Annotated in this window: 53 protein-coding genes (2 of these 53 only partly in view); 10 read left to right on the top strand and 43 right to left on the bottom strand. The window is 53.3% G+C overall.

Features of this window, described 5'->3' with window-relative positions; genetic code table 11:
* The 3 genes from spoVAD to DL346_RS15640 form a co-directional block, all read right to left on the bottom strand.
* On the bottom strand, nt 1–597 hold the 5' portion of the coding sequence (gene spoVAD / locus DL346_RS15630; RefSeq protein WP_112882984.1) for a stage V sporulation protein AD. Its footprint begins 420 nt before the window's first position; 597 of the gene's 1,017 nt are visible here — the first part of the coding sequence; it begins with the start codon at nt 595–597; its stop codon lies off the left edge, out of view.
* Between the two features lies 1 nt (nt 598).
* Nucleotides 599–1,060, bottom strand: coding sequence for a stage V sporulation protein AC (spoVAC, locus tag DL346_RS15635; protein ID WP_112883161.1), 462 nt, complete (start codon nt 1,058–1,060; stop codon nt 599–601).
* Nucleotides 1,061–1,434: 374 nt separating this feature from the next.
* Nucleotides 1,435–2,520 (bottom strand): LacI family DNA-binding transcriptional regulator, encoded by a 1,086-nt coding sequence (locus DL346_RS15640; RefSeq protein ID WP_112882985.1) that lies wholly within the window; start codon nt 2,518–2,520, stop codon nt 1,435–1,437.
* 161 nt (nt 2,521–2,681) lie between these two features.
* Here DL346_RS15640 and DL346_RS15645 point away from each other — a divergent pair, with 161 nt between their 5' ends.
* Entirely contained in the window at nt 2,682–5,840 is a 3,159-nt protein-coding gene (locus tag DL346_RS15645) for an alpha-amylase family protein (protein WP_112882986.1), read from the top strand.
* A gap of 198 nt (nt 5,841–6,038) precedes the next feature.
* On the opposite strand, the gene DL346_RS15650 is transcribed toward DL346_RS15645, so the two are convergent.
* From DL346_RS15650 to DL346_RS15670, 5 genes are all read right to left on the bottom strand, one after another.
* Nucleotides 6,039–6,608, bottom strand: coding sequence for a nitroreductase family protein (locus DL346_RS15650; RefSeq protein WP_112882987.1), 570 nt, complete (start codon nt 6,606–6,608; stop codon nt 6,039–6,041).
* 201 nt (nt 6,609–6,809) lie between these two features.
* Nucleotides 6,810–9,317: a heavy metal translocating P-type ATPase gene (locus DL346_RS15655; protein WP_240633186.1), complete on the bottom strand. Its 2,508-nt coding sequence runs from the start codon at nt 9,315–9,317 to the stop codon at nt 6,810–6,812.
* 15 nt (nt 9,318–9,332) lie between these two features.
* Nucleotides 9,333–9,674 (bottom strand): ArsR/SmtB family transcription factor, encoded by a 342-nt coding sequence (locus tag DL346_RS15660; protein WP_112882988.1) that lies wholly within the window; start codon nt 9,672–9,674, stop codon nt 9,333–9,335.
* 258 nt (nt 9,675–9,932) lie between these two features.
* On the bottom strand, nt 9,933–10,772 hold the full coding sequence (locus tag DL346_RS15665) for a sugar phosphate isomerase/epimerase family protein (protein WP_112882989.1): 840 nt from the start codon (nt 10,770–10,772) through the stop codon (nt 9,933–9,935).
* A 22-nt stretch (nt 10,773–10,794) separates the two neighbouring features.
* Entirely contained in the window at nt 10,795–11,859 is a 1,065-nt protein-coding gene (locus tag DL346_RS15670) for a Gfo/Idh/MocA family protein (protein WP_112882990.1), read from the bottom strand.
* Nucleotides 11,860–11,982: 123 nt separating this feature from the next.
* Here DL346_RS15670 and DL346_RS15675 point away from each other — a divergent pair, with 123 nt between their 5' ends.
* Nucleotides 11,983–12,885 carry an AraC family transcriptional regulator gene (locus DL346_RS15675; RefSeq protein ID WP_112882991.1) on the top strand — a complete coding sequence of 301 codons (903 nt, stop codon included), beginning with the start codon at nt 11,983–11,985 and terminating at the stop codon, nt 12,883–12,885.
* A 23-nt stretch (nt 12,886–12,908) separates the two neighbouring features.
* Here DL346_RS15675 and DL346_RS15680 read toward each other — a convergent pair whose 3' ends face one another.
* From DL346_RS15680 to DL346_RS15705, 6 genes are all read right to left on the bottom strand, one after another.
* Nucleotides 12,909–13,814 carry a phytanoyl-CoA dioxygenase family protein gene (locus tag DL346_RS15680; RefSeq protein WP_206098525.1) on the bottom strand — a complete coding sequence of 302 codons (906 nt, stop codon included), beginning with the start codon at nt 13,812–13,814 and terminating at the stop codon, nt 12,909–12,911.
* 78 nt (nt 13,815–13,892) lie between these two features.
* The gene (locus tag DL346_RS15685; RefSeq protein WP_112882993.1) at nt 13,893–14,765 is read right to left on the bottom strand and encodes a helix-turn-helix transcriptional regulator; all 873 of its coding nucleotides are present in this window, start codon (nt 14,763–14,765) and stop codon (nt 13,893–13,895) included.
* A 17-nt stretch (nt 14,766–14,782) separates the two neighbouring features.
* Nucleotides 14,783–16,846 (bottom strand): molybdopterin-containing oxidoreductase family protein, encoded by a 2,064-nt coding sequence (locus DL346_RS15690; protein WP_240633188.1) that lies wholly within the window; start codon nt 16,844–16,846, stop codon nt 14,783–14,785.
* A 116-nt stretch (nt 16,847–16,962) separates the two neighbouring features.
* The gene (locus tag DL346_RS15695; protein WP_165822522.1) at nt 16,963–17,958 is read right to left on the bottom strand and encodes an aldo/keto reductase; all 996 of its coding nucleotides are present in this window, start codon (nt 17,956–17,958) and stop codon (nt 16,963–16,965) included.
* Between the two features lie 34 nt (nt 17,959–17,992).
* Nucleotides 17,993–18,766: an SDR family NAD(P)-dependent oxidoreductase gene (locus DL346_RS15700; RefSeq protein WP_112882996.1), complete on the bottom strand. Its 774-nt coding sequence runs from the start codon at nt 18,764–18,766 to the stop codon at nt 17,993–17,995.
* The gene (locus tag DL346_RS15705; protein WP_112882997.1) at nt 18,763–19,569 is read right to left on the bottom strand and encodes an SDR family NAD(P)-dependent oxidoreductase; all 807 of its coding nucleotides are present in this window, start codon (nt 19,567–19,569) and stop codon (nt 18,763–18,765) included. Before DL346_RS15705 ends, DL346_RS15700 begins: the two co-directional genes overlap by 4 nt.
* A gap of 133 nt (nt 19,570–19,702) precedes the next feature.
* On the opposite strand from DL346_RS15705, the gene DL346_RS15710 reads away from it, so the two are divergent.
* Together DL346_RS15710 and DL346_RS15715 are read left to right on the top strand one after the other, a co-directional pair.
* Nucleotides 19,703–20,602: a helix-turn-helix transcriptional regulator gene (locus tag DL346_RS15710; protein WP_165822523.1), complete on the top strand. Its 900-nt coding sequence runs from the start codon at nt 19,703–19,705 to the stop codon at nt 20,600–20,602.
* A gap of 30 nt (nt 20,603–20,632) precedes the next feature.
* A complete protein-coding gene (locus tag DL346_RS15715; protein WP_112882998.1) occupies nt 20,633–21,907 on the top strand; it encodes a serine hydrolase domain-containing protein in 1,275 nt (424 codons plus the stop codon).
* A 366-nt stretch (nt 21,908–22,273) separates the two neighbouring features.
* On the opposite strand, the gene DL346_RS15720 is transcribed toward DL346_RS15715, so the two are convergent.
* On the bottom strand, nt 22,274–23,254 hold the full coding sequence (locus DL346_RS15720; protein WP_112882999.1) for an aldo/keto reductase: 981 nt from the start codon (nt 23,252–23,254) through the stop codon (nt 22,274–22,276).
* Nucleotides 23,255–23,418: 164 nt separating this feature from the next.
* Between DL346_RS15720 and DL346_RS29760 the strand changes: the two genes are divergently transcribed.
* Together DL346_RS29760 and DL346_RS15730 are read left to right on the top strand one after the other, a co-directional pair.
* Complete coding sequence (locus DL346_RS29760; protein ID WP_121497980.1) at nt 23,419–24,474, top strand: MopE-related protein; 1,056 nt, start codon at nt 23,419–23,421, stop codon at nt 24,472–24,474.
* The gene (locus DL346_RS15730) at nt 24,475–24,594 is read left to right on the top strand and encodes a putative metal-binding motif-containing protein (protein ID WP_112883001.1); all 120 of its coding nucleotides are present in this window, start codon (nt 24,475–24,477) and stop codon (nt 24,592–24,594) included.
* A 48-nt stretch (nt 24,595–24,642) separates the two neighbouring features.
* Here DL346_RS15730 and sigK (DL346_RS15735) read toward each other — a convergent pair whose 3' ends face one another.
* From sigK (DL346_RS15735) to DL346_RS15745, 4 genes are all read right to left on the bottom strand, one after another.
* Nucleotides 24,643–25,176: an RNA polymerase sporulation sigma factor SigK gene (gene sigK, locus DL346_RS15735; RefSeq protein WP_112883002.1), complete on the bottom strand. Its 534-nt coding sequence runs from the start codon at nt 25,174–25,176 to the stop codon at nt 24,643–24,645.
* 3 nt (nt 25,177–25,179) lie between these two features.
* Nucleotides 25,180–26,775, bottom strand: a complete 1,596-nt coding sequence (locus DL346_RS15740; RefSeq protein WP_112883003.1) for a recombinase family protein — start codon at nt 26,773–26,775, stop codon at nt 25,180–25,182.
* A 60-nt stretch (nt 26,776–26,835) separates the two neighbouring features.
* Nucleotides 26,836–26,994: a hypothetical protein gene (locus tag DL346_RS29095; RefSeq protein ID WP_165822524.1), complete on the bottom strand. Its 159-nt coding sequence runs from the start codon at nt 26,992–26,994 to the stop codon at nt 26,836–26,838.
* A gap of 97 nt (nt 26,995–27,091) precedes the next feature.
* Nucleotides 27,092–27,895, bottom strand: coding sequence for a GT-D fold domain-containing protein (locus DL346_RS15745; protein ID WP_338066310.1), 804 nt, complete (start codon nt 27,893–27,895; stop codon nt 27,092–27,094).
* Between the two features lie 205 nt (nt 27,896–28,100).
* Between DL346_RS15745 and galE the strand changes: the two genes are divergently transcribed.
* The gene (galE, locus tag DL346_RS15750) at nt 28,101–29,117 is read left to right on the top strand and encodes a UDP-glucose 4-epimerase GalE (RefSeq protein WP_112883005.1); all 1,017 of its coding nucleotides are present in this window, start codon (nt 28,101–28,103) and stop codon (nt 29,115–29,117) included.
* A 60-nt stretch (nt 29,118–29,177) separates the two neighbouring features.
* Here galE and DL346_RS15755 read toward each other — a convergent pair whose 3' ends face one another.
* From DL346_RS15755 to DL346_RS15775, 5 genes are read right to left on the bottom strand one after another with little or no spacing between them, the layout of a single operon-like run.
* Complete coding sequence (locus DL346_RS15755) at nt 29,178–29,975, bottom strand: glycosyltransferase family 2 protein (RefSeq protein ID WP_112883006.1); 798 nt, start codon at nt 29,973–29,975, stop codon at nt 29,178–29,180.
* Nucleotides 29,976–29,980: 5 nt separating this feature from the next.
* Entirely contained in the window at nt 29,981–30,709 is a 729-nt protein-coding gene (locus tag DL346_RS15760) for a GT-D fold domain-containing protein (RefSeq protein WP_112883007.1), read from the bottom strand.
* Nucleotides 30,710–30,722: 13 nt separating this feature from the next.
* A complete protein-coding gene (locus DL346_RS15765; protein ID WP_165822525.1) occupies nt 30,723–31,892 on the bottom strand; it encodes a glycosyltransferase family 2 protein in 1,170 nt (389 codons plus the stop codon).
* 40 nt (nt 31,893–31,932) lie between these two features.
* On the bottom strand, nt 31,933–32,901 hold the full coding sequence (locus tag DL346_RS15770) for an NAD-dependent epimerase/dehydratase family protein (RefSeq protein ID WP_112883009.1): 969 nt from the start codon (nt 32,899–32,901) through the stop codon (nt 31,933–31,935).
* Between the two features lie 26 nt (nt 32,902–32,927).
* Nucleotides 32,928–34,205 carry a nucleotide sugar dehydrogenase gene (locus DL346_RS15775; RefSeq protein ID WP_112883010.1) on the bottom strand — a complete coding sequence of 426 codons (1,278 nt, stop codon included), beginning with the start codon at nt 34,203–34,205 and terminating at the stop codon, nt 32,928–32,930.
* A 250-nt stretch (nt 34,206–34,455) separates the two neighbouring features.
* Between DL346_RS15775 and DL346_RS15780 the strand changes: the two genes are divergently transcribed.
* Nucleotides 34,456–35,640, top strand: coding sequence for a glycosyltransferase family 4 protein (locus DL346_RS15780; RefSeq protein ID WP_165822526.1), 1,185 nt, complete (start codon nt 34,456–34,458; stop codon nt 35,638–35,640).
* A 457-nt stretch (nt 35,641–36,097) separates the two neighbouring features.
* On the opposite strand, the gene DL346_RS15790 is transcribed toward DL346_RS15780, so the two are convergent.
* From DL346_RS15790 to DL346_RS15820, 7 genes are all read right to left on the bottom strand, one after another.
* The gene (locus DL346_RS15790) at nt 36,098–37,717 is read right to left on the bottom strand and encodes a glycosyltransferase family 4 protein (protein ID WP_112883013.1); all 1,620 of its coding nucleotides are present in this window, start codon (nt 37,715–37,717) and stop codon (nt 36,098–36,100) included.
* Nucleotides 37,714–38,007 (bottom strand): hypothetical protein, encoded by a 294-nt coding sequence (locus DL346_RS15795; RefSeq protein WP_112883014.1) that lies wholly within the window; start codon nt 38,005–38,007, stop codon nt 37,714–37,716. Before DL346_RS15795 ends, DL346_RS15790 begins: the two co-directional genes overlap by 4 nt.
* The gene (locus DL346_RS15800; protein WP_112883015.1) at nt 38,004–39,251 is read right to left on the bottom strand and encodes a glycosyltransferase family 4 protein; all 1,248 of its coding nucleotides are present in this window, start codon (nt 39,249–39,251) and stop codon (nt 38,004–38,006) included. Before DL346_RS15800 ends, DL346_RS15795 begins: the two co-directional genes overlap by 4 nt.
* 35 nt (nt 39,252–39,286) lie before the next feature.
* On the bottom strand, nt 39,287–40,294 hold the full coding sequence (locus DL346_RS15805; RefSeq protein WP_112883016.1) for a glycosyltransferase family 61 protein: 1,008 nt from the start codon (nt 40,292–40,294) through the stop codon (nt 39,287–39,289).
* Entirely contained in the window at nt 40,287–41,165 is an 879-nt protein-coding gene (rfbD, locus tag DL346_RS15810; RefSeq protein WP_112883017.1) for a dTDP-4-dehydrorhamnose reductase, read from the bottom strand. Before rfbD ends, DL346_RS15805 begins: the two co-directional genes overlap by 8 nt.
* 39 nt (nt 41,166–41,204) lie before the next feature.
* The gene (locus tag DL346_RS15815) at nt 41,205–41,927 is read right to left on the bottom strand and encodes a sugar phosphate nucleotidyltransferase (RefSeq protein ID WP_112883164.1); all 723 of its coding nucleotides are present in this window, start codon (nt 41,925–41,927) and stop codon (nt 41,205–41,207) included.
* A gap of 180 nt (nt 41,928–42,107) precedes the next feature.
* Nucleotides 42,108–42,746: a hypothetical protein gene (locus tag DL346_RS15820; protein WP_112883018.1), complete on the bottom strand. Its 639-nt coding sequence runs from the start codon at nt 42,744–42,746 to the stop codon at nt 42,108–42,110.
* Nucleotides 42,747–43,026: 280 nt separating this feature from the next.
* Here DL346_RS15820 and DL346_RS15825 point away from each other — a divergent pair, with 280 nt between their 5' ends.
* Entirely contained in the window at nt 43,027–43,800 is a 774-nt protein-coding gene (locus DL346_RS15825; protein WP_112883019.1) for a glycosyltransferase family 2 protein, read from the top strand.
* A 52-nt stretch (nt 43,801–43,852) separates the two neighbouring features.
* On the opposite strand, the gene sigK (DL346_RS15830) is transcribed toward DL346_RS15825, so the two are convergent.
* The 5 genes from sigK (DL346_RS15830) to DL346_RS15850 all read right to left on the bottom strand — a co-directional run bounded on the left by sigK (DL346_RS15830) (nt 43,853) and on the right by DL346_RS15850 (nt 47,616).
* Entirely contained in the window at nt 43,853–44,554 is a 702-nt protein-coding gene (sigK, locus tag DL346_RS15830; protein WP_112883020.1) for an RNA polymerase sporulation sigma factor SigK, read from the bottom strand.
* Between the two features lie 38 nt (nt 44,555–44,592).
* Nucleotides 44,593–44,802, bottom strand: a complete 210-nt coding sequence (locus DL346_RS15835) for a hypothetical protein (RefSeq protein ID WP_420849566.1) — start codon at nt 44,800–44,802, stop codon at nt 44,593–44,595.
* Between the two features lie 196 nt (nt 44,803–44,998).
* Complete coding sequence (locus DL346_RS15840) at nt 44,999–46,105, bottom strand: Gfo/Idh/MocA family protein (protein WP_240633190.1); 1,107 nt, start codon at nt 46,103–46,105, stop codon at nt 44,999–45,001.
* Between the two features lie 24 nt (nt 46,106–46,129).
* Nucleotides 46,130–47,293, bottom strand: a complete 1,164-nt coding sequence (locus tag DL346_RS15845; RefSeq protein WP_112883021.1) for a UxaA family hydrolase — start codon at nt 47,291–47,293, stop codon at nt 46,130–46,132.
* Nucleotides 47,290–47,616, bottom strand: a complete 327-nt coding sequence (locus tag DL346_RS15850) for a UxaA family hydrolase (protein WP_112883022.1) — start codon at nt 47,614–47,616, stop codon at nt 47,290–47,292. Before DL346_RS15850 ends, DL346_RS15845 begins: the two co-directional genes overlap by 4 nt.
* A gap of 138 nt (nt 47,617–47,754) precedes the next feature.
* On the opposite strand from DL346_RS15850, the gene DL346_RS15855 reads away from it, so the two are divergent.
* Nucleotides 47,755–48,627, top strand: a complete 873-nt coding sequence (locus DL346_RS15855; RefSeq protein WP_112883023.1) for an AraC family transcriptional regulator — start codon at nt 47,755–47,757, stop codon at nt 48,625–48,627.
* A gap of 56 nt (nt 48,628–48,683) precedes the next feature.
* Here DL346_RS15855 and DL346_RS15860 read toward each other — a convergent pair whose 3' ends face one another.
* From DL346_RS15860 to DL346_RS15890, 7 genes are all read right to left on the bottom strand, one after another.
* Nucleotides 48,684–49,670: a Gfo/Idh/MocA family protein gene (locus DL346_RS15860; protein ID WP_112883024.1), complete on the bottom strand. Its 987-nt coding sequence runs from the start codon at nt 49,668–49,670 to the stop codon at nt 48,684–48,686.
* Nucleotides 49,671–49,727: 57 nt separating this feature from the next.
* On the bottom strand, nt 49,728–50,684 hold the full coding sequence (locus tag DL346_RS15865; RefSeq protein ID WP_112883025.1) for a 3'-5' exoribonuclease YhaM family protein: 957 nt from the start codon (nt 50,682–50,684) through the stop codon (nt 49,728–49,730).
* A 75-nt stretch (nt 50,685–50,759) separates the two neighbouring features.
* Entirely contained in the window at nt 50,760–52,397 is a 1,638-nt protein-coding gene (locus DL346_RS15870) for a response regulator (protein WP_112883026.1), read from the bottom strand.
* Entirely contained in the window at nt 52,390–54,129 is a 1,740-nt protein-coding gene (locus DL346_RS15875) for a histidine kinase (RefSeq protein ID WP_112883027.1), read from the bottom strand. The genes DL346_RS15870 and DL346_RS15875 overlap by 8 nt, the downstream gene beginning before the upstream one ends.
* Nucleotides 54,129–55,007, bottom strand: coding sequence for a carbohydrate ABC transporter permease (locus tag DL346_RS15880; protein WP_112883028.1), 879 nt, complete (start codon nt 55,005–55,007; stop codon nt 54,129–54,131). Before DL346_RS15880 ends, DL346_RS15875 begins: the two co-directional genes overlap by 1 nt.
* Nucleotides 55,008–55,019: 12 nt before the next feature.
* Nucleotides 55,020–55,937: an ABC transporter permease gene (locus DL346_RS15885; protein WP_112883029.1), complete on the bottom strand. Its 918-nt coding sequence runs from the start codon at nt 55,935–55,937 to the stop codon at nt 55,020–55,022.
* Between the two features lie 70 nt (nt 55,938–56,007).
* Nucleotides 56,008–57,671, bottom strand: partial view of an extracellular solute-binding protein gene (locus DL346_RS15890; protein ID WP_112883030.1) — the 3' portion only. The gene runs 127 nt beyond the window's last position; the window shows 1,664 of its 1,791 coding nt (coding positions 128–1,791); its start codon lies beyond the right edge, outside the window; the stop codon is at nt 56,008–56,010.

Consider the following 57,671-nt stretch of genomic DNA (forward strand, 5'->3'; position numbering starts at 1 on the left):
ATTGAACGGATCCGTAATGCCTAAATCCATGATTTTGCCGATCGTTGCGCATTCGACGATAGGTCCTTTGCCCGCCTTTGCGACAACGGCCGCTCCGGCACCGGTTACGGTGTACTGCGCGGTCGGCGGCTTCTGCGAGCCGTACTCGGTCGGGTAGCGGAACTGCTTCTCCGCCGTGCAGTTGTGGCTGCACGTTCCCGCCATCACGTATTCGCCGGAGCCGGAATTGACGATGAGCGACGCGATCGCAAGCGACTCCATCGAGGTGGAGCAAGCGCCGAAGACGCCAAGATAAGGCGAGCCGATCGTTCTTGCCGCAAAGCTGTTGCTGATGATTTGGTTCATCAGGTCGCCGCCGATATAAAACTGCAGCTGCTGCTTGTTCACCTTCGCATATTTGAGCGCCATTTCCGAAGCTTGCTCAAGCAGCAGCCGCTCCGCCTTCTCCCAGCTTTTCTGCTGCATGTCCAGCTCGGGATGGACAAGGTCGAAATCGGCGGCAAGCGGCCCTTCGCCTTCGTCCGGACCGACTACCGTCGCTGCGCCGATAATGACAGGACGCTTATCAAACCACCATGTTTGTTTACCGTGAAGCATGTCAGTGATGTGCCTCCAATCCGATACCGAAAATCCAGTAGACGATGCCGACAAAGAATGCGGCGACGACGCCGAACACGATAACGGAGCCGGCAAGCTTGAACATGTTCGCGCCTACGCCGAGCACGAGTCCTTCGCTGCGGTGCTCCAGCGCCGCGGAGCACATGGAGTTCGCAAACCCCGTTACCGGTACCGCCGTGCCCGCGCCGGCCCATTGCGCGATTTTATCGTACACGCCAAGGCACGTCAGAATGATGGACAGCATGATCAGTACGGCAACCGTAGGATTGCCCGCTTCCTTGCGGGTCATATGAAAGCCGTAAACGAACACTTCCGATATGGCTTGTCCGAGCACGCATATGAGGCCTCCGACGAGGAAGGCTTTAAGGCAATTCGCCCAGATGGATCTTGCGGGCTCGCGCGCCTTGGCGAAATTTTGGTATTCTTTCGGTGACATCGACATTTTCTTGTATTTGCTTTGTCCGGCTGATTTGGTAGCTATGATGGACGCCTCCTTGGCTATCTTCTTTCTTGGAGTATGCGTCATTTTGAAGTCCATTATGCCAAATCTGGGAGGCGGCGGGCATGCGCAAATAAACCTTCAGCTTGTTCGGCCAAAGGTTTAAGAGGCGTTAGGACGCCGGTCCTACAGGAGGACGGTGGCAATCAGCAAGACGACAAGCAGCACGAACAATACGAGCGCCAGCAGCATCGTGATTCTGCGGGCATGTTGCTCCATTTGCATGGGGAGTCTCCTCTCCGCCTGAAACGGCTTCTATGCCATGGTATGCGGGCTTGTGCGGATACGAGTTTGTCCCAGCTCGGGAAAATGCGGCATCAGCCCGAATTTCGCACGACCATCCGCGCGGACAGGATGATTTTCTCCGGCTGCGCCGCAGGCTGCTCGAGCTTGCGCGCAAACTGCTCGATCGCGCGGATGCCCAGCCACTCTTTCGCCAAATCGACCGTCGTCAACGGTATGCTCGCTTCCATGCCAGGCGCCGTATTATCGATGCCGACGAGCCGGATGCTCCTCTGCCAGCCTTTCTTTTCGAGCAGATGCAGAAGGAAGAGCGCAATGTCATCGTTCGCGCATACGAATCCGTCCGGCAGCTCCTCAGGACGATCGTTTGTCTGCGCCTCCAATACGCCGTCCAATCGCCGCTCAAGGGCGCTTCGCCAGGAATGGTCATGAACGCTGCCGTATGGCACCGTCCATTTCTTTAGCGTTGCGCCGGCTTGGGGCGCTTCTGCACGCTTTCGTTCTTTCTCTTCATCTAATGCAAGCCTGCAGCCCCACCAACGCTCGCGAAAGCTGACGGCGAAGCTGTCCCGGCCGACGAAGACAAGCGATTTGCAGCCTTGGGTCAGCAAATGGTGGCAGGCCATCCGTCCCGCTTCGGTATTGGCGTTCAGGACGGCGTCCGCGCCGATGAGCGGCTCCTCGTGATCGACCAGCACGATGGGCAGCCCGGAACGCTTCAGCTTAAGCAGCGGGCCGAGCGGGCTTTTTCCGGCTATGATATAGCCGCACTCATTGCCGCACGCGCCGGAGCGAGGCAGCGGAAATGGCTGATCTGCGCCCAAGCTGTCTTGGCCGAACGTAAAGAATGCCGGCCGGAAGCCATAGGTGCCGCAGCCCGCTTCCAAGCCTTCTTTAACGCGGAGCCAGAAGCTTGATTCTTTATCGTGCCGTTCATCCATGCCGATGTAGATGAGCTTGGCCGTATCTGCGGATGCGGACTCGTCCGCCGGCGATGGCGAAGCGGCGGAAACGGTATACCCGAGCGCGGCCGCCATGGCGGTCACTTGCTTGCGGGTCGCTTCGCTGATGCCCGGCTTGCCGGCCAGCGCCTGGGAAACGGTATATTTGGATACGCCGAGCCGGTCGGCGATGTGCTGCATCGTTATTTTGCGAGCCATGCTGATCGATGCCCCTTCCTGACGTTCGTTCAAGCCATGATCATGGTTGACATTTGCTGCGAATCCAACTAAAGTTGGCCCCGGATAAAATCCGGTTTACCTAACAAACCTAACAAAACTAGCTTGAGTATATCAATTCATGAGAGGCAGTGACAAGGGCAATGACCAGCATGATTCTATTCTATGACGAGAGCTTTCCGTTCTCCGGCGAACGGCCGGATGCCGGAACGCTTGCCAAGCTATCCGAAACCTTTACCGTCGTTTCCGCGGCAGAGCTTTCGGAGCGCCTTCCGGGCGCGTCCGTTTACGTGCATTTGCACGGATCTTATTTTCCAAAAGACGCTTGGAGCGCCATACTTTCGCATGTGCAAGCCGGCAAAGGCCTGCTAGCCGCCGGCGGAGCGCCATTCAAAACGCCTGTCTATCTCGATAACGGAAGCTGGGTCGCAGAGCAGGACCAGACCGCTTACCACCAGCAGCTTCATATCCACGAAGCGAATCCGGTTCAATCCGGGGGCATCGCGCGGCTGCAGCATCTTCGCGATATTCCGCTGTTCGCGGGCTATGAATCGCTGTTTACGATCGAGAACACCTTCAGTCTAGTGCTTCATGTGACCCGCGCCGACGACAAACCTGGCGAAGGCGGCTCCGCCGGCCCGATCGACGCGCATATTTATCCGCTTCTCAAAGGCATCAGCGGAGACGGGTTGTCCCGCGACCTTGCGGCGCCGGCCGTGTTGCTCGAGCATACGAAAGGCGACTTCGCAGGCGGACGTTGGCTCTTCATCAATCAGCCGCTTCGCGGCGCTTTCTGGTCCGGACGCGGCGCAGAAGCTCTGGCGGAGTGGGCGGCGTTTGCCGCGGCGGGCGTGACGGAGCTTTGGCTCAAGCCGAATTACGGCTCGTACGAGCTTGGCGAGCGGCCGGTGCTGATGCTGCAAGGCCAGCAGCTGCTGCAGACGCGCACGGAGCAGGACGGCCGGTCGGCCTGGACGTTCGGGCTGCGCATCTTGAAGGCCAATAGCAGCGAAGCGGGCGAGCCTCGTCCTTTCTTCGAATATCATGAGGCGGAATTTACGGAAGTATGGCGCAGCGAAACGACGCTTGAATTCGGCCGCGAGCTGAATGTCAGCCGCATCGTCACGCCGCTGGATGCGGAAGCCGGCTTCTATATCGTGGAATGCGAAGCCGTTTCCGCGTCGGGCGAGCGCCGCTTGCTCCGCCAAGGCTTCTGGGGCATGGATCAAGCGCTGCTTACGTCGGGCGAGATGATTACGTGCGACCGCGACTACTTCCGCAAGAACGGCCGCCCGCTGCCTATCGTCGGCATGACTTACATGACAAGCGATGTCGCGCGCAAATACCTGTTCCTGCCGAACGCTGCCGTCTGGGACCGCGATATGGCGCAAATGAAACGGGCCGGCATCAACTCTATCCGTACCGGTATCTGGACCGCTTGGCGCAATGTGATGTACGTCGACGGCCATCCGTACGAGGAAGTGCTGCGCGCGATCGACGCGTTCTTCCTGACGGCCAAGCGCTATGACTTGGAAGTGACCTTCAACTTCTTCGCATTCACGCCGGAAACGTGGGAAGGCGTTAACCCCTACTTGGATCCGCGGAGCGTCGAGGCGCAGAAGCGGTTTATCGCTTCTATCGTGAAGCGCCATGCCTCTTCCACTCATGTTCACTGGGATCTCATCAACGAGCCTTCGATGTTCGATCCTAAGCGGATTTTCGGCGGCCCGCGCTCGGCGCATGACCGCTTCGAGCGCGCGCATTACATTGCATGGCTGAAAGAGCGCCATGCGTCGATCCGCGAGCTGCAGGAGCGCTGGAACATGACGCCGGCCGAGCTGCCCGGCTTCGATGCCGTGAGCCTTCCGGAGCGTGATGACATCAGCTTCAACACAACGCCGATCTTTCTGCGGCGCGGCGGCCCATGGCTCGACTATACGCTGTTCACGATGGACATGCACAACAAGTGGGCGGCTCAGCTCGTCGAAACGATCCGTTCCATTCAGCCGAAGCAGCTGGTTACCGTCGGCCAGGATGAAGGACTTGCCGGCAAACGTCCGTCCCCGTTTTTCTATGCCGAGGCCGTGGACTATACAACCGTACATTCGTGGTGGCAGATGGACGATCTCGTCTGGGACGGCGTGTTCGCCAAAACGCCGGATAAGCCGAACCTAATTCAAGAAACAGGCATTATGTACGTGGAAACGCCGGATGGCCGGGCTAAGCGGAGCGAAGAGGAGCTGCGCAATATTCTGGAGCGCAAATACGCATATGCCTTCTCGACCGGCGGCGCAGGCGCGGTGCAGTGGATTTGGAACATCAATTTCTACATGAACAATATCAATGAATCCAATATCGGCGCGCTGCGCGCTGACGGAACGGAGAAGCCGGAAGCGTCCGTCTCTTACGATTTCGGCGCCTTCATGGAGAAATCGCGCGATTTGTTCGAGGGGCGCAAGCTGGAGGAAGTCGCTGTGATTTACCCTTATTCCAACGACTTCTCGAACCGTCCGCTAGCCTCGGAGTCGACGAGCCGCGCCATTCGCACGTTGTCCTACGCGATGAACGTCCATGCCTTCGGTCTTGGCGAATACCAGCTGGAATCGCTGTCTATATCGAAGCCGAAGCTGATCATCGTACCGAGCGCTCACAATTTCAGCGGTGCAGCGCTTGAGCGGCTGCTCGCTCACGTGCGCGCGCATGGCGGTACGCTGCTGTTCACGGGACCGCTCGGCCTTGATGAATACTGGCGTCTGAATCAGCCATTGGCGGAAGAGCTCGGATTTGGCGGCGTAAGCAATCTGCTGCGCGAAGAATTGCTGGAGCTGGACGGCCGATTGCTGCCGGTTTCCTTTGGCGGCTCGCGCATTGCCGATAGCTGCAAAGGCGTGCAGGATGCTGCGGTTCGAGGTCCTGCGAAGCTGGTCGAGGCAGCGCTTGGCGCGGGTCGTCTGCTCTGGTGCCCGCTGCCGCTTGAGCTGAACGAGCGGCTCGAGCCTCTGCAGGCCGTTTATGGCGCAGCGCTCGAGAAAGCCGGCGTTGCCGAAGAGCTCGAATGGCTGCATGGCGGCGAGCTGCCTGGCATCTACGGGCGCAAGCTGCAATTTGCCGCAGGATCGGTTTATATTTTCGTATCGGAATTCGACTGCGATTCCGCCGTGGAAGTCCGCGATCCGGTTACCGGGGCTCGCTACGCCTTCACGCTGCCGCAGGAGCGCACCGTGATGTTCGCGGCGGATGCCGATGGGAAGCTGCTTGCGGTTTACCGCCCGAATGAGGTTCAAATCGAAGCTTCGCTGTAAGTTTGGTACCGGTAGTTTTGGCGTTTGGGAGCTTATACCTGCACCGCCGCTACTCGCAAATGACGGACAAGCAAACGCAGCATCAGCCTGCCTGCCGGAAAACGCGTTGAGCAACGATCAAAAAAAGCCGAGAACTTTAGGGATACTTTGCCCCTGTTCTCGGCTTTTTTGATCGTTATAATTAATTCACGATTATTACTAGTCGATCCAAGTGGTCTTCGTTGCAGCTGCCGAACGCTTCGCCTGCGGCGGCGCCATATCCGGCACGCCGAGGTAGATGAAGCCCAGCATCTTATCCTGCGGGCGCAGGCCGAAGGCTTCGTTCATAATCGGGTGGTAGCAAGGCTCGCCGCTGCGCCATATGGCACCGAGTCCGAGGCCGTGGATCGTGAGCAGCATATTTTGAATGGCAGCGTTAACGGCTCCGTATTCTTCTAGCTCAATGATGTCATGCCGCTCTAGCGGAGATACGGCCACGGCAATAATGACCGGAGCCCGGAATGCCTTTTTGTGGGCAGATTCCGCTTTCGTGACGCTCTCCGGCGAGCTCGGGTCTGCGACTCTGTCAATTGCAATTCGAGCCAGCGCGTCCCCAAGCTTCTTGCGGCCGTCACCGCGAAGCACGAAAAACCGCCACGGCTCCGTCAAACGATGATTCGGTGCCATTACGCCGGCGTCCAATATTTGCTCGATGATCGCCTTATCGATCGGTTCCTGCGTTACTTTCCCAATGCTTCTTCTCGTTTTGATCGCTTCTAAAATATCCATGGCCCTCTCCTATCCTACTTGTGATAGATTGATTGTATCATACATTTGTCCGCGATTTGATCGACAGATGACATGGTTGGGTGCTTTCGTCGCTGCTTCTGTTAGTATAGAGAGGGAACTATTCCCTCTATTTAGTGTTGCACCAGGGACAACTCTTTCTCAGAATCCACCGATATTCACTCAATGTGTACTTGGGTGGGATTAGATTTTTACCCTTAGTAACCTCATGCTGTTCAATATTACGATCAATGCTGCTCCCGTATCACTAATTACAGCAATCCATAATGTGAGCAGCTCTGGAAAGATAAGAATCAAGGCTGCTGCCTTAATGATTAACGAAAACCATATGTTCTGTTTAATTATTCGAATGGCTCTACGGCTTAACTTTATCGTATGAGGGAGCTTTTCTAAATTATCAGCCATTAAAACAATGTCGGCAGTTTCCATGGCCGTATCCGTCCCAGCGCCCCCCATAGCCACCCCTAGATTGGCCGTTGCAAGAGCAGGCGCATCATTGATGCCATCGCCGACCATTGCTGCAAAGTGACCTTCAACTTGCAACTGCTTAATTGCAGTTGCCTTATTTTCTGGTAACAACTCGGCGAAATAACGATTAACCCCCGTTTGAGCGGCGACCTTCTTCGCTGTGCCTTCGTTATCGCCCGTAAGCATGACAACTTGACTAATCCCGACTCTCTGGAGATCGCGAACTGCCTTAACGGTTGTCTCCCGAACGCTGTCCGCAACGGCAATCACGCCCAGTATTTTTTCTTTTGTACCAATAATCACGATGGTATGACCTTCTTCTTGTAAAATACCGATTCGTGATTCGAGTTCTCCAATCGAATTGTTTAACTCCTGAAACAGCTTGTGATTCCCAGCAAAGTATTCTTGGCCACTAATTATGGCTTCTACGCCTTTACCGACAATGTTTCTAAACTTCTCGCCTTTGAGGGACTTAAACCCTTTAGCTTTCGCATAATCCACAACGGCTTTCGCTATCGGATGCGTGGAATACTCTTCTAAAGTATGCGCGATGGACAATAATTCGCCTTCAGTCGTGCCCGTAGCAATGACTTGAGAGACGCTGGGTTTACCCTCAGTTAAAGTACCTGTCTTATCGAATGCAATCGCTGTTATCCTTCCTGCAACTTCTAGGAAAGCTCCTCCTTTGATCAAAACGCCATTCCTGGCTGCATTACCGATTGCGGATACAATTGCCACTGGTGTGGAAATGACGAGTGCGCAAGGGCAGGCTACAACCAACAGTTCGAGTCCTTTATAAAACCATTCACTCCAAGTACCTGGGATAAAGAGCGGTGGGAATAACATTACAGATAGGGCAAAAATAAAAACGATTGGCGTATAGATTCTAGCAAACTTGTCTACAAAGGCTTCCGTTGGTGCCTTTTGCTCTTGAGCCTCTTCAACAAGGTGAATGATTTTGGAAATCGTCGTATCTTCGTAGAGCTTCGTTACTCTGATCTCTAGAGATCCATGCTCATTGATCGTTCCAGCATACACCGAATCTCCGAGATGCTTATCTACTGGAATGGATTCCCCCGTTATTGGAGCCTGATTCACGGTGGATTCGCCGCTGATGACTTTTCCATCAAGAGGGATTTTATCTCCCGGTTTAACGACTATAATTTCACCAACCGAAATATCTTCGACTGGCTTGCTAACGAGCTGTTGACCGTTCTTTACAAATGCTTCGGGAGGGGCCAGATCAATCAGACTTCGAATGGAGTTCCGGGTCTTTTCAATGGACCGTTCCTGAAGGACGGTACCTAATGCGAACAGCCATACCACTGTAGCACCCTCGAACCATTCTCCAATCGCGGCAGCGCCAAGAACCGCCGCCGTCATCAGTACATTCATATCCAACGAACGACTTTTCACAGCATAAAAGGCGCTTTTTGCCGGCTTAAAACCACCGAAGACAATGGCTGCTGCATAAAGGACATTAATCATGATCTCAGAGACGCCTGTATATGACCCGATAATTCCAATCAGCAATAAGACTCCCGATAGAACAACGCGATTTGTCCCGGATTTATCTTTTTTCACTTCACTAGATCGTTTTCGTGAAACGAGGGATGCTTTAAATCCTGCCTTCGATACTTCCTTAATGATATCTTCAACGGTATTGTCGTGTTCGATCGTCATTTTCCCTGAAGAAAAATTGACGCTTACATGTTTTACAGAGGGTTGTGATTTTAGATGATTTTCAATCGTTAACGCACAGGAAACGCAGTCCATGCCTTCGATGCTATAGGTACGCGAATTACCTTTTTGTATTACCTTTTCTAACGTATAGCCTAGCTTTTCAACAGTTGCCGGAAGCTTCTCGAAGACAGCCTCCTCTAGTGCTACAACCTTCATTTTACCTGTGCTGTAGTTCACTTGGACTTGGGTAATACCTTCCGTTTGTCTCACGGCTTTTTCAATCGTATTTGCGCAGGCAGAACAATCCATCCCATAAACGATAAATTCAGTTTTATGACCCACTGCATCATCAGGAATGATTTCATTGTTTTCTGAATGCCTGTCATCGGGGGAGCAGCAAGTATCCGCTGGCGATGCCGATGGAGTTACATGAACCAAGTTGAGACTTTTCTTAAATTTCATCTCTTTAGGCTTATCTGAGGGTGAGGAACGGCTTTGATCAGCACAACATAAATCGTTTTTTACATTATCTTCGCTCATAGCACGTTTCCTCCTTTAATGTTTCGGGCAGCAATCCAATTCATCGTTTCGCTCGCAGGCAGCGACCTCTTCTTCCACCTGAACAAAAACCGTCTCCATGATGTCCATTAGTTGGGCAATTTCTGCATTTCTCAAGCTGTAATAAATGTATTTTCCTTCTTGGCGGCTAACGATAATTCCACAGCCCTTTAGACAAGCTAAGTGTTGCGAAATATTGGACTGGTTACCATTAAGATCATCGACAATTTGAGATACTGTTTTTTCTTTATTTTTGATGGATTCGAGTATTTGGAGTCTTGTCTTATCACTGAAGCCGCGAATGAACTTGGCTTTTACTTCATAACTTGTTTTTACCATTTATTAGCCCTCCATCATCATATCAGCAATCACTAATACGAATTATATTAGTACTCCCTAATATGTGCGTCAATTTTAACCCCCATCAGTACTGAACTGCACCCCTTAACAAGTGACTTCAAGATCTCACTCCTTATATATTAACTTTCACTAATATATCATAGCAGGCCCGCCCCCTCCATCTCACGTACAAAAAAATCCCGCACAAACCGGCACACAGCCGATCCATGCGGGACCCTTCTACTTGATCAAACTATCTTACGCCAGACCAGCAGCTTTATAAACGCGGTCATATGCCCGCTGCGAACGCACAAGCAGTTCCTCCGGCGATTGAGCCGGCGGTTCAGCTGCCAAAATCTCCTGCGTCACCGAGCCTTTGTATCCGATACCGTTCAGCGCGCTTAGGAACCCGGCCAAGTCGATGACGCCTTCGCCCGGGTATAGACGGCCGTTGTCTCGCGCTTCTTCCACAGGTACGTCCGGCGCGTCATTGATGTGCACATGCACGATTTGTTCCGGCGACAGCGCTTCGATGTCGGCTACCGTCAGGCCGTTCGTGTACCAGTGGTACGAGTCGAACAGCAGCCCGACATTCGGCTCGCCGATCGCGGCGATCCAATCCAGCGTTTCCTCGAGCGTCCATAGAAACGGATTCGCCCAAGCGGTGCGCAGGTGGTGCGGGCCGACAAATTCTAGCCCCAAGCGAATGCCGTATGCGCCGAGAATTTGCGCGCACGTGCGCAGGCGGCGCGTCGCGATCACGGCAAAATGCGCCGCTTTGTCATTCGTCGCCGGCAGCACGTACGTGCAGCAAGCGCGGCAGCCCAGCGCCGCCGCGGCAGCCGCGTCATCCGCCAGCCGGCTCAGTCCTTCGCGGAACTTCTCCTCCGAATTCCTCCATTCGACGGACAAGCCGATCGAGCCGATCGCCACGTCATACTTCGCAAGCAGCGCCCGCGCTCCTTCCAATCCGTTACGGTCGATCAGCCCTCTGGCATCGATATCGACCGTGTGAAACCCGTATTTGCCGGCAGCCGCGATCAAATGCTCGTCGCTTCCGATCGAACCCAGCCCGGCGCGGGATAACCCTTTCAACATAGGAACAGTCCTCCTATACTTATTATAGATTCCAGTCGAGCTTCACTTCATGACCGGTACGGGACGACTCGTAGATCGCGTCAAGTACCAGATTGTTCGTAAACCCGGACAGAGCTGACGTAATCGGCTGCTTGCCTTCCTTAATGCAAGCCAAGAAATGACGGCTCAGCCGCAGCCGCTCGCTCTCGTCGTTCTCCGGTTTGGACAGCGCAATCTCCATCGGCTTGTTGAACTTCTCGGTCAGCAGCTTGCCGTTTGCTCCCCGGTAGCTTGCTCCGCCTTCCGTCCCCATGAGATGCACGAAAGGCGTATTGTCCGTGTCCATATGGACGGCCCAGCTTACTTCCAAGGACAGCGTGCTGCCGTTATCCATTTTGATCAATGCCGTAGCCAGATCCTCGACGTCATAGATGCCGTCCCAATTCGGCTTGCCCCATGTGCCGATGCCCTTGCGCTTCGGCCCGAATTCGGCGTAGGTCGCGCCATAGACGGATACCGGCTTCGGATTGCCCATCAAGTATAAAGCCAAGTCCAGCATATGTACGCCGATATCGATGAGCGGACCGCCGCCGGACTGATCCGAACGAGTGAACCAAGTGCCCCAGCCCGGGATGCCTTTGCGGCGGAACCAGCCGGTTTTGGCCGTATAAATATGGCCAAGCTCGCCGCGGTCGATCTGCTCTTTGATTTGCATCGGAACGGATTCCCAGCGCATCTGGTGCGCGATCATGACGACGCGGTCGGATGCTTGGCTTGCTTTCAGAATTTGTCTGGCCGCCGTGGCGTTAATGCCCATCGGCTTCTCCAGCAGCACGTGCTTGCCTGCTTCGATCGCCTGAATCGCCAGCTCCGCATGATACTGATTCGGAACGCCGATAATGACGGCATCCACGTTATCGCTGTGAATAAGCGCTTCAGGCGACGCCATCACCTCAGCAATGCCGTACTCCCGCGCCCGCTGCTCTGCCAGAGGCAGAAACGCGTCTGTAATTGCGGTTAGTTGGCAGAGCTCGCCAAGCTGAGAAAACTGCGAGGCGTGAACGCTGCCGATATTTCCTGCGCCAATGATGCCAATACGAATAGCCATGTTAATCCATCTGCCTCCCCGGATTCTCACATCTCCTGCCCTATCTATGATAAAGTAGGAGATAGAAAAAAGCTTGACTCATATTTCGAAAAACGTCCCATTTCTTCGGAGGCCGCCATCGCCATGACCTTTTTTCCGGACTATTTGAAAAACTATCCGAACATGGATACCGCCTTCCCGCTGCATATAAGCTTGAACTCCCTTAAGCAGGGGTTTCGGGCGCATCGCCATGATTTTCTCGAATTTTCGTACGTCGTCGACGGCCGCGGCTGGGAAAGCATCAATGACGTCAAGCATGAGATGCTGCCGGGCACCTTCACGTTCGTGCAGCCGTATCAGGTCCATGAAATCTTCACCGAACCGGGCAGCACGCTCGTCCTCTATAATTGCAACTTCAGCATGGACCTTCTCATGGGGGCCGGCCATGGCGACGGCTTAGCCGACTTGATCGAACCGAGTTCGCTCGAGCCGTACACGACGTTCACGGGGCCAACGCAGGAACGGATTCGTTTTCTCGCTGCCGATATGTTGAAGGAATACGCAGGCGACGAACCGTGGCGGCTGACGCTGCTTCAGGCGAGATTGAAAGAGCTGCTCGTCCGCTTCGACCGGGAACGCAGAGCAAGAGCGGCGGCTGGAGCGGAAGCCGGGCTTGACAGCATGGAAGCCCCGCTCCGAGCACCTTCCTCTGCGTCCAAACCCAGCCCGTCCGTCTGGCCCATCATTCATTACATTCACCGCAACTACCGGGAAGAGCTGACGCTGTCGCAGCTGTCGGAGCGTTTCGGGATGAGCGTCTCCCGCATCAGCGAGGTTATCAAGGAGACGACCGGCCAAACGTTCGTCCATTTCGTTCATGACCTAAGGCTGCGCCATGCAAGCAGCCTGCTCGTGTCCACCGATTACAGCGTGGTCGATGTCGCGCTGGAGGTCGGGTTCGGCTCGTACAAAACGTTCGCCCGCATTTTCCGCGAACGCAAAGGCATGGTGCCGATGGCCTACCGCAAAGCAAAGCGGCCCCTGTAAGGGGCCGCTCATGAGGCAAACCGCTAGACGCGGTGCAAGCTCTTGCCTTTCTCTTCCTTCACTTCGCGCCACATTCTGCGCCACTCCGTGACATCGGTAAGCTCGCTTCCGGGATCGAGCGCGCTCCTCACCGGAAAAGACGGATGATGGGAGCGCCCGGATGGCGCGCCGGTCTTGTGGTACCGAAGATCGATCGACCAGCGGATGATATCCGACCGGTTCGAGATTCCCCGATGCGGCGTATATTTGTTCATGATCACGAGCCCGCCCTTCCGGCATTCCGCCAGCACCTGTTTCACGTTCGGCAGCAGCTCGGGAACGATCGTCGTGCCGCCCTCGGAGCGATGGTTGAGATACCCCTGTTTAAACACATAAGGCATGACCTCCATGCATCCGGTTTCCGCAGTCGCATCCACGAGCGGCAGCCAGAACGTAATGATCTCGGACGCATCCGAGTCCGGGGAGGTGACGGCGCAATCCTGGTGCCAAGGGACATTTTGAAAATAATCGTTGCCTTCTCCGGCCGACTTGGCCGGGTGCTTGGCCCGCACATGCTGGATCGGATTGCAGGTGATCTCCGTGCCGAGCAGGCATTCGACAAGATCAAGCAGCCCTTTGCCGCTCATGAAGCGAAACATCGCCTCGCCCAAGTAACCGTTAATGTCAAAGCCGCGGCCAATCTCCCGGCTCTGCTCGCAGAGCAGCGTGAAACGCTTTTCAAAAGGCTCGTGTTCGTGCAGCTCGGTAATTTTGCCTTCCGCGTATGCTTTGCGCGCTCTTGCATCGATTTCTGCCGACAGCTCGTCAATGACAGGCTGCAAATCCGCCTCGCTAAATACGTCCGGTACAATCAAATACCCTTCCGTCTGATACCGGATCACTTGCTCCATCGTCAACCGCATGCTCCGATCCCCGCCCTTTTTTGGCATTCGAATTGGTCATCCACAGTTTCTATCATATCGATAAGGCAAGTTTGCGGGAAGGTAGAAAATCACGCCGGATGCGGACTATATTATCCGATATTCGCTCGGCGCGCGCCCGTGATGTCTTCGAAACAGTCTGGCAAAATAGGAGGCGTCCTCGTAGCCTAGCATTTCCGCGATTTCGAACACGGGAAAATCGGTAAAGAGCAGCAGCTTCTCCGCCTCCGTCATCCGCAGCCGCTGCAAATATGCCATCGGCGTCATGTTGGCGTGCGCCTTGAACACGCGGCATAAGTAGTTCGGCGACCAATGCACGAGCTGAGCCAGATGCTCCAGCTTCAGCGGCTCACCGATGTGCGAGCGCATGTATTGCTGCAGGGCCGCGATTTCGTCGGCCACCGCTTCCGTGCCGTCAGCCGGCTCCGCCGCAAGCACGCCCAGCCGCCAAACGATCTCTTCGACCCGCAGCATTAAATCCACGACCATGAGCGACAAATGCTCGGCCGTCACATACCGGTTGCTCGGATCGAGCAGGCGATGGAAGCCTTCGAGCAGAAAAGGCCGCAACGCCGCCGGCACTTCGATCGGGCCTTCGCGGATGGCGGCCGGCATCGACCGTCCCCGCTTTTCCTCGATCCAATTGAACAAATTGGCGGGAACCGGCTCATTATCCTCATTGCGAAGAAGAAACGTACATTCCAGGTTATGCAGGCCGATCCGCTCATCGCCTTGAAACTGATGCCATTCGTTTGGGTTGATGACGTACAAATAGCCGGGCATTGCCCGGCTGATTCGATCGTCGACGAGAAAGACTCCTTCTCCTTCCGTCACATACATGAGATGAAAGACCGGGTGCTGATGCCGCTTCGCGATCATGCCTCTGCGGCCTTGCTGCCGGTCTGTCGTAATATGCTCCGGCTGCAAGCTGCGACCTTCCATCACCAGCCTTAAGCTCAATGCCGCCACCTCGTTAATTAGCGTTTGTCAACCTGCACCCGTCCGGAGAAGAAGGTTGCTCCCTTCCCCATATCCGCCACGCGGTCCGGGGTTAATGCGTTTACTACCGCCTTGCCGCTCTTCCCATCCGACCATAAGCCTTGGCTGACTACGACGCCCGGAAGCACGTCATCGCCGACGGCCGCCGTCAGCTCGCAGCTGCCGCGGCCGTTCCATACCCGGATCGCATCGCCGTTCCCGATGCCTCTGGCCGCCGCATCCGCACTGTTCATATATAGCTTCGGCGTGCGCTCCATGGCGACATGCTTCTCGTTATTCGAAAACGTCGAGTTCAGGAAGTTATGGTTTACCGTCGGAATGAACAGGAACGGATACGGACCGTCATCGACGAGCGGCGTATAAGTCGGCATCGGCGGATAGCCTTTGCGCTCCATCGTCGCCGAGTAAAGCTCGATCCGCCCGCTTGGCGTGCGCAATTTACCCGGGAATAGCGGCTTGACGTCCGCTTTGACCGCTCCTTCTGCCTTTAGCCTCTCTAGCGAAACCGCCGCTAGATTCGGATTGTTCGGATTGTTCAGCGCCTGCTCGATCATCGCCTCATCGGTATCTTGCAGCGCTTCGTCATCGTAACCCATGGCCGCGGCAAGCAAGCGGAATACCTCGGTATTCGATTTGCTCTCGCCGTAAGGAGCCGCTACCGGCTGCTGCAAATGAACGTAATGGTGCCAATACGAAAGGTACAAATCGGTATTTTCAAATGCCGAGGTCGCAGGCAGTACAATGTCCGCGTAAACAGCCGTTTCCGTCGGGAACAGATCATGCACGACCGTGAACAGGTCTTCTCGCGCGAGCCCTTCTCTTACCTTGCTTGCGCTTGGCGCCACAATGGCCGGATTGGAGTTATACACATAGAGCGAAGATATAGGGCGCTCCAATTCCAGCAGTGCGCTGCCGATCAAATTCATATTGATTTCGCGGGCCCATCGGTTCGTTCGCAGGTCGGGCCGCTCCAGCGCTGACCTGTTGAGCGCCAGAAAGCCGCCGTTTCCTTTGATAGCGCCGCCCCCGCGTTTCAGCCAATGTCCCGTTACAGCGGGCAGGCAGGCGATCGCGCGCGTCGTCATGCCGCCGTTGTCGTGATGCTGCGGGCCGTTGCCGATGCGGATAAACGCCGATTCGCTGCCGCCATACAGGCGGGCCAGCTTGTAGATGTCATCTACCGGCACGCCCGTGATCGCGGATACGGACTCCGGCGTATAGGTTTTTACATGCTCGCGCAGCTGTTCGCGGCCGACGGTATGCTGCGCCATGAACGCCTCATCCGTCAGCTGCTCCGCAAACAAAATATGCATCAGGCCAAGCGCCAGCGCCGCGTCCGTGCCCGGCAAGATCGGTATGAACCAATCCGCCCATTTGGCCGTCCGGTTGCGATGGACATCGATGACGACGACCGTCGCGCCGTTCTTGCGCGCCTTCTCGGCTATCGTCACTTGATGCATGTTCGTGCTGACCGCGTTGATGCCCCACATGATGATGAGCTTCGCGTGCACGGTTTCCTCCGGATCGGTTCCGATGCTGCCTCCCATCGTATAGCCATAGCCTTCCATACCCGCCGCTTGGCAGATCGATAGAGCAAGCTTGCTGGCACCCATCCGATTGAAGAACCGGCTGCCTAGCCCCTCCGTCCCGATACGGCCCATATTACCGTAGAAATAATACGGAAGAATCGCCTCAGGCCCCTCCGCCTCGATCAGACGCTTCCAGCGATCCGTGATCGTATCGATCGCTTCTTCCCAGCTGATCCGCTCAAACTGGCCGCTTCCTTTGGGACCGGTCCTCTTCAGCGGGTACCGCAGCCTCTCCTTATCGTTGATGCGTTCCGCCATATGCCGGACTTTGTTGCAGATCGCGCCTTGCGTGACGGGATGCTCCGGATCTCCCTCGATCCGGACGATCCGCCCGTTTTCTTTATGAACAAGAAGCCCGCATTGGTCCGGGCAATCCAGTGAACAAACCGATGGAAAAATGCCGTCCGATTCATTGGCCATAGTTGAAGTTAAAGATCTAGTCGATGATGCCATACTGCCAAGCACTCCTTCCCGCGCAAGCGTACGTCTATTATATCGGCTGCCCGGCATCCTGAAAAGGACCGCAAGCACAAGAAGAGCCTGCATCCGCGCAGGATGCAGGCTTTCCGTTAGACTGCGGAAACGTACGAGCCCGTTTCCAAATACAGCAGCTGCTCCGGCGTAAGAGTCAGCTCGCTTGCCGAGCAGCATTCCGGCACGTGAGCCGGCTTCGTCGTCCCGATAATCGGGTAAACCGGGAACGGCTGCGAAGTCAAATACGCCAGCGCGACAGCCGTGCCGCTCGACCCAAGCTCTTCGGCCAGCCGCTGCACGCGCTCCAGCCGATCGAAGCTTGCGTCGTTGAAATACATCCGCCGTACCGCGGAGGCGCTGCCTTCGCCGCCGGGATCCGTCCCTCTGGCATACCGGCCGCTGAAGAAACCGTTAGCCTGCGACGAATACGGGATGACCGTCATCCCGGTCTCCGCGAAGTAGCCGCGATCCGCGTCCGACATGGCGACCAAAGTCGGGTCGCCGATCGCGCCCGGCGTGATGACAGCCAAGTTCCAGAGCGGCTGGCTGGCCGCGAACGGCGTGAGACCGCGCGCGGCGGCATAGCTTTGCGCCTGCTTGATCCGCTCGACCGTCCAGTTCGAGCAACCGATGCTCCGGATTCGGCCTGCCTTCAGCTCTTCGTGCAGCGTTTCCATAATTTCATCTACCGGCACGCTCGCATCGTCGCGGTGAAGCCAATAGAGATCGATATATTCGGTCTGCAGCTGGCGAAGGCTGCGAGCGATGTCATCCTTCAAATCCTGGCGCCGGAGCCTTGGGATATGCATCGTCGCCAGCTCCGGATGGCCTCCCTTCGTCGCGAGAATAAGCTTCTCGCGGTGTCCCCGCTCCTTCAGCCATTCGCCAAGCCGGATTTCGGTCAAGCTTCGTCCCTGCCCCACCCAATCGTCATACACCAGCGCCGTATCGATAAAATTGCCGCCCTGCTCGACATAGAGATCGAGCAGCCGGTATGCCTCCTCTCGGGACATATGGCCGCCGAAGCCCGCCGTTCCCATGCAAATGACGGCCGCATTCAGCTCCGTTCCCGGTATTACGCGATATCTCACGATCTTCTTCCTCCCACTCTTCATGCTTGCCGGCTTACTGTACCCTGCCAACGGAGGCACCGCCATCGACGACCAACACTTGCCCGATAATCTGCTTGCTCATGCCGGAAGCAAGGAAAACGACCGCATCGGCAATGTCCTCGCCGGTCTGCACGCGGGCCGATAAAGCCGCAATCTGCTCCTCGTCCATCCCGTTTGCTTTCCACCTTGCGACCTCGCCCTCCGACGCAACCCACCCCGGCTGCACGCAATTGACCCTGATGTTATGCTTCGCGAGCGCCTTGGCTAAATTTTTCGTCAAGGTGACGATCCCGCCTTTGGAAACGGCATAGGCCATTGTCGCCGGCTCCCCCGCCGCCGCATGATTCGAGCCGATGTTGACGATAACGCCTCCGCCCCGTTCCATCATGGCGGGGACTACGGCTTGGCACAGCAAATAAGCCCCTTTCAGATTAATGCCGAGCACGTTGTCCCAGAATGCCTCGTCCGTCTGCAGCAGGTCCGCTCTCGGAAAAATGCCCGCATTGTTCACAAGCACGTCAACCGCGCCAAAATGTCTGGCCGTCCCATCAACGAGCGCCTCGATCTCGGACCGTTTGGAAACGTCGCAGCGGATAAAATGAACACGAGCATGGCCTTCCCGTTCCGCCAGCCGCTTCGCCGTATCGAGGCCGCCTTCATCCGAATCGGCAATCACGACCCGCGCGCCGCATTGAAGGAACCGCATGGCAATCGCCCGGCCGATGCCTTTGGCGGCGCCTGTTACGACGACCGTCCGTCCGTCAAACGCGATCAGCGGCGCCGTCATGACTGCAGCGCATCCTTCCTCGCAGCCTCGTAAGCCATGCCTGGTATTTGCGTCGCCAGCTTGCCGCCGCTTATGTCGATCATCGTGCCGGTTATGTAGCCGGCGAGATCGGAAGCGAGGAAGCAGATCAAGCTCGCGATGTCCTCTTTGCTCCCCCAACGCCGCAGCGTCAGCGTTTCGAGCAGCCGCTGCTGCCTTTCCTCGGGCTGCTTGGCAAAGCTGTTCATATCCGTCGGAATCATCCCCGGCGAGTAGCAGTTCACGGTGACGTCATAAGGGCCAAGCTCGCCTGCGAGTACGCGGGTAAACTGTTTCACGGCGGCCTTGGAGGATGCATAAGCTGCGCTGCCATATGCCGGAACGATGGCGGCGAACGAGGCTGCGTTCAGAATGCGGCCGGAACGCTGCGCTTTCATGACCGGCACGACCGCTTGGCACATGAGGAAGGTGCCCTTCAGATTGATGTCCATATTGGCGTCCCAAATCTCTTCCTTGAGCGTCTCCACCGTACCGCCGCTGGCCACGCCGGCATTGTTGACAAGAATATCTATTCGACCGAACCGGCTTTGTACCTCCTTCACAACTTCCGCGATTCTGTTAGCATCCCGTACATCGCACAAATACTGCGCGCCGTTCAGCTGCTGTTCCGCGAATTCCAGCGCCAGCTCATCCATCAGCTCCTGCCTGATATCGGTGCCGACCGTAATGACGCCTTCCTTCGCCAGCGTCAGCGCTATATGGCGTCCAATCCCTCTGCCGGCTCCCGTGACGATGGCAACTTTTCCGCTTAGATCGATGATCATTGCAAACGCTCCTCTCGTCCTTGTAAAGGAATGCGCTTACATGGTACCATTTCACTATCCGGAAAAGATTTACATAAAGGTGACCGTTTTTTGGATTTTTCCGAAATCGTCATGCAAGGCGGTGAGGTTTTCCATGGACAACGCTGCATTTCCGCGATTAAGAGCTGCTGCGCTTCGCGACTTATCTCCGGTCATCCATTGGGCGCGGCAGCATTTCCGCTCTCCGCAGTTCAAGTGGAGCCGGCGGATCTACGATTTCGAGCTTCTATATGTAAAACACGGCGAGATCCGGGCCGCGATCGAAGGCGAATCATTCCTTGTCCGGGCAGGCAGCCTGCTCGTGCTGACGCCGTGGAAGCACCACCGGATCGAAGTGCTCACGGAGCCGCACGCCGAGCTGCTCGGCGTCCATTTTGACTTTTTCGACGGCGCTGCCGCCAGCCATGCCATCATCGTCGACGAGCATAACCCGAACCCCGACGCCTTCAGCGACATGCCGTATTTAACGCCGGACAACCTGATTCTTTTTACGGAACCGCACCTGCCCAACGTCTCCCCCAAGATCATCGCTCTGCTCGAAAATGTGATCCAAGAATGGAACGAACGCCACCGCGATTATGACAGCGTCTGCAAAGGGCTCATGCTGCAGCTGATTGCCCTGCTGGTCCGCCATCAGAGCGAGCACAATCAGATGCCGCACCCCAAACATGAGCGGAAACTGCTCGAACTCGTCCAAGCGATCCGCACCGAATGCAGCCGCAAGTGGTCAAGCGCGGAAATGGCAAAATTTTTGCTCGTGCATGAGGATTATATGAGCAAGCAGTTCAAAGCCATGATGGGCGTCGGTCCGAATAAATTCGTGCAAGGCGTGCGCCATCAGGAGGCCAAGCGCCTGCTGCGCGAAACGGATCATACGGTGGAGTGGATTGCCGGCGCGGTCGGTTATGAGGATTTTCACTACTTCAGCCGGGTCTTCAGAAAGTGGGAGGGCATGTCCGCCATGCAGTTTAGGAGGCTGTCGCGTACGGTGTAAGTTTAACTTGAAAATGGGGAGTGAGATGAAGTGCAAGCGCTGCGATCGAATCTAGAGACCTATATTCACGCCTACCTGGCATTATGGGACTTTTACGGCGTGGTTCAAGTCACCAAAAAAGGCGAAGTGCTTTTTGAAAACGCATATGGCTATGCAAATATCGAGTTTGGCATTAAAAACGATATTACATCCTGCTTCTCCCTCGCTTCCGTTTCCAAACAGTTTACTGCATTTGCGATTATGCTCCTGCATGACAACCATATGCTGGACATAGACAAATCCGCGCAGCTCTACCTCCCTGCCGACATGAAGATCGACGAGGCGATCACTGTGCATCATTTATTGTCGCATACATCCGGTCTCTATAATTTCTATAATTTTAAAGATGACTTTTTTGCCGGATATAACAGAGAGGATTACTCGAGAAGCGAATTCTTCCAGCGGTATATTAGTAGAAAGCCTACTCGACCGCCAGGCTCGGTATATGACTACAATAACTCGAACTATAATTTGCTTGCGTGGATGATTGAACAAGTATCAGGCGTGAAATTCGATGATTTTATTAGAAATAACATTTTTCTGCCGCTTGATATGGCTGACAGCGACGTGGATGATGGCTGCAAGCCGATTAAAAATAGAGCTTCCAATTATTCGAAAGATTTTGATGCCTACATCAGAAGTCCCTATCATAACGAGAAATTTAGCATAGGTGCAGGAGCTATCGTTTCGAACTGCAGCGATTTGCACAAATGGTACGCCTGTTTGCGGGATCGAAAAATCCTTTCGCAGGAAACCTATGCGAGATTTTTCAACGCGAATATGTCCAACTACTGCTACGGACTGGAACACCATCATAGGCATGGCACGTCCGGATACTCCCATGGAGGGGATCACCTCGGGATAAGCACCTATGTGCAGCATGATTTCGATGAAGATATTTGTATCATCATTCTATCGAATATTGAAGCCATTGATCAGTATAGATTGGGCAATGCGATTTCGGACATTCTGCATGGCGTAGATGCAGATGTTCCGACGAAGCATGAAGAGGTCCCCGTCAACCAAAGCCTGCTTAAAACGTATTGCGGTACGTATTTGAAAGATAAGATCGAACTAGAGCTTATCAATGGGAAATTGTACTTTACTAGATTCTCAGGCAATTTTCACACCGAGATTTATCCCGTTGGCGAAGGGCGATTTGCCCGCAGGTACTCGGATCAGATCCAGCCGTATACGATTGCAGCGAACGAAAACGGCCATATGATGTTTTTCGGGTTTATTAAAGAAGAAAATCTTGCAGATTAGTTGCAGGGATTCTAAGGGACATAACGCATAAGCTTAACGGTTGCCACGCACGCTATTTAGCCTCAAATGGCCCTTTTAAAATTCTAACGGTTCTCAGAGACGCTAATTGGCGATTCGGGCAGCGAATTCTTCCGATTTGAGCCAAATAACCCCTCTGGCGACCGTTAGATGTTAATAAGGGTTATTTTTATGCCAATAAGCACTGTAGCATCCGTTAGAACATGTAGGCGCTCTCTCATGCTGCCACGCACACGCTATCCATATTGAAGTTGACAAGCCCGCCTGTTTAATCGATGGTAGGATTCTCTACAGGCTGAGGGCCATCCTTTCCGGGATGGCCCTCTTTGACGTTATCGACACTGCGCTTTACGGCAGCCTGTAAAGCGCAAACGGCTTCCCGTACCGGAATGCCTCGCTCATGTCGTTCAACGCATCAGTGGCTTCCGGTGTAAGCTCGATTTCCGCGCTGCGCAAATTGTCCTCCAGCTGCTCGGTCCTTGTCGCTCCGACGATCACCGTCGAGACGGCAGGCTGCTTCATGAGCCACGCTAGCGAAAGCGAGCTTGGGCTGCAGCCGATTTCGGCCGCAAGCCCGTTAACCTGCCGGCTTAGCGCCACTCTGCCTTCGTCGAGGAACCGCGCAAAGCTCGGGTCGGTCACGACTCTGGAGCCGGCCGGCGCTTCTTCCGCCGTTAAGCCGTACTTCCCCGTCAAGATGCCGCCAGCCAGCGGGAAATACGGGATGATGCCGACGCCTTGGTCCAGGCACAGCGGGACAAGCTCCTGCTCGGGCGTGCGGTCCGCGAGCGAGTAGCTGACCTGCATGGACACGAACCGCGTCCAATCCTTTGCCTCGCTAATGCCAAGCGCCTTCATCAGCTCCCAAGCCGCATAGTTGGACGCGCCGATATAGCGGACTTTGCCCGAAGCGACCATGTCATCCAACGCGCGAAGCGTTTCTTCCAGCGGCGTGCGCGAATCGAACGTATGGATTTGATAGAGGTCGACGTAATCCGTCTTGAGCCGTTTCAGGCTGCCCTCCAGCTCATGCATCAGATGGCGGCGCGAAGAGCCGCTTGCGTTCGGGCGACCGGCTTCCCTCACCAATCCGGCCTTCGTCGCCAGCACCGCATCATGCCGTCTCCCGGCTAGCGCCAGCCCGATGATCCGCTCCGATTCCGTGCCTGCGTAAATATTGGCCGTATCGATGAAATTGATGCCGCTGTCCAAGGCACGATGGATGATGTCGATGGACGTTTGCTCGTCTGCGCGCTTGCCGAACGCATTCGTCCCGAGTCCGAGGACGGATACTTGCAGCCCGCTGTTTCCGAGATAGCGGTAGTTCATTGTTAGTTGCCCCTTCCAGATATGCTCAGGCTTTAAGGGGAGTATACCATAAACGGTGCCGTTCGGAGATCGCATGAGCGTTCAGGATTCAGCCATGTTTCGTATTGTATCATCTGCACCAAAATGATACAATTTGTATATAATATATGAGGAGGAATGCAGCTTTGAGCCTAAACAAAAAAACGGTTGTTGCATTAGCTTGTGCTTTGCTTCTCATTTTTACATGTATCGTTGTCTACGCTGACGGTGAAGGCGAGGCGACAAGCAAGATTTATGCATGTCAGGATAAAAAGACAGGCGTTCTCCGGGTGGTCAGTAGCAATACATTATGTAATAGCAAATCGGAAATTCCGCTATCGTGGAATATTGCAGGACCAAAAGGCGATGCAGGCGAGCCTGGGCCGCAAGGGCTAGCTGGCGCCGATGGCGCGCAAGGGACTCAAGGGTCCCAAGGAGAACAAGGACCTGCCGGTCCTGCCGGTCCTGCCGGAGCCGATGGCGCTCAGGGAGCTCAGGGGCCCCAAGGCGAGCAAGGCCCACAAGGGCCGGCTGGTGCCGATGGCGCTCAAGGGCCTCAGGGTCCGGCGGGACCACAAGGCCCGAAGGGCGACCCAGGCACCGGTACCGGCCCATACGCTTATGGTTATGTAAACGCGGACGGCACCGTGCAATATGGAACGACGAATTTTAACGTGAATCTTATTGGCGGAAGCTACTACTCGATTCGGCTGGATAATGCCGCAGATAAAAATTTCGTGACGGTTGTTACTCCCGCAGCTACGCCAGGATCGAATACGAGTACCTTTTCCGTTGGCCGGGAAGATGATGATGATATTACGGTCATGTTTATTGAGAGGAACGGCTTCAATGGCACGATGACCAATTTCTACTTTGTCGTCTACGAAGCACCGTCGGTTACAACTTCGACATTCTACAAGGATGCTGACGGTGACGGCTACGGGAACTCTCTCGATTCCATCCGGGCCGAAACGCAGCCGGCAGGCTATGTCTCGAACAAACTGGATTGCAATGACGACAATGATTCGATACGTCCAGGCGTACAGGATCTCTACGATGGCATTGATAACAATTGCAACGGATCCGATGGTGAAAATAGTCCTCGATACCGCTTCTTTGCAGATGCGGATCGCGATGGCTGGGGCAGTATGGATCCGTTTAGCAGTTACTCTTCTTTCTCTCCTGAACCGACGTTTGGTTAAGTGACGGAAGATAAGAGCGGCGATTGGGACGATTTCAATGCGACGGTATATCCGGGAGCTCCGGAAATTCCGGACGGATTAGATAATGACCAAGATGGTCTGGTTGACGAGACCGATTAGCAGAAACGACAGAAAAGGGGCTGCTCCATGCCGGAGCAGCCCCTTCTCTTATTTCTTCTGCTTATAGAACTCATGGTACAGCTTCATCAGCGCCCGCTTCTCTATTCGCGACACATAGCTCCTCGAGATGCCAAGCTCTTTCGCGATTTCCCGCTGCGTCCGCTCCTCGCCGCCTGCGATCAGGCCGAACCGGCCGACGACGACCTCCTTCTCGCGTTCATCCAATATATCTAAATTTTTATAGATTTTGCTCTTTTCTATCTTCAGCTGCACCTTCTCGGCGACATCGTCCGCTTCGGTTCCGAGGATGTCGATCAACGTAATTTCGTTGCCCTCTTTATCGGTACCGATCGGATCGTGCAGCGATACGTCCTTCCGGGTCTTTTTCAGGGATCGCAAATGCATCAAAATCTCGTTCTCGATACATCGGGCCGCGAACGTCGCGAGCTTCGTCCCTTTGCCGGTCTGAAAGCTCTCGATCGCTTTGATCAAACCTATCGTGCCGATAGAGATGAGATCCTCCAAATCTTCGCCGGTATTGTCGAATTTTTTGACATTGTGTACAGAAGCCGATGTCAGCATTTGTCATGATTCCGCTCCCGTCTCCCTCTCTTCCCGAAGTCCAGTAATCAGCTCATCTAGGAAGCCGATGGCCGTCACCCGAATCTCCGCCCCTTCGCGGCTGATGAGAAATTCATGGACTAAGGATTGTATGATATGCCGTTTCTCTTCGGTCCGCAGCTCTCTGATTATACGCTCAATCGTCGTATCTTCTATCACGGAGACAGACTCGTTTCTCAGTTGAGAAAGCCTTTCCAGGCATGCCTGCTCGCGCTCCTGCAGCGCATTCTTTTCTGCTTGAAGCGAACGGAATTCCTGCTCCATTTCTTCCGCGTCGATGAATGCTTTGCGGAACATCAGTTTGATCTTCCCCGCTTCTTTATCCTTGGCCTGCAAGAGCCTGCCGATAGACTCCGATTCCAGGAGCAGCTCGTTCATGAGGGATTCCTTACTGCATGTTAACCTTTCCGCATACGCCTGAGGATCGGAAATGACCTTCATGACTAAGCTCCATACATAGTCATCGAGTACCTCGGCACGTATGGAACGGCCAGAACACCGCTCGATGTGATGACCGAATCGCTTCGGATTTCGATTGGGGCAGCGATAGCATGTATAGGACTCTCGTGTCCCGGTAAGCTTATTTAAACGGCCGGAATAGGTGGTTGCTTCCCATCGGCGTCCGCAATGTCCGCATCTCAGCAAGGATTTCAATAAATATTCGTGTTTGACATGACCGGCGTTCTTCGTATTCTTCCCGCGCTGCTCTTGCGCCAGCCGGAACAGCCGTTCATCGATAATGGCCGGAACCTCCACGAGGATCCACTCTTTCTCGTCACGGATCGTGTAGGTCTTCTTGGGAGCGCCGTTCTTCGTGCGCTCTCCTTTCAGCTTCCGGGTGCTTCTGCGATTGTAATAGTACCTGCCGATGTAAATCTCGCTTCTTAAAATCTTTTGGATGGAGCTGGCACTCCAGCTCTTGGTTTCCGCCCGTTTCGGTTCGGCCCCCATTTCCGTTAATTGATTGCCGATTTCCCTCATTGTCATATGGTCGCAAACGTACCATTGATAGATCAGCCTCACGAATTGAGCCTCGGTTTCATTGATCACTAAACGGCTTTCCGCATAGTCGTATCCGTATGGAGGCACCCGCATCGGCATAATTCGTTTATCCTTCTCGACCGCCTTAAGACGGCCGCGGATCGTCCGCTTCTTAATCAATGAAAGCTCATACTGGGCGATTACGCTGATTAGATTGAAAAACAGCTGTCCTTCCGGCGTATTCTTGTATTCGGTATCGACAAACAACAGTTCCACGTTCCTGGATTCAAGCTCGCGGCAAATAAATAACTTGTCCGTCAGATCGCGGGACAACCGGTCGGGATGAGTAATGACCACTTGCGAAATGAGGCCTGCCCCGATATCCTGCCTCAGCCGGTTCATCGCCGGCCGGTCCATATCTTCGCCGCTAAATCCCTCTTCCTTGTACACTTTAATAGCCGAGAGGGCGACATTGTGTTCCCTTGCTTTCTTCATGCACAACTCCACCTGACCGTCCAAGCTCGTTCCTTCTATGGCCTGCATGCCGGTCGATACCCGCGCATAGACCGCCGTGTACACATGCGTTCACCACCTTTCGGCACATCCGCCTATAAAAAAATAAACCGCCTGCTATAAACGTCAGTCGGTTTTCTTTATTAATTTACGGAGTATAAAGTCAATGACGCGCCATTTCGCTTCAAGTGCGGCCGGACTGATGCTGCCGTTCATGCTCCCGGCCTGTTCGATGTCTTCGTGCTTGCCGGCGGGCACATAGGTGAACGAAGATGTTTTATCCATCAAACCACCTCCATACAGGTGTATTCGGTATGCGGCTTGACTTAGTCCTTATGAAATCATTCCCGATAGCAGTCCGATGCCGGCCGACAGCAGGTCCTTACATTTCCAAAAGTTTTGCTATCTCTACTTGGGTGACAAGCCAATCCTCCCCTTCAATGCTGCCGGTGATCAACGTTTCCATGCCCTGGCCGATATCAAGCGCAACCTTCCCTAATTCTTTCGCTATAAAGGGTGCTAGTATGACGGCATTTATTGCTGCAGCAAGCAAGCATACGTCAAAATCGCATGCGCTTAGCTCCTGCTTTACTCTAGGTATATCTTCAAATTGATTGATCTTGATCGTCCCGGTGATTTGGAAGCCGAGTTTATCCTTCAGGGAATGCTCCAAAGCAGCTTTTACTTCATCCGCATAGCTGCAAACAATGGCAATCTTTCTGTTTTTCAACATCTTGTGGAACTTCTGCTGTTGGGAAATCATGATCACCCGCCGCGTATAAGCTTCAAATAAGTATTGGGGGCGGATGCCATAATAGTCGAACACTTTTCTAGTAAATTCTCCGGCCTCCGATACTCGAATACAGATTCCAACGATATCCGCATTCCGTACCGCATCGAGCGCGGCATCCCGGGCCGCGATATTCGGAAACCTGATCCCGCGATGCCAGTGCCCTCTCGTTACATGTTTGTTATTGGCTACGTCGGCTTCCGGATGGTTCATGAATTGCTCCTCCGAATAAACGGTATATTGAGCCAAGACATGCGTTTCGGTAACCCCGACGGAAATCACGGACAGCGGTAATCGATGCTCGAGCGAAAATAAGATTTTGTCCATCACTTGCCCGGTATTCAGTTCTGCAGTCAATGCGGATGCCCTCCTCCAAGATAAAACTATTACTTGCAATCTCTTAGCTAGTATATTTTATGTTCCCGTTCTCCATAGAGCAACGGCGCCAGCCACGGCAGAGCTGCTTGGATTGTCGTGTTCTTCCCGTAACCAAATCGGACGGCCGGAATAAAATGCGCATATAGGTTCTGGAGAAAGAAACGGGCGGCACGGACCTTTCGCGACTAGATCCTGATTGACCCGCAGAAGGAGCGTATGTACATTGTCCATTTTACTGACCGGGGGAGCAGGCTTTATCGGCAGTCACACCTGCGTGGAACTGCTCGATGAGGGCTACGAAATTATCGTGGTCGACAATCTGTCTAACAGCAGCGCGAAATCATTGGAACGCGTAAATGAAATAACGGGCAAACCGATTAAATTTTATGAAGTCGATCTGTTGGACCGTGAAGGGCTTGAGAACGTATTCGCCGAGAATACGATTGATGCCGTCATCCATTTCGCAGGCTTTAAGTCGGTTGGCGAATCGGTCAAACATCCTCTCAGCTACTACCATAACAATATGACGGGAACGCTGGTCCTTGCGGAAATCATGCAAAACTATCAAGTCAAGAAAATGGTCTTTAGTTCATCGGCTACGGTTTACGGTTACTCCGAGCGTATGCCGATCAAAGAGGATGAGCCGCTCAGCGCTACCAATCCTTATGGGCGGACCAAGCTGATGATCGAAGAACTTTTACGGGACCTTGCAGCTTCCGATCCGTCATGGAGCATCACCATGCTTCGTTACTTTAACCCGACGGGAGCGCACCCGAGCGGTCTCATTGGAGAGGATCCGAAGGGCATACCGAACAATATTTTGCCGTACATTACCCAAGTTGCGGTTGGCAAGCTGCAGAAACTAAGTGTCTTCGGCAGCGATTATCCGACGGTAGACGGAACCGGCGTCCGTGATTACATTCATGTGGTCGATCTGGCCAAAGGCCATGTGAAAGCCTTGAAGAACGTCCTCGCTGCGCCAGGTACTGCATCCTACAATCTTGGAACGGGAAAAGGATACAGCGTGCTTGAGCTCGTTCGTGCGTTTGAGAAGGCATCCGGCAAGAAGGTGCCCTATCAATTGGTTGGACGCCGTCATGGGGATGTAGCCATCAGTTACGCAGACCCGCAGAAGGCCATGCAAGAGCTGGGCTGGAAAGCAGAGAAAAGCTTGGATGACATTTGCGCGGATGCATGGCGCTGGCAGTCGGGCAATCCGAAAGGTTATTCAGATCGATAGTATGTAACTTCAGCAGGAATCCACATGAACCATATGGCAGTTCCTGCTTACTCGGCAGCCTCATGGCTGCCTCTTTGCTTTTGGACGCAAATCGACGATTTTGATCCATCCGTTTTCCTTCATAAACACAGGATCATACTCGTCTCCCCACCGTTTCAGGGCATCGCGAATGTTCCATTCGGTAATCTCGCGGTAAATATCGATCAAATTCGTTTGATTATGATGATGCCGGCGGTGGATGTAGAGCGGCACGTCGATCCAATGAAAATGACAGACCTCGATCAATCGCATCAGCACCCGCTTATCTTCCATATACCTGCCTTCATAGGGATCATCCGCAGGCCATCCGCCAATCGATTTCAAGGTGGAGGTCCGGTAAAACCGGGGCCACTGCGACATATTGGATAGCAGGAAATCGTACTTATCCCGGAATGAACGATTCCTTGTGACGATATTAAAGAATAAGCCTCCGCTTGGATTAATCGAAATCGAATTGATGTTCCCGCTGATCAGACCGACATGCTCCGGCTGATTCCTAGCCTCGGCCAGCAATACTTCAAGCGTATAGGGAAAGAACCAGTCGTCCGCATCGAGCTGTATCACGTAAGGCGTTGTGACGGCAGCCAGACCGACGTTCATCGTTTTCGATTGACCGATGTTCCTTTCGTTGCACATGTACGTCACGCGCGGGTCCGCCAGATAGGGCTTCGCAATCGCAATGCTTTCGTCGGTCGAAGCATCATCGACCACAATAAGCTTCCAATGCTCATACGTTTGTTTAAATACGGTTTCAATCGCTTCTTTCAAGAAGCTGCCTGCATTATACGTAGGGATTAGCACCGTTACTTCTGATTCCATCGCATTCACCTCAGGTTTCTGACTAATGCTTCGAAATCAAATCCGTCTTGTCCGTCGATCAGCAAATCAAGCGCATGACCGAAATCAAGCGCGACCTTGCCGGTATCGTTCGCCAGCCGTGGAGACAGAAGGGTCGCGGGAATGCCGGCCGCTATAAGCGCGATCTGCCACTCTTTATTGCTCCTAAGCTGTTCATACGCCGTCTCCAGCTGGTCGTAGCCTTCCAGATTCACGGTATCCACGACCGTCACGCCGTACTTTCGGAGAACAGGCGCAGCCTCTGCAGCTCTTCTGCCAGCCAGAACGACACGGTACTGCTTCAGCCATTCCCAGAAATAAGGGAGCCTCGTCATATGATGCGTGACCCAGGCAGAGCAAATCGTATAGAATCCCAGGCCAAGATCCACAAACGTCTTTTTGGAATATTCCGCGCCGGACGCATTCTCGCTGGTCGACAAAATGCCTACGGTCGTCGCAGAAGAAAAAGCCTTGATCAGCTCTGCGCGGACATTCTGGCCTGCAAGGCCATTATATTTGCGATAGTAGGTCATGCCGTTATAAAAATCAGGAAAAATCCTTAGTTCGGCAATTTCGGCATGACCGAACCGGGCCACCGAATAAGGTTTGCCGTCCCGTACCGCGTCATCAATGCAGCCTATTACTTCCTCCGTCGTAAGCATGTATCGTTCGTAGCTGAAATCGTTCGTAAAATATCGATTATCTCTGTATTCCATGGCCATCCCCCATTCATTCAATGATTTCGATCGGAATGTGCGGAAACCCGTTTTGAATATAAGGCCTTAAATAATGGCCTTGGCGGGACCCAAGCAGGAAGATCCGATCAATTCCTCTGGTGGCGATCAGCTTAGAAATGAGCCGTTCCATGATGTCAAGCTTCAGTTCGATTTTTGGGACGTAGAGCGGCAGGTTGAAGATATCGGAAGTCAGCCAGCTGAATTCGTCGATATCCGAACCCGTTACATATTCGGTTCCTACCATCGTGACAACGTAAAAATCCGAATGCAGCCCGTCAACGAAATTCAAGCACCGGGGAGAAAGCCGTTCTCTATTCGTTTGGGGCATCAGCAGCAGCCATCGAGGTTTATTGGGCGTGGTCTGTTTTGACGTATAATTTTGCCAGTCGCTACCATTCTGAATGCGGGGGCTCATATCTTTTAACGGCGAGTTGTTCTCCCATCTCTGCTTCAGTTGATTCAAATAATCCTCCTGATAAAGGAGCGGATGGCGCGCTTTGATTTGGCCGACCAGCTGTTCGTGGTGATCGATCGCTTCGTGAACCATGGACCTTCCATGCCTCCGGTACAGAAATAACCGTTCGAAAATGGAATACCCGTACCAGCCTTTCTCGCCGACCGTAATCCAGAAATCCCAATCCTCGTAGCCCATAACCACGAAGCCGCTCTTATACCCGCCCGCTTGAACAAAGGCTTCTTTGCGAAGCAGCGACGTCCCGCATGCAATATTGTGAAACAGCAGCTTATGAAAATTGTACTGCGGGGCATCATGGACCCAATTTTCCGTCCCGAAGGCTTTGACTTGAGGCGAAACAAAGCCGACCCTTGGGAAGAGCTCCATGATCCAGAACGCCTTCTCCAAATATGTCGGATGAATCAAGTCGTCAGCATCCAACGGCAGGATATATTTCCCTTTCGCCTCCGTAAACCCCTTATTTCTGGCTGCGGCGACCCCTTTATTCGACTGTTTGATCACGGTGGTTTTCGGCTTATCCAAGGAAGATAACAAATGAACTGTGCCCGGGTCGTCCGAACCGTCATCCACGACAATGATTTCAACGTCCTGGAAAGTCGAATTCAGAACGCTGTCTATTGTTTCTTCTAAATATTCGCCATAGTTATAGCAAGGAATGACTACGCTTATTAGCGGGTCTCCACTCATTCTGAAGTTAGACCTCCCTTTGGAAAGGCGGTTTATGAAATCAAACAGTCTCATGTCCGCGGTACCAGGCAATCGTTCTGGCCAGCCCTTCTTCTAAAGAGACGCTAGGGGAGAAGCGCAAGATCGCGCTTGAACGCGTAAGATCAGGCACTCGGGCCGGCATGTCTTCGTACCCTCTCCCATAGGCTTCTTCATAGGATTTGAACGCAATAGGCGAATCGGAGGCGGTCATGTTTACGATCATCCGGGCCAAATCAAGCACGGTTATAGAACGATTGGATCCGATATTGAAGGCGAGTCCGTCCGCTTCCCTGGCAAGCGCGCTGACGGTGCCTCTCACGGTGTCGTCGACATAAGTGAAGCAGCGGGATTGCGAACCGTCGCCATGCACTTCCAGAGGCTCTCCCTGAAGCGCTGCGCGGATAAACCGCGGAATGACCATCCCGTACTGGGAGTTCGACTGTCTGGGACCATAAGCATTGAAATAACGAAGAACGGTGACAGGAAGTCCCCTGTCGGCGTACGCAAAGCATAAGTGCTCGTCAATCGATTTGGCTGTCGCATAGCACCACCGATTGATGGACGGCGCTCCATACACCCGGTCCGATGTTTCAGAGAACGGAAGAAGCGCGTTTTTGCCGTAAATTTCCGACGTGGAAGCGAAGATTACTTTGATGCCTCTCCGGAAAGCAAGCTCCAGGATATACCTTGTTCCGTCTATATTGCCTTCGATGACCTTAATTGGGTCATCAACCGTGTTTTTCACGCCGAGGACAGCGGACAAATGGATGACGGCTTCTACCTGATCGATGCATCTCTTAAGCTCCAGATAGTTCAAGACAGATCCTTCAATGAACGTATGCTGTTCGTGGACGAGCACTTCCTGCAAAAACTCCTTCCGGCCGGCTGACAGATCGTCCAATGTCAGGACCGTGTGTCCCTGCTGAAGAAGCGCCCTCACCAGGTGGGATCCGATGAAGCCTGCCCCTCCGGTTACTAGAATTTTCATGAATGACATTCCCCTCCCGGCACGATTCAAAGCAAGACGATGTTCGATTTGTCTTTCAAGCTGTCGGTTGCGTTTCGGGTATCGACAATCAACTTGGCGTGCTTGGCTAGCACATCGTAACGAATCGACGAATGGTCGGTAAGAATGAGCAGACAGTCCTTCTGCTTTACGTTTCTGGCAGTAAGGGAGATCCGCTTCAGCGTAGTCCCCGCTATTGTAAGCTCCGCTATATATGGATCGAAGAAGCTCATTTGAGCCCCTTGCTGCATCAGCAGCTCCATGATTTTGAGCGCCATCGATTCGCGCAGGTCGTTCACGTCCTTCTTATACGTCGCGCCAATGACCATAATGCTGCTTTGATCGAGGGCAAGCGGATGCAGGCTCTTAGTCGTCCGATCCACGATATAAGCGGGCATTTCTTCATTGATTCGATGGCTTAACTCGATGAAGGGCATCTCGGCGCCGTACTGCTTCGCCTTCCAGAGCAAATACATCGGATCGACGGGTATGCAGTGTCCTCCCACGCCTGGGCCGGGATAATAGGGCATAAAGCCGTAAGGCTTCGTGCCGGCCGCTTTGATGACCTCCCATAGATTAATGTCCATCGCTTCGCACAGCTTCACTAAGTCGTTCATAAACGAGATATTCACGAATCGCTGACAGTTCTCAACCAGCTTCGTCATCTCCGCCGTTCTTGCGTTTGCGACGGTGACCACTTTATCGAAGACCTTCCCGTAGATGCGACTTGCATACTGGGTGCAGGCAGCGGTCGCGCCTCCTACTACTTTAGGTATCGATTGCAATGCGGATCCTTTCTGGCCAGGGTCGATTCGTTCAGGAGAATAGGCCAGGAAGATGTCCTTGCCGACTCGAAACCCCCGCGCTTCTATTAACGGCTGCAATTCTTCCTCCGTCGTACCCGGGTAAGTAGAGCTCTCCAGAACCAGCAATTGTCCAGGACGCAAATAGGGTATAGCCTGTTTCATCGCATGAAAGACAAAAGTAAGGTCAGGCTTTGCCTCGTCTGTGGTCGGAGTAGGCACGCAGAGAATCACGCAGTCGGCTTCGGCAATGGTTTCGTATAAGACGCCTACATGAAACCGGCCGCCCGCAAACATCGCTTTAAGCTCCTTGCGGGTCAGATCGGATAAATAGGGCTGCATCCTCTGAAGTTTCTTAATTTTATTTGGGTCTGTATCTACGCCAAAGACGGTGTGGCCGTTCTCCAAAAAAAGTCTGGCCAGCGGCAGCCCAACGTATCCGAGCCCGATGATGGCGATCTTGTAGAGTTCATTAGGCTGCATGAATGAGTCCCCTCCCAGGTAGAATGCTCCTGCCATCATCGTACGCATTTCGATCTAGCAAAGCCCTAGATAGCTGCCTTTCTTTATGAAAATAGGAAATTGTCCATGGTCTGATATTTTCGAAAACGGGTATTTGTCCCTTTCGGAATGCCATGCCGACACATACACATGTAAAGACTTGAGACCAGAAAGGAAGGTTACCATGCGCATTCTCCTTGCCACCTATTGGGGGCTTCCTTCTGTAGGAGGATTGGAAAAATATGTACTGCAGCTGAAGCGGGGGCTGGAAGCACGGGGGCATGAAGTGGATATTTTCTGCAGAACGCCTGACGACTCTGGTTTTCATATCTTAAACAAGGGCTTGTTTTTGCCGAAAAGAGAAATTCAGCCCATGATCTCCGCCAAAGCGGATACCTATTTCGCCAGGCACCTCCCCGGACTTGATCCAGAGGTCAAATTTATGGAAGTCGATAAATATAGCTTTGAGGTTGCCGCCGCTTATTTCCGCCCCGCAGCCTATGACATTATTCATACGCAAGACGTGATTTCAGCCCGGGCATTCTCTCGTATCCGCCATGCTCGTACTGCACTGGTGTCCACCATCCATGGGTGCCTTTCGACTGAAAGTCTCGCAAGGCATCAAGCGGATGGTCTTTGGTACGACGATTATACGAAAACCCCGCTCTGGCGCTACTATGGTCTGATCGAGCACTACGGCATCATGCAAAACCACGAAACGATCATGCCGACGGAGTGGCTTAAAGGCATCATGGTGCGGGATTTTCGAATTCCGGAGGACCGGATGACGACGGTCCCGAATGGCATGGATATTGAGGGATTCTTGAGTGAAATGCACAAACCCGCCGTTACTCCCGACGCCGGAGGGAGGAAGATCATTTTATGTTCAGCCCGATTCGATCCGGTTAAAGGACATGTGCATTTACTTCGGGCTCTATGCCAACTAAAGAAGGTCCGAAACGATTGGGTTTGCTGGCTGGCGGGAAATGGGCAGTTGGAAGGAAGGCTGAGAGAGCTGACTGCAGCGTATGGACTTCAGAACGAGGTCGTATTTCTAGGAAAACGGGATGACGTTCCGGCTCTATTGAACAAGTCGGACATAGTCGTGCTTCCGAGCTTGCAGGATAATCAACCGTACTCCATTATGGAAGCTCACGTTGCCGGCAAACCGGTAGTCGCGTCCAATGCCGGCGGCATTCCGGAAATGGTAACGCATGAGATGACAGGACTAATCTTTCCTGCAGGAAACGAACAGGATCTATACGGCAATCTGCTTGCCGTTCTAAGCGAGGACGACCGCAGGAGCTGGCTCGGACAACAGGGCAAAGAGTTCGGCCGGCGTCATTGGTCTCTTCCCTTGATGACCGAGCGAATTTTAGCGATCTACGAGAAGGCACTCCAAAAGAGATGGAGGTAACGCTCATGGCTGCGCGAAAACGAAAAAAAACCGGGATCGTGAGGAGAAAGTCATCACGGGTCCGGCGTAGGAGCAGAATTAGAAAAAGCCGCCGCGCCTTCCGTCTCGGAAGGAAGAAACTGAGGAGGGGACGCCGTACCGTTTCTCTCGTCTCGGCTAACAAATACAACCGATTCTTTCTTCCCCCGCACCGAACGATTCGGTTAAAGGTACAGCCCAGAATATGGGATCGGATCGCGGCTGAGCTTCCCCCTACCTACCTCGCGCCTGATATTGATTTCGTGAATCATATGAAACAGTTTTCGTAACCCAGCCTGATCGGTCCCGTGTGCGACTCTTGCAAACGTTCGGAACCGGTCGGGTTTATTTTTGTGCGGGGCTTGTCCATAAAAGGCTTCATCCTCCAAAGCACCCCCTAAATCGATAAGAGGGTGCTAGGCTCGCCTATGAATCCAAATCAGCGAGAGACGGATTTGCGCTGCCTTTTTCGCTTATAACGCATGGAGCTGCCTCGGCGAATCCGTTTGCCGATCTTTCTCTGCCCCCTCCTTATTACTCGCTTCAGAGGTAGAAATGAGGGGTGGTCATGCCGAATTTCCAATCCCGCTGGATATGCGAATAACCTTCGCTCCGAGACAACAAAAACATCGGACAAGCGGAATCCGCATAGCTTAAACGCATTCGGCGAAGAGAAAGGCCGTTTCGCGCCCATTTCCAGCAGATACACGGACGGGGTTTGCTTTCCCCGGTATAAACGGTTAGGTCTCAAAGACCTTATGCGGGTTCTATGCTGGCCAGCCATGGCTGCCAACGGACCGAGTTTGCCCAGAAACGAAGCCAATCTGCCGCGGTATGCGTCTATTCCGAAGTACTGCACGACCCGATCGACATCCACGCCTGCTGGCAGCGTCTGAAGCCCTCCCTTTACCGTGCTGACCAGACTGTCGATATCTCCTTTATTTGCCAGCATGCTCTCTTCGCCTGCCGCCTTTAATACTTCTTCCAATCCTCCAGAACGATAGGCGACCGTTTTCTTCCCGAATAACATGGCCTCTAGCGCGATCATGCCGAACCCTTCATCGATTAAGCTCGGCACCACCACGAGATCCATCAGCGGGTACAGGCGCTCTAGATTATATTGGAAGCCCAAAAAACGGATGCGGTCCCGGAATTCCGACTGTTCGACCAGAGACAGGCAGTACCGCTCATAGTCGGCATCTCCAACGGAACTGGCGATACATAGGAAACAAAGATCCTGACGCTCGGCACAGAGCCTTAAAGCCATGAGCAGAAAATGGTCGAGCCCCTTTTCCCGCTGCATGCCGGCCGAGATATAACCGATCAAGCGGCTGTAGACAGGAAGCGACATTGTCAGCTCCTCGCTTGCCGGAGCCATCGTCCGCAAGCCCGGCTCACTGACCGGAGAGGACGGCGGAAGGAGCATCAGTTTCTCATCCGGTACGATATTCCGGAACAGGGCGAGCGTATGATTGGAAACCCCTATAATGAGGTCGGCATACCGGTGGATAAAATGAGCGGACTGCAGGGCTGCCGGATGCTCATGGATTTTTTCCATGATCGTCCAAACGACCGGTATGCCCAGCGCTTTGGCCGCCATAGCAGGCAGCGCATTCACGCAGGTGTTCACGATCACGATGTCGGGTCTGTGAAGCTGAAGCAGTTGAATGAGCATGGCATGCTTTCCGCTACCTAAGATGGCGGCTTCCGTTTGCGCAAGCCCACCATCGGGGCGGTAGATCGACCATACTAAAGAGAATGGTTCGATCAGGGTTCGGATCCCATTTGCTTCGGCTTCCCGCCGCAAGATTCCGTCCTCAGGTACGACCAAGGTGCAATCCGCGTGATGAGAAAGCTCCTTTGTCAGCAAAGACAGATATTTTTCCCCGCCTGTAATGAATTCTTTTCCGCAGATATGGGAGAAAAGCATAACCTTCAAGCGGGTTTCGCCGGCCTCTGCTCTTGGAAGCTTACTGACGGGCCGGCGAGCCTTCGCTGCGGATTTTTTTCGATGCTTGCGCGTACTGTTTCTTTTGCCGGCAGCTGATTTCACGCTCATGAATTCCCCTCCTGTTGCCGGTTCATCGCATGAAGTTTTTTCAGAACGTCGACATCAGGCAATTGGTAATCGACCGGTACTGACGCGATGATTTTTTTCCACACGCTCGGATCAACCTCAATATCCCGCTTAGCTCGCGGCTTATGAAACAACTTGGCATATCGATGACCTGAAACTCTTTTCGGTGTTTTGTCAGCCTTAGTTTTTCTGGGGGCTGACTTAAACAGCGTATTGAAGATAGCTGGACGTTTGGCCGAAGAGCTCGTTTTCGTTCGAGATCGCACGCTCATATGCTGCCTATCCTTTCTCTTTTCCGAACCAGTGCCTTTTCGTAAACCGCATCTATCCTGGCCATCATGACATCGAGCGACCATCGCTCGTATCCGGCATGTCTCGCCTGCGAAGAGATATGATTGCGAAGCTGTTCATCGCTCAAGAGCAATAGCAAATGTTGATAGAGCTGTTCGTCATTTTCTACCGGAAACACCAATCCCGTTTCTCCGTGGGTTACCATTTCGGGCATGCCCCCCGCATCCGATACAATGACTGCCGTTCCGGCCACTTGCGCTTCCATGACCGCGTACGGGTGATTTTCCTGCAAACTCGGAAGGACAAAAATATCGGATTGCCTAAGTAGTGCCGGCACATCGCTGCGCGTACCTAGAAACATGACGTCTGGCTCTATGCCATGCAGTTTGACAAGCTCGCGCAGATTAAATTCCGGCCCGCCGCTGCCAACAAGCCAGCAAACCCAATCATCTCTCATCCGTCTTAATTTGGCTAGCGCCCGTATTAAATACTTATGGCCTTTGAGCGGATCGAAGCGTGCCGGACATATAATGACCTTCTTCCCGGAAGCGGGACGCAAATCCGTTCCGCCAAGCAGTTGATTCGCGAATCCATGTATATCGATGCCGTTAGGTACGACATTGAGCTTATCGACCGGCACCGCAAATTCGCCCGCCATCTTATCTTTCATCCACTGTGTCGGCAGCGTGGCCGCATCCGCGCTGTCCAATCCAAGCTGTTCGCGCTTCACCGCATAGTGCCATAACCGCTCTCTGCGTTCCGAGTCATTCAGGACCCCTTGTCTTTTCAGGGAAAGAAACCATTCGCCCGCCAGGTACCCGTGAATGGTGGTAACCAGCGCGGTTTGCGGCCTTCTAATCCGAGCCAAAGCCCGTGCGGAGATGACATCCTGAGCGTGAATGAGATCATAGGAATCTACGCCCAAATAAGCCGCTCCTACTTCATAACAATACTGCTCCACCTCAGCGTCCTGAACAAGAGGATCCAAACCTGACAGACTCTCTTTGAAATAAGCTTTTACGTTGGAATCCACTAGAGAATAAACCGATGATCGCGGTAAATGCCGATTATGGTTCAAAATGGAATACCCGCTGCCATCCGGATACCGGCATAAGATATCGACCTTATGGCCGCGTTGTTCAAGTCCCAGCTTCAGCTGACGAATATAGAGATCCACGCCCCCGATATGAGGCAGACCCCAGAAGGTTGCCAGAAGTATTTTCATGGATTTCGTCCTTTCAGATACAGGTTTCCTTCTATCTACAGGCCCATCTGTTTGCAAAGGTGACGAAGATCGGCGATCGATACGAATATGTTGTCAAGACCCGCCCAGTACCACGGAATCCCTTCGTAGCTCGGAGGCCGGGAGCCGACTCCGATATACTCGAAATGCTGGAGCCCTCCGTAACCGCAAATGCGTTTAATATCGTGCACAATGAAATTTGGAGAAAAAAATTCAAGCACCTTGGTTTGGGAGCTGCAGAAGGTCAGATTCGTCAGCGCGCTTCCGGTAGGCGCAATCACATGGCTGGCTTCAGAGAACAGGTTGATTTGATCTCTGACCGACAAGTGTTCCGGATAGACGGTCTCAAACCCATACGATTGTAAAACCCGAACGACCTCTTCTTCATTCGTTATTGTTCTTCCGACCGAATGCCCGCGGCTTACATACAATCTTCTAGAAGGTCTGGGCTCGTGAGGGAGGAATTCGCTCCGCAAGAAATGATAGCACCATTTCTGTCCAAATCCGATCGAGGGGACGAGCAGATGGTCCGCTTCGATATGAAACTGCCTGTTGCTATGAATCAAGCGGTCCGCCGTGATGCCAAGCATCCCCAGTGTTTCATACTGAAAGGGCTGAAGATGTTCGCTTACGATGTATCTATCCACCGGTATCCTGCTGCACCAAAGCGTATAGATCCGGGGCAATACGTCATACATCCAATGATAATAATTGGAAGAGCCGATTTTCGTAAGGACGGCTATGTTGCCGGGTACATATTCGGTCGGCGGTAAACTTTGCTGGAGAAAAATCGGATGCTTGTGCGGATCATTGCTCCAATCATACGAAGTCTCCCAGATCAGTACGTTATTGGGGGAAATCACCGTTCCGTCATCGCCAAACACCCTGCCTCGGGGAATCCTGGCTACAAAGGTTGGAAACTGAGCGTCGACTGCGATCGGGTAGTATACATCCGATAAGGCATAACCCGAGCTGTCGGCCCAATCTTTCATCCAGAAATAATAATCCTTTGGCCTGTCACTCATGTGGAATACCTCCTCTGCTTAGATCTGGATGAACCCAATCGGTACTAAGAAAATCCTCCAATGCCGTTTTCCAATTACGCATATGCGGAAACCCATTGATCTCCAGCACATGATGGCTCAATGCCGAGTGCTGCGGCCTGGGTGCGGGGAGCACGAAATCCGCGGATTTCGTTCGGGTCGGAAGTAAATCGTATCCGGCATTTTGCAAAATCTCTTTGGCAAAATCATAGCGGGAACAGCAGCCGCTATTGGAAACGTGATAGGTTCCGTACCGCTCCGTCGTGATAAGCCGCCCGATGCATTCCGCCAAGTCGAGCGTATAAGTGGGCGAACCGAATTGATCGTCAACCACCTTGATATCCTGCTGATTCTCGGCTTGCGATAAGATCTTCGTCACGAAATTGTTTCCGCAATTGCTGTATAGCCAAGAGGTGCGTACAATGAAATGCCGGGGGCAAACCGCCCGAACAAACTGCTCCCCTAACAGCTTCGATTTGCCATAAATGTTGAGGGGATTGGTCCTGTCCGTTTCGCCGTAAGGCTCCCCCTTGGTTCCGTCAAACACATAATCCGTACTGACATGCACGAGCTTTGCGCCGGCTTCCTCCGCTGCAATCGCCAATTGGCTCACTCCAAGCGCATTGATCCGGTAAGCTTCCGCACTATTCTCCTCGGCTTGATCGACCTTTGAGTAGCCCGCCGCATTGATCACAACGTCGGGCTTCAACTCGTTGACTGTCTTCTGTACAGCCCGTATGTCGCAAATGTCCAGCTCCTGCCGGGTAAGAGGCGTACATGCATACGTTTGCCCGAGAACACGAAGCAGGTCTCGTCCGAGCTGCCCGCCGGCACCGGTAATCAAGATGTTCATAGGTCCCTTCCTTCCCCTTTCGGATGCTGCGATCTGTGTTTATGGCTTCTCATATCCGGTCAACCTTAACCCGGCTTCCAGCAGCGACTGCTGCGTTCCGGCATCGGTCCACCATCCCGACAGATGGCTGTATCCCAGCCGTCCTTCGCTTGCGTAGACGTTATTCACATCCGTTATTTCCAGTTCTCCTCTAGTAGAAGGCCTCACGCTGCGAATGATGTCAAACACATCGGATTCGTACAAATACATGCCTGTCACGGCATACTCGGAAGGCGGTTGTTCCGGCTTCTCCAGAATTCGCGAGATCCGGCCGTTCTCCAGCTCCGGCACTCCGTACCTACGGGGATCCGCCACCTGTTTCAAGAACACCCATGCGCCTGATTCGTTGGTTTCGAAGTCTTTCACAGCAGTCTTAAGAGAATCCTCGAACAGGTTGTCGCCGAGCAGAACCAGCAGCTTCTCTCCCGGTCTCACGAACGACTCCGCCAACCCTAGCGCCTGCGCGATGCCTCCGGCCTCCTCCTGGACTTTGTAGCTGACCTGAATCCCCCAGGGTGCCCCGCTCCCAATATAGTCGACGTATAGACCGGCGGATGACTTCCCTATGACTAGCAAAATATCATCGATACCGGCTTCAGCCATTTTATTAAGCGCATAGTGAATCATCGGATAATTGCCGACGGGCAGCAAATGTTTGTTGAGGATACTCGTCATTGGCCGCAGACGTGAGCCAGTTCCGCCTGCCAAGATGATGCCTTTCATCGCGGTGCTCCTTTCTATCTCGAAATGCAATGCTCGCAGAAATGCCATGATGCTATGATATGCACCCTCTTAGAATGACTAGTGGACGATTACCTTCCCTGTACAAAATTGGCTTACGCCCGTAAGGCGAACGTGCGAAAAAACGGCTGCAATGTGGCAGCCGCTTCTTTAGCCAGGTGATTAAACCAAAGTAGATTGATAGATGTCAGCTATGAAAGCAAGTCCGGCCGGGTTGTCCGGGCCATTGCTGCTATAGTTGACAGCCGTGAAGGAAATGACGAAGAATATGTCCAGCGAAACGCCGACTGCAACACCGAGGTTTGCCGGAATGGTGTAGAACCGCACTTTTTGCCAGCCAAACGGCGGTGAGAGCTCCGTCGTGCCGGTGGCTAATGGCCCATCTGCTAGTGAAAAATTAAGATTCGTTTGAGTTGCAATTAGGCCAAGCGTTGCCGCATTATAGGCACTGATTGTTACTTGGTGAGCATTGTCGCTAACAACGGCCAAAGCAATGAGATATTCGTTTCCGAGCGCTAACGATAAAGGAATCGAATTGGACCTAACGGCAAAACCAAACGATTCGCCGGGATCTGCCGGCGTTTCCGACCATACGTAGACCGGATTCGATACAGCGTTAAAAGGATTGTTGTTATCGTTATCATACTTGTTGATGCTTGGCCAAAATGGAAACGGGTTGGATACGGCTACCGTATTGCCCGGATCGCCATCAAGTGCGTTGGCAATCGCTGTCGCCTCGTTAGCGGCAAAAACGACGTTGGAGGTTTGGCTAGTAATTCTTTGTCTTCGGGTTAATGGCAAAACAGATGCCTCCTTTAACATGAATTAATTAATATCCAATGAGTGTGCAATTGAATACTAATCATGCTAGTAATATATGAGATCGATACAAGATTGACAGGGACATGTATACATTTTTTAAACGATTTACTTATTTTACTTAATTTTCCATTATAATTATCATGATGTGTTCGACGCTTGGGCGTATCGTCGGGAAACTGTACCCAATCAACTCTATTTATTTTGAGTAAAGTAATAGAGACCAAGATTTAAGTCGAAAGTGAGAGGGGCCTCGCCAGCTATGCTTAAAGTCAGCTGTATTTTAACGAGTTATAACCGTCCCGTATTTATCAGGGAAGCTATTACGAGTGTATTGAACCAGACGTATCCGCATTGGGAATTGGTGATCGTAGATGATAACTCGAACCGGGAAACGCTCGAAGTCATTCATTCTTATGCACGTGCCGATGCTAGAATCCGAGTCATCCAATCCGGTGTCCGCAATGAAGACAGACCTAAAACGACCCGTTATGCCACGTGCATTAATCTGGCCATCCCTCATTTAACCGGAGATTTGGTTACGTACCTCACGGATGACGATATCTATTATCCTGAACGATTTGCGAAGATGGTAGAGACGTTTGAATCGAATGAACACATTCATGTCGTCTATGGAATGCAATGCTTCGCCGTAGTGGTAAATGGCCAAATCATAAAAAGCGGGATTAGACCTTTAGTAGGCATAACAAGAGAGCCCGCCGCGAAAATCGATCATAATTCGATCATGCATCGAAAATCTTGTTTCCAGCTCATTCCTCGTTGGATCGACGACCCTTCTATTTGGGCTTGGGCGGATGGGGTATTTTTTCAACAATTAGCTATCCATTGGGACTTTCATCCGATCGATTTCGTCACTGACGAGCATCGCTATCATGACAATTCCATTCAAGCGAAATACAACCGGCATGAACAGGTGTTTTCAGGCAACGCTGAACATTGGAATACTTTTTTGCAAAAGCGGAACTTCGTCGGATCATTTTTCGATTCGCTGTTTCGCAAGCAGGATAAAGAATAAGCTGCCGAATGATCGGCAGCCTGTTTTTTTGTTGTATGCTTTTTTGCTTACCCTATCGCTTAGTCTTATAGAACTCATGATACAGCTTCATCAACGCCCGTTTCTCGATACGCGATACGTAGGAACGCGATATCCCGAGCTCCTTGGCAATTTCCCGCTGCGTCCGTTCCTCGCCGCCGGTTTCCAAGCCGAACCGCGCAACGACGACTTCCCTTTCCCGTTCGTCCAGTATATCCAGATTGCGATAAATCTTCGACTTTTCAATGCTCAGCTGCACCTTCTCGACTACTTCGTCTTGATCCGTACCCAAAATATCGATTAACGAGATCTCATTGCCTTCTTTATCCGTGCCGATCGGATCATGGAGGGAAATATCTTTGCTGGACTTCTTTTTGGAACGGAAATGCATCAGGATTTCATTCTCGATGCAGCGTGCGGCAAAGGTGGCCAGCTTCGTTCCTTTATCGGGCGAATAAGATTCAATCGCTTTTATCAGCCCGATCGTCCCGATCGAGATCAAATCCTCCGTGTCTTCCTTCGTATTGTCAAACTTCTTGACCACATGGGCGACAAGACGCAAATTATGCTCAATCAGTATATTTCGAGACTTTTGATCCCCGCTTGCCATCAGCTGGATATGCTTCGCTTCTTCTTCCTCCTGCAAGGGCTGCGGAAAGGCGTTGTTCTTAACGTACGAAATGAGAAGCGATAACTGCTTAATGAACAGTGCGACAGCAGCAAATAATCCCGGCATCCAGATCCCTCCCGAATGGAATTTACATCGGATCGCGTTCACAACGTGTTGACGATATGCGCAACCAGACGAAGGTTATGCTCGATGAGCAGATTTCGGGAAACCTGGTTTCCCTCTGCCATAAGCTTCAGATGCTTCAACTCATCCTCTTCATGCAGCGGCTGAGGAAAAGCGTTGTTCTTGACATAGGAAACAAGGAGCGACAGCTGTTTGATAAACAAGGCGAGCGCCGCAAACAATCCAGGCATCGTAAAAGCCACCTCCATACGATTTCGCCGCTAACGGGAAAAGGGGTCAGGCTATGGTTACGTTCCCATTAATGACCAAGAAGACTGTGTTACAGTGTATGTGGGCGGCGGCCTAGAAGTGCATGTACGGCTTGATTCGAATGGACGAAAGGACAAAAAAAAGGACTTGTCAGCTTAATGACAAGTCCTTAGCGGCTTAGGATCGATTCGCGATTTCTTCCAGCGTTACCGGACGGTTCTCCCGCATCGATAGATAGGCGCCGAATACCATTTGCATCGTCTTCAAATTGTCGGCGACGCTGTTTTCCGGCTGGCGTTCTTCCTCCAGCGCGCGCATCAGCTCGCCCATCGTTCCCATGAACGCATGCGGGAACCATTTGCCGTGCAGCTTCGGCGTAAACCAGTAATCCTCGTGGATCGCTTTCGTATGGTAGCTGAGCGTATCCTCCCGGCCGACCGGATAATTGTAGAGCGATCCGTTCGTCCCTTTGATGATGCCCTCCGTACCTTCGAAGCGGTAGGTGGCGTACCAATCGTCCTCATCGGCGATATGGTTGTGATTATCATGAATGATCCCGCGCGCCTCTCCCGGAAACTTGATATGCAGCAGCGTCCGCGTCTCTCCGACCGTGCGCTGTCCCGGAAACCGCGCTCCGTCGGCATACACGTACTCCGGCGTGCCGAACAGAAAGCGGATCGCGTCCATATAATGAATGCTATGGTACATAAATTCCAGCGTCGGCATTTCCCGCAGCCAGCCCCAGTTGGCAAAGTCCTGCTTCACGTTCACCTGGATCGAAGCCTGCAGCAGCTCGCCGAGCCAGCCGCGCTTGATGATGGTGTGGCTCGCGCGAATGCCCGGCGACCACCGCATCTGCTGGTTGACCGCGCCCTTGATGCCGTAGCGCTCGCACGCTTCGTGAATGCGGACGGCCTCCGCATACGATTCCGCCAGCGGCTTCTGGCATAGAATATGCTTGCCTGCGGCAGCTGCCCGCTCCGCTATCTCCGGCTGGATCTTCGCCGGCACCGCGAGATCGGCGATGACGACTTCCTTATCGGCAAGAAGCTCATCCAGCTCCCTGTATACTTTCGGAATGCCGTACTTAGCCGCAAGCTTCTCCGCACGCTCAGTATTTACGTCATAGATGCCAACGACGCGAAGACCGCCCATTTGATAGGCCGGCAAATGGCAAGCATCCACAATCTCTCCTGCGCCGATGATGCCGATGCCCATTTCCTTATTCGCAGGCAGGGCTGGCCGATAGTCCAGATCAAGCCAATTTTCTTTCAACGCGCTCACGCCTTGCGCACCCCCATTCGCTTTTTACAAGCTAGGCCCAATACGGTTGATGCTGAACTCTTGATGGCCCAGCACCTCGGCTTTGGTCCACTTGCCTTCGGCGACCTCAACGATTTCCTGCCACACGCGCTCGCCGGCCCGTTCCAGGCTTGCCGTGCCGTCCAGCATATCGCTGACGTCGACGTCCATGTTGTCTTCCATCTTCTGGAACGTCATTTTGTTGCCCGTAATCTTGATGACCGGTACGACTGCGGCGCCTGTCGGCGTTCCGCGGCCCGTCGTGAAGCAGACGATATGCGCGCCGCCCGCAGCCATGCCCGATACGCATTCGATATCATTGCCCGGCGAGTCCATGAAGTAAAGCCCATGCTCGGGAATCGACTCCGCATATTCAATTACGCCCTTAATCGGAGCCTTGCCGCATTTGCTGATACAGCCAAGCGACTTCTCTTCGATCGTGGAAAGCCCACCCGCAATGTTGCCCGGGCTCGGATTGCCGCCGCGCATGTCGGCGCCCATCCGCTCCACTTCTTTATCGAAACGGCTGACCATGTAATACAGCCGGTCGGAAATCTCCGAGGTTACGCAGCGCTCGGCGAGCAAATGCTCCGCACCGATAATTTCCGTCGTTTCGCCGATGACGATGGAGCCGCCTTCGGCAATGAGCGAATCCGCAGCGGCGCCGAGCGCCGGATTGGAAGCCAGGCCGGAGGTCGCGTCGGAGCCGCCGCATTTAACGGCAACCTTCAACTTATTCAGCGGAACAGGCACTTTCTCCTGCTTCTCCAGCTCTGCCATCATTCGTTTCGCCAATTCCGTGCCGTAAGCGATCGCCTTCACGGAACCGCCGATCGACTGGATGTCGAACACTTCGACCGGCTTGCCGGTCTTGCGGATCTCCTCCGCGAGCGCGATCGGATCGACGACCTCGCAGCCTAGGCTGATAATAATGACGGCGCCGACGTTCGGGTTTTTCCCGGTTCCGGCAAGCACTTCAAACGTACGCGTCTTGTCCGCGCCGATTTGGCTGCACCCGTGCTGATGCGGAATGGCAACCGTTCCCGGTACCATCTGCATAATCCGGCTGCATACCTGGTTGGAACAGATGACGGTCGGAATGATCAGCAAATGGTTGCGGATCCCGATCTCGCCGTTTGGTCGTTCATAGGCCATAACCATTCTGCTCATTGCGCTGCCTCCTTCGTGCCCAAATCTCCGCGCCCGCGGATGCCTTCAATGTTGTGGACATGCACGTGGCAGCCCAGCGCGATCGAGTTTACGGCCCGGCCGATCACTTCTCCGTACTTGCGGACATCCTGTCCGAATGCGATGTCGGCAACCGCGACTTTATGGCCGAACGGAATAGGCTCGGCAAGCGTTATCATTTGCAGCCCGGCCGCATTGCGGTAATGAATCGATTCCCCTGCTTGCATATCGCGAAGCGCGGTTGCGACATGATCGCGCTCGTCCATGTACAACGCGTCTGCGCCTGTTTCAATACGGTGTTCCACAGCAGTTCCACCTTCCAGTTGTCAGAATGATCATATAGCTCTATTATAAAAACAAAGAAACAGTAGAGAAATAATCAATTCCGCTGGAAATATACCTTTTTTTGAACTAATCACACTTGGTGGAGGTGCTTTCGCGCTATGAATCCGCTTCGCAAGCATTTTGATCCCGACACGCCGCTCCCGATCGAGCTCGTGCTGCGCAGCACGAAGAACCTGCAGTCCGAATTGCCCGACCATCTGCACGATTGGCATGAAATCATCTATGTGCACAGCGGCGCCGGCTCCTTCTTCATTAACCATTCCTTCTATGAAATGCAGGCCGGCGATCTCTACCTCGTTCCAGGCAATACGATCCATCGCACGTTCCCGCATTCGGAGGAGCCGATCACGTCCTCCGCCATGTTCTTCAGCGGCCACTACATCCAATCGTCCGCAATCGGCAAAGACGCCTACTCCTTCCTGCGCTGCTTCGATCTGGCGAAGTCCGGACGCAATTACCGGATCGAGCTGCTTCCCGAGGAACGGGCCCGGATCGAGTCGATCATCGATGAAATGAGCGAGGAGCTTCGCATGCGTCAGCCGGGCTACCGGCAAGCGGTGATGCTTCTGCTGCAAACCGTCCTGCTTCATACGAACCGCAAAATGAACCTCGGCGAGCCAAGGCAGCCGCCTGGCGGCTCCCGCCCGCTTTGGCTGCAATCGGCGCTCGACTTCATCGATGCGCATCTGGTGGAGAGCATCAGCTTGTCCGCGCTGGCCTCGCGCGCGGCGGTCAGTCCATCGTACTTCTCCCGCATGTTCAAGCAGCTGACCGGCATGAACGTGACGGAATATATCATTGCCAAACGGATCATGCATGCCAAGGAGCTGATCGGCGGCACCGATCATACGATTGCCGAGATCGCCAATCAGTGCGGCTTCGAGAGCCTGCCGCATTTTTACCGGATGTTCAAGAAGTTTTCCGGCAGCACGCCGGCGCACTACAAGCGCATCGATGTGCGGGGCTTGTAGCCGGCAGTAAAAAAGCTGCAGCTCGTGAGCATTCCGCTCCCGAAGCTGCAGCTTTTCTATTGCAAATCAGCGGGGAATACCAATCCCTGCTGTCTTCTCGCCTCATCCAGCACCTGCATCACCGCTAGCGAATTCGCATGCGAGTTGAGCTTGGATTGCCGCTCTCCGCTGCGAATCAGCTCCATGAACTCCTCGACCTCATAACTCATCGTATGACGATCCGTCGGCCTCGAAACATCCTCTATACGGCCATCCCGGTAATGGATCTGAACCTTGCGAGGGATATTGATGCTGTCGATCGTCATCGTTCCTTCTTCGCCTTGAATCTCGGCAAGCAAGGACGAGTTCGAAATTTTGGAGTACATGATCGATGCTTCCATCCCCGGGTATTTCGCGATCAGGCTCCCTTGCCCGTCAACGCCGGATTCCAGCATATACCCGCTTGCCCGGACTTCTTCCGGCTTACCGAAAAGCACGATCATCGGGAAGACGCAGTACACGCCCAAGTCCATCAGCGCCCCGTTGGAATACTCCGGCTTAAACGCATTCAAGACTTGTCCCGCGCGATAAGCATCGTAACGCGAGGAATATTGGCAGTAGCTTGCAAAATAACGGCGTATCTTGCCCAACTGCGGCAGATTCGCCGCCACAGCCTGAAAGCCTGGCAGCAGCGTGCTCTTCATCGCCTCCATGAAGACGACATCATACCGCTCCGCCGCTTCGATCATCTGCTGCAGCTCGCGGGCATTCGAAGCCGCCGGCTTCTCGCACAGCACATGCTTGCCCTTGCTCATGAAGAGAATCGCTTGCTCCGCATGCGTGGATGTCGGCGATGCGATATAGACCGCATCGATGACATCGCTTGCCGCCATGGCCGCCGCGTCCGTGAACGTATTCGGAATGCCGTGCTTTCCGGCGAAAGCCGCAGCGCGTTCCTCCGTTCTGGAATAGACGGCGGTAAGCGCGAAACCTTCGATTTCGCCAGCCGCTTCAATGAAATGATCCGTAATCCAATTGGTGCCGATAACGCCAAATCTAATCATAAAGGCAATCCTCCGGGTGCTTGTCATGTATCCCTATTGTAGCAAGAAGCACCGGCTTTAAAAAGGCAGACGCAAAAAAGCCTTATTTTCCAAGCCGCGAATCGGCGCCGTCCACGCTTCGTGATCGGCCGTTGCGCCGAAAGCGTCCTCCACCATCTGAAGCTTCGCATCAAGCGAATCGATATAGTGCAAGGCAACCGCTTCGGCCAACTGCGGCTGAACCGGACTTCCCCACTCACCCAGATTATGATGGGAGAGAACCAGATGCTGCAGCGCCATCATCCGTTCGGAATCCGGGTCGATGCCGAGCTTAATCGCAGCTTCCGCGATCCATAGGGAGGCTTGCGAAATATGACCGATCAATTTGCCCTGATTGCTGTAGTCCGATACGATGCCGAGCTCGGATACCATTTCCGCCGGTTTGGCGATGTCGTGCAAAATAATGCCGGCTTTCAGCAAATCCGCATTCAAGAACGGCCGCTGCTTGCAGATGAATTCGCCGAGCTCCAGCATGCGCGAAATATGATAAATTAGTCCCGCATAATAAGCGTGGTGGTGCGACTTCGCCGCTGGCGCAGAGATCAGCTTATCGCCGACCTTCGCAATGCAATACTCCACCACAGCCCGTATGTCGCGGTCCGTTATGCTCTCTTTGGTCTGATGAATGCCTGCCAGCAATACGTCCGGCGCTACGGGCGCCGACCGGACAAAATCGTCCAGACGTACCCCGTCGGTCTCCGTCGTTTTGCGGATCCGGACAATCTTGACCTGCAGCTTCTCCCGGTACAGCTGCGCAACGCCCTGCACCTTCACGAGCGTAAGCGGCGTAAAGTTTTCTTTGTCCGCCGGCGTAGCATCCCACAGCTTCGCCGCGACGTGTCCGCTGGCATCCGACAGCACCACGTTCATGAAGTCCTTCGGAGGCGTCGCGTTGGTTTGCTTCACTTCACACTCTTTAATGAGATAGAAGCCGACAAATTCTTCGCCGTCCCGTATATCTTTGACAATCGTCATGCACGTTTCCCTCCACCCATTCGACAACAAGTCTCTTAGATGTTCGAGAAGGATACGGTAAAATCCTCTTCGCTGTCAGCTGAACGGTAAGACGGCACGCGCTCTATACTCCTGCGGCGTCATATTCGCATGCGCTTTAAAGAGCTTGATGAAATGCGGCACGGCCTGATATCCGACCGACTGCGCAATTTCATAGATTTTCTTGTCGCTGCTGCGCAGCAAATACGTCGCCAGCTCCATTCGGTAGCGCAAAATATAATCGCTTAAGCTATTGCCCGCTTCCGCACGGTAAACCCGCGACAAGTAGGCCGGGTGCAAGCCGACATGCTCTGCCACGGACTGCAAAGACAAGCCGTCGTTCATGTGTTCCTCCACGTACTTGTGCACCTTGTCGACGAGTCCTAACTTCTGCTTCTCGGCCTGCTCGCCGAACAATTCTTGGATGCTTCGCAAGAAGAAGAACGCCCACTTCTCCAGCTGAGCCAATGAGGGTGCCGCCGGCATGAGGCCAAACGTCGATCCGCCAAGCTCGCGCAGCAGCTTCCCTTTCTTGTGCGCCATATATTGATAAGCGCCGGCAATGGCGAAGTAGGCTTCATTGGCGTACTCCGGCGGGTAATGCACGCTTTTCAACTCATCGAAAATAGCGCCAAGCTTCTTCTCCGCCCCGGCCCAATCTCCCGTATCGAGCAGATGGAGCAGCAGCGGCGGTTTATACAGCGAAATCATGGTTCCGATCTCCACCCGCTCCGGCTTTTCATTCACGCGCAGAAACACGCTGTGCCGCCCGTCCTCGATCCGCCGGATCCCGTTCACGATCGTCCGGTAGTGCTCCGGAAGCCCTTCCGGAAAAGCGGCGCCGCTGGCGGCTATCGCGACGGAAAGACTGCCGCCCAGCAGCGACTCGGCCTTTTTCTTCAGAGATGCCGCGAGTCGATCCAACCGGAAGCGATCAAAGCTTGCAGAAATGCCTGCGCATCCGGTGTCCTGCTCAATAGGAGCGGCAACGAAGACAAGATATTCGTTCTGATCGAGGCAAGACCAAAGATGAAACGCATCGCGAACGACTTCCTCCGCCATATTCACGACCGCATATTCGATTAACGCACGATCTACCCGTTTATACGCCTGCAGCCGTCCTTCCAGCCGGACAATGAACATGCCCGCTTCCAGCCGCGGAGAGAATGGCAGATCAAGCAGAGACAGCTTCCGCGCCAGCTCCGCGGCCGGAATGCGCTCATCGCACAGTAGCCTGTTCAGCAGCTCGCTGCGGAGCGCCGGCAGGCTCTCGCGGAAGGCATACACGCTTCTCTGCTGCTGCGTATGCTCTTTTATTTCTCCCTCGATTTCGTCGATCAGATTCCCCAGCATGGAGCGGAGCTGTTCCGGATTGACAGGCTTCATCAGATAGCCGGACGTATTGTAAGGCACGATGCTTTGCGCGTATTCGAAGTCGGCATAGCCCGATAGGACGATGATTTTCACCCGCCCGTTCGTCTTTCTGATTTCGCGGATCAACTCTATCCCGCTCATCTCCGGCATGCGGATATCGGAAATGATGATCTGAACCGGATGCTCCCGAAAAATGGCCAGCGCCTCTTCGCCCGAGTACGCTTTATAGATACGCCCGATCCGAAGCTCATCCTTCGGAATCGTCGCAGCAATGCTGTCCACCTGTGATGGAATATCGTCGACAATAAGCACGTCAAACATGGGAATCGCCACCCTCCGTGACAATAATGAGCCCTACGCGAAGTCCTCCTAGTACCGAGTGATCCAAGTGGAGACCGGAAGCCGGGCCAAAATAATGCCGGAGCCGCTGGTGCACATTCCACAGGCCTAAGCTGTTCGCCGCGCTTGACTGCTGAAGGGAAGCGCGCAGCGACTCCAGTTTATCCGGACGCAGTCCACAGCCGTTATCATCGACCATAAACGCGTAACCGGATGCCGTGCGGCTGCCGGTTATGACGATATGGAACTCGCCTTTCTTGCCCTCCATGCCGTGCACGATCGCGTTCTCGACTAACGGCTGAAGCAGCAGCCGCGGCATGAGCAGCTGCATGAGGCCTTCTTCCAGATGTTCATCGTAGCGAAGCCGTTCCGACTGCATCTTGTGTATTTCCAGATAATTTCGGATCAGGTCCATCTCTTCCGAAAGCAGCGTAAGCTGCTGCTCTGTTCGCGTCGTATAGCGGTAATACTGGCTTAAATGCTGCGTGAAGGCGACAATCGCCTTCGTCCGGTCCAGCTGCGCCATACTTTGAATATAGGCAAAATTATTATAGAGAAAATGCGGGTTGATTTGCGCCTGCAAATGCTTGAGCGAGGATTCCTTCGCACGAAGCTCTTCCCTATATACCTTATCGATCAACGTTCGGATTTCGTCTGACATCAAGTTAAACTGCTCAATCAAATATTGAAACTCATTCCTCGGGTCGCGCTCGATGCGATGGCCGTATTCTCCCCGGCGCAGCGACCTGACGGCACGGATGAGATCATAGATGGGACGCTGGACGTTGCGGTACAGAAGCGCGGCCGAAGCCACCCCGAGTAGGAGCACGAGCAAGCCGGCTCCATAGAAAATTTGCTTGCTCTGATCGATCGGCTGCAGCACCTTCTTCAAAGGGACAAAGTCGACCAAATACCAGTCAAGCGCCGCAGATGCCGCATAATTGACGAGATACGGCTCGTCGTGAAACGTGATCTTCACGGAGCCTTCTTCAAAGTGCCTCATCCCCGCGAACTGGCCGGTCATCTCTTCAATCAGCTTTTGATCCGAGTCCCGTGTCTTGATCGGCTCGAAATCCGGGTGATACAGGAACGGCATGCCGCCGCTGCCTGCCATGAATCGCTCCAGCATGTTGACCAAATTGTCCGAGGAGAAGGTTACCTCGACATACAAGTTCGGATTTTTCGGCTTGCTGAGCGGGGTAAAGGGCAAAATCAAATGGCGCACGAACGCCTGCTCTTCTCCCCTTTCGGTCTGTATAGCCCGGTAATCCCAATAGTCCTGTACAGCGTTAGCAAAGTAAGCCTCATCGTACTGCTGCTGCAAATTCGTCGATACGGCTACGCCTGAGGACGGCGAGTAAATGGTCAGCTTGTTGCTCCAGGCAAAGGTGGTCGACTGCATATCGAGCTTCTCAAGCAGCAGCTTCTTCGCTTCGAGCGAGGAATAGGTCGGTGCAATCGAAGAGCGAAACTGCAGCTGCACGACATCCGGTTCTCTCGCGATCACGAAGGCCGCTCTCCATAGCCGGTCGACCTCCGTATCCATCTGATCGACAAAGAAACGGAGCCGGTTCAGGTTCACCTGAAGCAGCTCTCGTTCCACGACGCCCGTACTTATTTTGTTGGAGGAATTGTACATCATCACGATCGGCACCAGCATAAGGACGATCACGATCATAACCTTGGTAAAGATGTTGACTCTGCCGCCCGGCATTACGACTTCACCGAGCCGAGCACGATTCCCTTCACGAAATATTTTTGCAGGAACGGATACACAAGCAGAATCGGCAATGCCCCGATAAAAATTTGCGCCGCTTTCACGGTCCGGTTCGAGAAATTAGCGATCGATTCGGCCGATACGCCGATTCGCGACAAGTTATCGCTGACGATCATGGAATGCAGGTACGAGGCAAGCGGATAGCCTTCCGGCTTGGACATATAGATGACGCCGTCAAACCAGGAATTCCAATGCGAGACCATCGTGAACAGCGACAGCGTTGCGATCGATGGCATCGAGACGGGCAAATAGACGCTCCAGAGCACGCGCAGATGGCCTGCGCCGTCAATATAGGCGGCTTCTTCCAAGTCCTGCGGAATCGTCCGAAAGAAGTTGAGCATCAGAATCATGTTCCAGACGCTTACTGCCCCCGGCAAAACAAGCGACCAAATGGTATCGAGCAGATGCAGCTTGCTAATTACGATATAGGAAGGGATCAATCCGCCCGAGAACAGCATCGTAAAAACAAAGATCCACGTATACACTTGACGGCCCGGGAATCGAATGCTTGTTTTCGATAAGCTGTAAGAAGCCATCGTAATCACGGCCATGGAGATGATGGTGCCCAAGATCGTACGCTCTGCCCCGATCCACATCGCAGTAAGAAATTTTTCGTTATCGAGCGTCTTGGCATAGGCATCGAGCGTGAAGCCGACCGGCCAGAAATTGACGATATTGGCTGTAGCCGCAGCCCGTGAGCTGAAGGATACCGCAAGTACGTGAATGAGCGGCAGGATGCAGATTAATCCCAGCAAACTAAGGAAAACGTTGTTCGAAATCGCAAATGCAGCGTAACTTCGGGAGCGGAATTTCATCTTCGGTCCTCCTTAGAAGATGCGGTAGTTGGCTAGCTTGTAAGCCAATCTATAGCTGATAATGATCAGGATAAAGCCGATTACCGACTTGAATAGCCCTACGGCCGTGCCAAAGCTGAATTGACCGTTATTCAATCCCACCCGGTAAACGAACGTATCGATGATGTCGCCATGCGAGTAGACAAGCGGATTGTACAAGTTCAGGATTTGGTCGAACCCGGCATCCAGAATGCGTCCGAGCGACAGCGTAGCAACGACGATCACGATTGGCATAATGAGTGGTACCGATATGTGAATGACTTGCTGCCACCGGGTGGCCCCGTCAATTTCTGCCGCTTCATACAAAGCCGGGTTGATGCCGACGAGCGTAGCCAGGAAAATAATCGCCGAGAAGCCGAATTCCTTCCACACATCGCTGATGATAACCGTAAGCCGGAACCACTGCCCATCTCCAAGGAAGAAGATGCTTTGCCCGCCGAAGGCATTGATGACCCGATTGACTATGCCGCCATCCGTCGATAAGATGTCGATCATGATGCCGCCGAGAATAACCCAAGACAAGAAATGCGGTAAATATACGAGCGTTTGCAAAATCCGTTTAAAATACGTTTTCACGATTTCGTTAAGCAGCAATGCAAACACGATCGGCACAAACAGGTTAATGACCAGCTTGAACGAGGCAATGATGAGCGTATTCCAAATGACCTGCTTGCTGTCCGGATATTCAAACAGCGTACGGAAGTGAGTCAGCCCTACCCAGGCGGACTTCTTGATGCCGAGCCATGGCTGATAATCCTGAAATGCGATCACTACCCCGAACAGCGGGATGTATTGAAAGATGATGCATAGAATTAGCGCAGGCAACACCAATAAATGAAACGGCCATGTTTTTCTCCAATATGACGCCACACTGCATCCATCCTTTCGCATAGAAAAACGGAGGAGCGGCGACAGCTTGCAGCAGCCTCTCCCCCGTTATAAACCCTGTCACCACATGTTGTTATTGACTTTTGCTGTACCATTCGTTTACTTCTTCGGTAATTTTCTCGCCGCCGTTCTCCAGCCATTGCTTAGTGAATTCATCGAAGTAATCGAGCGGCTTCTCGCCGTAAATGATCTTCAGGTAGCTTTCCGTGGCCAGCTTCTTGAGCAGCTCGCCCTTGGATTTCATCGTTTCCGTCATCGGACCCGTGAAGTAGTTTTTGCCTTCCTCGATGCCTTGGTTCATCCGTACGCCGGCTGCGGTAATTTGCTTCTTCACCATCTGCTTCACGTCGAATTCTCTTGTCGTCAGCGGCTCGGCATTCGGATCGGCAAGGAATTTCTTGATCGGCTCATCATTCGAGAACGGAATGGTCGTCGTGCCGCCCAGAATGCCGTTTGCGATCATAAAGCGCATATCCATCCGGCTGCCGTCTTTAAGCGGCCATTTGTCTTCCGGAACGCCGGCTTCCTTGTAGTTGCCCTTAATGATTTTGCCGTCGAGATTGACGTAATCATAGCCCTCGTGGTAACCGTCCTTGAAGCGCGGATCGAAGTACGGATCGCCCTCTTGCTCCAAGTTTTTCGCGAAGATTTTATTGAAGTAGGCGAACCACGCTTCAATGCCCTTGAAATCTTTGTTGAACATCGTGAAGCCTGCCGTAATGGACTTCTCTGCGCGGCCCACAAGGCCATCAGGACCCGCTGGCAGCGGGAACGGCTGGAAATCCGCTTTCGGATTCAGTTTTGTCGCGTCGTTCAGCGGCCAGTCGCCCATCCAGAAAGGTCCGAACATCACGCCCGCCTTGCCGCTTGCAGCCATTTCGGAAGCTTTCATTGGGTCCTTGATGCCGGCTTCTTTATCCATGTAGCCTTTGCTCATCCAGTCTCTCATCGTTTCCAAGTATTTCTTCGCATCCGGATGAATCGCGCCATAACTCAGCTTGCCGTCGTCGCCCTTATTCCAATAGCTGCGAACATCGTATGTGTTGATCATTTGCTTCGTAAATGCGCTGACGATCGCATCCGTTTGCCCCATCCATGTCCACGGGCCTTCTTTCAAAGGTACCGCCAGTCCGAACGTGTCCGCCTTGCCATTGCCGTCCGGATCATTTTCCGTGAACTGCTTGAGAACGTTTTCAAGTTCAGCAATCGTTTTAGGCGGCTGCAGGCCAAGGGTATCCAGCCAGTCTTTGCGAATCCACATGACTGTGCCTTCATCCCCCATGAAGAAGCCCGGGAGGCCGTACAGCTTGCCGTCGCGCTTCACTTCGCCAAGCGCATAATCGTATTTCTCGAGGATTTTCTTAAATTCCGGATGCGCGTATTTCTCGATTGCTTCGTTCAGCGGCATGACTCTGTCCGCGTCAATGAGGTTTTGCACCGAGTCTCCTGGTGCTCCGAATACGTCCGGCAGCTTGCCGCCGCTGGACAGCAGCAGACGAATTTTCGTATCGTAATCTTCCGGCTTCGTAACGATGAAATCGAACTTGATGTCAATCCCCATGTTTTCTTTCATCCAGCGAAGATGCACGTTGTCTTCCATGGACTCGCCAGGCTTGAAGGCATTGCCTCTGGAGGCGCCATCATCAACAACAGCAGTCGTAATCGTAATCGGAGGATCGAATTTTTGCTTATAAATCTCATTCGGCGGCACATCGGTCTTCGTCGCACCGTTGTTTG

This window comes from Paenibacillus montanisoli (assembly GCF_003268025.1).
GTDB lineage: Bacteria > Bacillota > Bacilli > Paenibacillales > Paenibacillaceae > Paenibacillus_Z > Paenibacillus_Z montanisoli.

Coding starts and splice junctions, on each gene's coding strand:
- spoVAC (WP_112883161.1), bottom strand. CDS start 1,060: ATGTCGATGTCACCGAAAGAATACCAAAATTTCGCCAAGGCGCGCGAG.
- DL346_RS15640 (WP_112882985.1), bottom strand. CDS start 2,520: ATGGCTCGCAAAATAACGATGCAGCACATCGCCGACCGGCTCGGCGTA.
- DL346_RS15645 (WP_112882986.1), top strand. CDS start 2,682: ATGACCAGCATGATTCTATTCTATGACGAGAGCTTTCCGTTCTCCGGC.
- DL346_RS15650 (WP_112882987.1), bottom strand. CDS start 6,608: ATGGATATTTTAGAAGCGATCAAAACGAGAAGAAGCATTGGGAAAGTA.
- DL346_RS15655 (WP_240633186.1), bottom strand. CDS start 9,317: ATGAGCGAAGATAATGTAAAAAACGATTTATGTTGTGCTGATCAAAGC.
- DL346_RS15660 (WP_112882988.1), bottom strand. CDS start 9,674: ATGGTAAAAACAAGTTATGAAGTAAAAGCCAAGTTCATTCGCGGCTTC.
- DL346_RS15665 (WP_112882989.1), bottom strand. CDS start 10,772: ATGTTGAAAGGGTTATCCCGCGCCGGGCTGGGTTCGATCGGAAGCGAC.
- DL346_RS15670 (WP_112882990.1), bottom strand. CDS start 11,859: ATGGCTATTCGTATTGGCATCATTGGCGCAGGAAATATCGGCAGCGTT.
- DL346_RS15675 (WP_112882991.1), top strand. CDS start 11,983: ATGACCTTTTTTCCGGACTATTTGAAAAACTATCCGAACATGGATACC.
- DL346_RS15680 (WP_206098525.1), bottom strand. CDS start 13,814: ATGCCAAAAAAGGGCGGGGATCGGAGCATGCGGTTGACGATGGAGCAA.
- DL346_RS15690 (WP_240633188.1), bottom strand. CDS start 16,846: ATGGCATCATCGACTAGATCTTTAACTTCAACTATGGCCAATGAATCG.
- DL346_RS15700 (WP_112882996.1), bottom strand. CDS start 18,766: ATGACGGCGCCGCTGATCGCGTTTGACGGACGGACGGTCGTCGTAACA.
- DL346_RS15705 (WP_112882997.1), bottom strand. CDS start 19,569: ATGATCATCGATCTAAGCGGAAAAGTTGCCATCGTCACGGGAGCCGGC.
- DL346_RS15710 (WP_165822523.1), top strand. CDS start 19,703: ATGGACAACGCTGCATTTCCGCGATTAAGAGCTGCTGCGCTTCGCGAC.
- DL346_RS15720 (WP_112882999.1), bottom strand. CDS start 23,254: ATGAACTACCGCTATCTCGGAAACAGCGGGCTGCAAGTATCCGTCCTC.
- sigK (WP_112883002.1), bottom strand. CDS start 25,176: ATGCTGACATCGGCTTCTGTACACAATGTCAAAAAATTCGACAATACC.
- DL346_RS29095 (WP_165822524.1), bottom strand. CDS start 26,994: ATGGATAAAACATCTTCGTTCACCTATGTGCCCGCCGGCAAGCACGAA.
- DL346_RS15755 (WP_112883006.1), bottom strand. CDS start 29,975: ATGGAATCAGAAGTAACGGTGCTAATCCCTACGTATAATGCAGGCAGC.
- DL346_RS15760 (WP_112883007.1), bottom strand. CDS start 30,709: ATGGAATACAGAGATAATCGATATTTTACGAACGATTTCAGCTACGAA.
- DL346_RS15765 (WP_165822525.1), bottom strand. CDS start 31,892: ATGAGTGGAGACCCGCTAATAAGCGTAGTCATTCCTTGCTATAACTAT.
- DL346_RS15770 (WP_112883009.1), bottom strand. CDS start 32,901: ATGAAAATTCTAGTAACCGGAGGGGCAGGCTTCATCGGATCCCACCTG.
- DL346_RS15775 (WP_112883010.1), bottom strand. CDS start 34,205: ATGCAGCCTAATGAACTCTACAAGATCGCCATCATCGGGCTCGGATAC.
- DL346_RS15790 (WP_112883013.1), bottom strand. CDS start 37,717: ATGAGCGTGAAATCAGCTGCCGGCAAAAGAAACAGTACGCGCAAGCAT.
- DL346_RS15795 (WP_112883014.1), bottom strand. CDS start 38,007: ATGAGCGTGCGATCTCGAACGAAAACGAGCTCTTCGGCCAAACGTCCA.
- DL346_RS15800 (WP_112883015.1), bottom strand. CDS start 39,251: ATGAAAATACTTCTGGCAACCTTCTGGGGTCTGCCTCATATCGGGGGC.
- DL346_RS15805 (WP_112883016.1), bottom strand. CDS start 40,294: ATGAGTGACAGGCCAAAGGATTATTATTTCTGGATGAAAGATTGGGCC.
- rfbD (WP_112883017.1), bottom strand. CDS start 41,165: ATGAACATCTTGATTACCGGTGCCGGCGGGCAGCTCGGACGAGACCTG.
- DL346_RS15815 (WP_112883164.1), bottom strand. CDS start 41,927: ATGAAAGGCATCATCTTGGCAGGCGGAACTGGCTCACGTCTGCGGCCA.
- DL346_RS15825 (WP_112883019.1), top strand. CDS start 43,027: ATGCTTAAAGTCAGCTGTATTTTAACGAGTTATAACCGTCCCGTATTT.
- sigK (WP_112883020.1), bottom strand. CDS start 44,554: ATGCCGGGATTATTTGCTGCTGTCGCACTGTTCATTAAGCAGTTATCG.
- DL346_RS15835 (WP_420849566.1), bottom strand. CDS start 44,802: ATGCCTGGATTGTTTGCGGCGCTCGCCTTGTTTATCAAACAGCTGTCG.
- DL346_RS15845 (WP_112883021.1), bottom strand. CDS start 47,293: ATGAGCAGAATGGTTATGGCCTATGAACGACCAAACGGCGAGATCGGG.
- DL346_RS15855 (WP_112883023.1), top strand. CDS start 47,755: ATGAATCCGCTTCGCAAGCATTTTGATCCCGACACGCCGCTCCCGATC.
- DL346_RS15860 (WP_112883024.1), bottom strand. CDS start 49,670: ATGATTAGATTTGGCGTTATCGGCACCAATTGGATTACGGATCATTTC.
- DL346_RS15865 (WP_112883025.1), bottom strand. CDS start 50,684: ATGACGATTGTCAAAGATATACGGGACGGCGAAGAATTTGTCGGCTTC.
- DL346_RS15870 (WP_112883026.1), bottom strand. CDS start 52,397: ATGTTTGACGTGCTTATTGTCGACGATATTCCATCACAGGTGGACAGC.
- DL346_RS15875 (WP_112883027.1), bottom strand. CDS start 54,129: ATGCCGGGCGGCAGAGTCAACATCTTTACCAAGGTTATGATCGTGATC.
- DL346_RS15880 (WP_112883028.1), bottom strand. CDS start 55,007: ATGAAATTCCGCTCCCGAAGTTACGCTGCATTTGCGATTTCGAACAAC.
- DL346_RS15885 (WP_112883029.1), bottom strand. CDS start 55,937: ATGCGAAAGGATGGATGCAGTGTGGCGTCATATTGGAGAAAAACATGG.